At 72.6% G+C, this 56,574-nt stretch carries 51 protein-coding genes and 1 riboswitch; of the genes, 26 read left to right on the top strand and 25 right to left on the bottom strand.

Annotated features, from left to right (window positions below; genetic code table 11):
• Positions 1-8 precede the first annotated feature (8 nt).
• Together AB0P17_RS29175 and otsB are read left to right on the top strand one after the other, a co-directional pair.
• Positions 9-320: a DUF3263 domain-containing protein gene (locus tag AB0P17_RS29175; RefSeq protein WP_365815283.1), complete on the top strand. Its 312-nt coding sequence runs from the start codon at positions 9-11 to the stop codon at positions 318-320.
• 69 nt (positions 321-389) lie between these two features.
• Entirely contained in the window at positions 390-1,232 is an 843-nt protein-coding gene (gene otsB / locus AB0P17_RS29170) for a trehalose-phosphatase (RefSeq protein WP_365815281.1), read from the top strand.
• An 8-nt stretch (positions 1,233-1,240) separates the two neighbouring features.
• Here the strand turns inward: otsB and AB0P17_RS29165 are convergent, their stop codons facing one another.
• The 3 genes from AB0P17_RS29165 to AB0P17_RS29155 all read right to left on the bottom strand — a co-directional run bounded on the left by AB0P17_RS29165 (position 1,241) and on the right by AB0P17_RS29155 (position 4,114).
• Positions 1,241-2,803: a trehalose-6-phosphate synthase gene (locus AB0P17_RS29165; protein WP_365815279.1), complete on the bottom strand. Its 1,563-nt coding sequence runs from the start codon at positions 2,801-2,803 to the stop codon at positions 1,241-1,243.
• 151 nt (positions 2,804-2,954) lie between these two features.
• Positions 2,955-3,113 (bottom strand): hypothetical protein, encoded by a 159-nt coding sequence (locus tag AB0P17_RS29160; RefSeq protein ID WP_365815277.1) that lies wholly within the window; start codon positions 3,111-3,113, stop codon positions 2,955-2,957.
• Between the two features lie 44 nt (positions 3,114-3,157).
• On the bottom strand, positions 3,158-4,114 hold the full coding sequence (locus tag AB0P17_RS29155; protein ID WP_365815275.1) for a glucosyl-3-phosphoglycerate synthase: 957 nt from the start codon (positions 4,112-4,114) through the stop codon (positions 3,158-3,160).
• Between the two features lie 225 nt (positions 4,115-4,339).
• Positions 4,340-4,467, top strand: a riboswitch (SAM riboswitch).
• 17 nt (positions 4,468-4,484) lie between these two features.
• Between AB0P17_RS29155 and thrC the strand changes: the two genes are divergently transcribed.
• The 4 genes from thrC (at position 4,485) to groL (ending at position 8,763) form a co-directional block, all read left to right on the top strand.
• On the top strand, positions 4,485-5,777 hold the full coding sequence (gene thrC, locus AB0P17_RS29150) for a threonine synthase (RefSeq protein WP_365815273.1): 1,293 nt from the start codon (positions 4,485-4,487) through the stop codon (positions 5,775-5,777).
• Positions 5,778-5,873: 96 nt separating this feature from the next.
• Positions 5,874-6,149 carry a MoaD/ThiS family protein gene (locus tag AB0P17_RS29145; protein WP_365815271.1) on the top strand — a complete coding sequence of 92 codons (276 nt, stop codon included), beginning with the start codon at positions 5,874-5,876 and terminating at the stop codon, positions 6,147-6,149.
• Positions 6,150-6,508: 359 nt separating this feature from the next.
• Positions 6,509-6,712 carry a cold-shock protein gene (locus AB0P17_RS29140; protein WP_005315736.1) on the top strand — a complete coding sequence of 68 codons (204 nt, stop codon included), beginning with the start codon at positions 6,509-6,511 and terminating at the stop codon, positions 6,710-6,712.
• A gap of 425 nt (positions 6,713-7,137) precedes the next feature.
• Positions 7,138-8,763: a chaperonin GroEL gene (gene groL, locus AB0P17_RS29135; RefSeq protein WP_365815269.1), complete on the top strand. Its 1,626-nt coding sequence runs from the start codon at positions 7,138-7,140 to the stop codon at positions 8,761-8,763.
• 156 nt (positions 8,764-8,919) lie between these two features.
• Here the strand turns inward: groL and AB0P17_RS29130 are convergent, their stop codons facing one another.
• Positions 8,920-9,405, bottom strand: coding sequence for a carboxymuconolactone decarboxylase family protein (locus AB0P17_RS29130; protein ID WP_365815267.1), 486 nt, complete (start codon positions 9,403-9,405; stop codon positions 8,920-8,922).
• Between the two features lie 174 nt (positions 9,406-9,579).
• Here AB0P17_RS29130 and AB0P17_RS29125 point away from each other — a divergent pair, with 174 nt between their 5' ends.
• The 3 genes from AB0P17_RS29125 (at position 9,580) to AB0P17_RS29115 (ending at position 11,821) form a co-directional block, all read left to right on the top strand.
• A complete protein-coding gene (locus tag AB0P17_RS29125; RefSeq protein ID WP_365815265.1) occupies positions 9,580-10,548 on the top strand; it encodes an RNA polymerase sigma-70 factor in 969 nt (322 codons plus the stop codon).
• Between the two features lie 77 nt (positions 10,549-10,625).
• Positions 10,626-11,135 (top strand): RNA polymerase sigma factor, encoded by a 510-nt coding sequence (locus tag AB0P17_RS29120; RefSeq protein WP_365815263.1) that lies wholly within the window; start codon positions 10,626-10,628, stop codon positions 11,133-11,135.
• On the top strand, positions 11,135-11,821 hold the full coding sequence (locus AB0P17_RS29115) for a hypothetical protein (RefSeq protein ID WP_365815261.1): 687 nt from the start codon (positions 11,135-11,137) through the stop codon (positions 11,819-11,821). Before AB0P17_RS29120 ends, AB0P17_RS29115 begins: the two co-directional genes overlap by 1 nt.
• A 108-nt stretch (positions 11,822-11,929) precedes the next feature.
• Here the strand turns inward: AB0P17_RS29115 and AB0P17_RS29110 are convergent, their stop codons facing one another.
• Both AB0P17_RS29110 and AB0P17_RS29105 read right to left on the bottom strand, forming a co-directional pair.
• On the bottom strand, positions 11,930-12,598 hold the full coding sequence (locus tag AB0P17_RS29110; RefSeq protein ID WP_365815259.1) for a hypothetical protein: 669 nt from the start codon (positions 12,596-12,598) through the stop codon (positions 11,930-11,932).
• A complete protein-coding gene (locus AB0P17_RS29105; protein ID WP_365815257.1) occupies positions 12,595-13,143 on the bottom strand; it encodes a hypothetical protein in 549 nt (182 codons plus the stop codon). The genes AB0P17_RS29110 and AB0P17_RS29105 overlap by 4 nt, the downstream gene beginning before the upstream one ends.
• 424 nt (positions 13,144-13,567) lie before the next feature.
• Between AB0P17_RS29105 and AB0P17_RS29100 the strand changes: the two genes are divergently transcribed.
• Positions 13,568-14,935 carry an alkaline phosphatase gene (locus tag AB0P17_RS29100; RefSeq protein WP_365815255.1) on the top strand — a complete coding sequence of 456 codons (1,368 nt, stop codon included), beginning with the start codon at positions 13,568-13,570 and terminating at the stop codon, positions 14,933-14,935.
• Between the two features lie 33 nt (positions 14,936-14,968).
• On the opposite strand, the gene AB0P17_RS29095 is transcribed toward AB0P17_RS29100, so the two are convergent.
• The 4 genes from AB0P17_RS29095 to AB0P17_RS29080 form a co-directional block, all read right to left on the bottom strand.
• Positions 14,969-15,202, bottom strand: a complete 234-nt coding sequence (locus AB0P17_RS29095) for a DUF397 domain-containing protein (protein ID WP_365815253.1) — start codon at positions 15,200-15,202, stop codon at positions 14,969-14,971.
• A gap of 29 nt (positions 15,203-15,231) precedes the next feature.
• Complete coding sequence (locus tag AB0P17_RS29090; protein WP_365815251.1) at positions 15,232-16,782, bottom strand: PTS transporter subunit EIIC; 1,551 nt, start codon at positions 16,780-16,782, stop codon at positions 15,232-15,234.
• A 39-nt stretch (positions 16,783-16,821) separates the two neighbouring features.
• Entirely contained in the window at positions 16,822-17,778 is a 957-nt protein-coding gene (gene murQ / locus AB0P17_RS29085; RefSeq protein ID WP_365815249.1) for an N-acetylmuramic acid 6-phosphate etherase, read from the bottom strand.
• A 93-nt stretch (positions 17,779-17,871) separates the two neighbouring features.
• A complete protein-coding gene (locus AB0P17_RS29080; protein ID WP_365815247.1) occupies positions 17,872-18,795 on the bottom strand; it encodes a MurR/RpiR family transcriptional regulator in 924 nt (307 codons plus the stop codon).
• A 188-nt stretch (positions 18,796-18,983) separates the two neighbouring features.
• On the opposite strand from AB0P17_RS29080, the gene AB0P17_RS29075 reads away from it, so the two are divergent.
• From AB0P17_RS29075 to AB0P17_RS29055, 5 genes are all read left to right on the top strand, one after another.
• Complete coding sequence (locus AB0P17_RS29075) at positions 18,984-19,412, top strand: hypothetical protein (RefSeq protein ID WP_365815344.1); 429 nt, start codon at positions 18,984-18,986, stop codon at positions 19,410-19,412.
• On the top strand, positions 19,409-19,678 hold the full coding sequence (locus tag AB0P17_RS29070) for a DUF4031 domain-containing protein (RefSeq protein WP_365815245.1): 270 nt from the start codon (positions 19,409-19,411) through the stop codon (positions 19,676-19,678). The genes AB0P17_RS29075 and AB0P17_RS29070 overlap by 4 nt, the downstream gene beginning before the upstream one ends.
• Positions 19,679-19,748: 70 nt before the next feature.
• The gene (locus AB0P17_RS29065) at positions 19,749-20,444 is read left to right on the top strand and encodes a TetR/AcrR family transcriptional regulator (protein WP_365815243.1); all 696 of its coding nucleotides are present in this window, start codon (positions 19,749-19,751) and stop codon (positions 20,442-20,444) included.
• A 554-nt stretch (positions 20,445-20,998) separates the two neighbouring features.
• Positions 20,999-24,682 carry a S8 family serine peptidase gene (locus AB0P17_RS29060; protein ID WP_365815241.1) on the top strand — a complete coding sequence of 1,228 codons (3,684 nt, stop codon included), beginning with the start codon at positions 20,999-21,001 and terminating at the stop codon, positions 24,680-24,682.
• Positions 24,683-24,771: 89 nt separating this feature from the next.
• Positions 24,772-25,776, top strand: a complete 1,005-nt coding sequence (locus tag AB0P17_RS29055) for a helix-turn-helix transcriptional regulator (protein ID WP_365815239.1) — start codon at positions 24,772-24,774, stop codon at positions 25,774-25,776.
• A 163-nt stretch (positions 25,777-25,939) separates the two neighbouring features.
• Here the strand turns inward: AB0P17_RS29055 and AB0P17_RS29050 are convergent, their stop codons facing one another.
• Positions 25,940-26,605 carry a hypothetical protein gene (locus tag AB0P17_RS29050; RefSeq protein WP_365815237.1) on the bottom strand — a complete coding sequence of 222 codons (666 nt, stop codon included), beginning with the start codon at positions 26,603-26,605 and terminating at the stop codon, positions 25,940-25,942.
• 96 nt (positions 26,606-26,701) lie between these two features.
• The gene (locus tag AB0P17_RS29045; RefSeq protein ID WP_365815235.1) at positions 26,702-29,029 is read right to left on the bottom strand and encodes a heavy metal translocating P-type ATPase; all 2,328 of its coding nucleotides are present in this window, start codon (positions 29,027-29,029) and stop codon (positions 26,702-26,704) included.
• Between the two features lie 184 nt (positions 29,030-29,213).
• Between AB0P17_RS29045 and AB0P17_RS29040 the strand changes: the two genes are divergently transcribed.
• Entirely contained in the window at positions 29,214-29,933 is a 720-nt protein-coding gene (locus AB0P17_RS29040; protein WP_365815233.1) for a copper homeostasis protein CutC, read from the top strand.
• A 183-nt stretch (positions 29,934-30,116) separates the two neighbouring features.
• On the opposite strand, the gene AB0P17_RS29035 is transcribed toward AB0P17_RS29040, so the two are convergent.
• Positions 30,117-32,330, bottom strand: coding sequence for a UvrD-helicase domain-containing protein (locus AB0P17_RS29035; protein ID WP_365815231.1), 2,214 nt, complete (start codon positions 32,328-32,330; stop codon positions 30,117-30,119).
• 292 nt (positions 32,331-32,622) lie between these two features.
• Between AB0P17_RS29035 and AB0P17_RS29030 the strand changes: the two genes are divergently transcribed.
• Positions 32,623-32,823 (top strand): hypothetical protein, encoded by a 201-nt coding sequence (locus AB0P17_RS29030; RefSeq protein WP_365815229.1) that lies wholly within the window; start codon positions 32,623-32,625, stop codon positions 32,821-32,823.
• 24 nt (positions 32,824-32,847) lie between these two features.
• Positions 32,848-34,170 (top strand): glycosyltransferase 87 family protein, encoded by a 1,323-nt coding sequence (locus tag AB0P17_RS29025; protein ID WP_365815227.1) that lies wholly within the window; start codon positions 32,848-32,850, stop codon positions 34,168-34,170.
• A gap of 24 nt (positions 34,171-34,194) precedes the next feature.
• Here AB0P17_RS29025 and AB0P17_RS29020 read toward each other — a convergent pair whose 3' ends face one another.
• Positions 34,195-35,838, bottom strand: coding sequence for a DNA repair helicase XPB (locus AB0P17_RS29020; RefSeq protein ID WP_365815225.1), 1,644 nt, complete (start codon positions 35,836-35,838; stop codon positions 34,195-34,197).
• A gap of 263 nt (positions 35,839-36,101) precedes the next feature.
• Here AB0P17_RS29020 and AB0P17_RS29015 point away from each other — a divergent pair, with 263 nt between their 5' ends.
• The gene (locus tag AB0P17_RS29015) at positions 36,102-36,746 is read left to right on the top strand and encodes a VanZ family protein (protein ID WP_365815342.1); all 645 of its coding nucleotides are present in this window, start codon (positions 36,102-36,104) and stop codon (positions 36,744-36,746) included.
• Here the strand turns inward: AB0P17_RS29015 and AB0P17_RS29010 are convergent.
• Entirely contained in the window at positions 36,709-39,408 is a 2,700-nt protein-coding gene (locus tag AB0P17_RS29010; protein WP_365815223.1) for a helicase C-terminal domain-containing protein, read from the bottom strand. The two genes, AB0P17_RS29015 and AB0P17_RS29010, sit on opposite strands and share 38 nt — an antisense overlap.
• 269 nt (positions 39,409-39,677) lie before the next feature.
• Between AB0P17_RS29010 and AB0P17_RS29005 the strand changes: the two genes are divergently transcribed.
• A complete protein-coding gene (locus tag AB0P17_RS29005; RefSeq protein ID WP_365815221.1) occupies positions 39,678-41,024 on the top strand; it encodes a hypothetical protein in 1,347 nt (448 codons plus the stop codon).
• An 84-nt stretch (positions 41,025-41,108) separates the two neighbouring features.
• Here the strand turns inward: AB0P17_RS29005 and AB0P17_RS29000 are convergent, their stop codons facing one another.
• Positions 41,109-42,305: a hypothetical protein gene (locus AB0P17_RS29000; RefSeq protein WP_365815218.1), complete on the bottom strand. Its 1,197-nt coding sequence runs from the start codon at positions 42,303-42,305 to the stop codon at positions 41,109-41,111.
• Positions 42,306-42,610: 305 nt separating this feature from the next.
• Between AB0P17_RS29000 and AB0P17_RS28995 the strand changes: the two genes are divergently transcribed.
• The 3 genes from AB0P17_RS28995 to AB0P17_RS28985 all read left to right on the top strand — a co-directional run bounded on the left by AB0P17_RS28995 (position 42,611) and on the right by AB0P17_RS28985 (position 45,806).
• The gene (locus AB0P17_RS28995; RefSeq protein ID WP_365815216.1) at positions 42,611-44,377 is read left to right on the top strand and encodes a hypothetical protein; all 1,767 of its coding nucleotides are present in this window, start codon (positions 42,611-42,613) and stop codon (positions 44,375-44,377) included.
• Between the two features lie 77 nt (positions 44,378-44,454).
• Positions 44,455-45,030, top strand: coding sequence for a hypothetical protein (locus tag AB0P17_RS28990; protein ID WP_365815214.1), 576 nt, complete (start codon positions 44,455-44,457; stop codon positions 45,028-45,030).
• Positions 45,027-45,806, top strand: coding sequence for a hypothetical protein (locus tag AB0P17_RS28985; protein ID WP_365815212.1), 780 nt, complete (start codon positions 45,027-45,029; stop codon positions 45,804-45,806). Before AB0P17_RS28990 ends, AB0P17_RS28985 begins: the two co-directional genes overlap by 4 nt.
• Before the next feature lie 75 nt (positions 45,807-45,881).
• On the opposite strand, the gene AB0P17_RS28980 is transcribed toward AB0P17_RS28985, so the two are convergent.
• Both AB0P17_RS28980 and AB0P17_RS28975 read right to left on the bottom strand, forming a co-directional pair.
• Entirely contained in the window at positions 45,882-46,091 is a 210-nt protein-coding gene (locus AB0P17_RS28980) for a ferredoxin (RefSeq protein WP_365815210.1), read from the bottom strand.
• 10 nt (positions 46,092-46,101) lie between these two features.
• Complete coding sequence (locus tag AB0P17_RS28975) at positions 46,102-47,247, bottom strand: cytochrome P450 (RefSeq protein ID WP_365815208.1); 1,146 nt, start codon at positions 47,245-47,247, stop codon at positions 46,102-46,104.
• A gap of 469 nt (positions 47,248-47,716) precedes the next feature.
• Between AB0P17_RS28975 and AB0P17_RS28970 the strand changes: the two genes are divergently transcribed.
• A complete protein-coding gene (locus AB0P17_RS28970; RefSeq protein WP_365815206.1) occupies positions 47,717-48,829 on the top strand; it encodes a methyltransferase in 1,113 nt (370 codons plus the stop codon).
• Here the strand turns inward: AB0P17_RS28970 and AB0P17_RS28965 are convergent.
• The 6 genes from AB0P17_RS28965 to AB0P17_RS28940 form a co-directional block, all read right to left on the bottom strand.
• Complete coding sequence (locus AB0P17_RS28965; RefSeq protein WP_365815204.1) at positions 48,802-49,827, bottom strand: winged helix-turn-helix domain-containing protein; 1,026 nt, start codon at positions 49,825-49,827, stop codon at positions 48,802-48,804. The two genes, AB0P17_RS28970 and AB0P17_RS28965, sit on opposite strands and share 28 nt — an antisense overlap.
• A gap of 187 nt (positions 49,828-50,014) precedes the next feature.
• Entirely contained in the window at positions 50,015-50,482 is a 468-nt protein-coding gene (locus AB0P17_RS28960) for a hypothetical protein (RefSeq protein ID WP_365815202.1), read from the bottom strand.
• A 117-nt stretch (positions 50,483-50,599) separates the two neighbouring features.
• Positions 50,600-51,355: a hypothetical protein gene (locus AB0P17_RS28955; protein WP_365815200.1), complete on the bottom strand. Its 756-nt coding sequence runs from the start codon at positions 51,353-51,355 to the stop codon at positions 50,600-50,602.
• Between the two features lie 363 nt (positions 51,356-51,718).
• Entirely contained in the window at positions 51,719-52,567 is an 849-nt protein-coding gene (locus AB0P17_RS28950; protein WP_365815198.1) for an ABC transporter ATP-binding protein, read from the bottom strand.
• Positions 52,564-53,673 (bottom strand): iron chelate uptake ABC transporter family permease subunit, encoded by a 1,110-nt coding sequence (locus AB0P17_RS28945; RefSeq protein ID WP_365815196.1) that lies wholly within the window; start codon positions 53,671-53,673, stop codon positions 52,564-52,566. The genes AB0P17_RS28950 and AB0P17_RS28945 overlap by 4 nt, the downstream gene beginning before the upstream one ends.
• A complete protein-coding gene (locus AB0P17_RS28940) occupies positions 53,670-54,713 on the bottom strand; it encodes an iron ABC transporter permease (protein WP_365815194.1) in 1,044 nt (347 codons plus the stop codon). The genes AB0P17_RS28945 and AB0P17_RS28940 overlap by 4 nt, the downstream gene beginning before the upstream one ends.
• A 195-nt stretch (positions 54,714-54,908) precedes the next feature.
• Here AB0P17_RS28940 and AB0P17_RS28935 point away from each other — a divergent pair, with 195 nt between their 5' ends.
• Entirely contained in the window at positions 54,909-55,595 is a 687-nt protein-coding gene (locus AB0P17_RS28935) for an HAD family hydrolase (protein WP_365815192.1), read from the top strand.
• A 59-nt stretch (positions 55,596-55,654) separates the two neighbouring features.
• Here AB0P17_RS28935 and AB0P17_RS28930 read toward each other — a convergent pair whose 3' ends face one another.
• A complete protein-coding gene (locus tag AB0P17_RS28930; protein WP_365815190.1) occupies positions 55,655-55,912 on the bottom strand; it encodes a hypothetical protein in 258 nt (85 codons plus the stop codon).
• A gap of 201 nt (positions 55,913-56,113) precedes the next feature.
• Between AB0P17_RS28930 and AB0P17_RS28925 the strand changes: the two genes are divergently transcribed.
• Positions 56,114-56,497: a cold-shock protein gene (locus tag AB0P17_RS28925; protein ID WP_365815188.1), complete on the top strand. Its 384-nt coding sequence runs from the start codon at positions 56,114-56,116 to the stop codon at positions 56,495-56,497.
• The last annotated feature ends 77 nt before the right edge of the window (positions 56,498-56,574 follow it).

Here is a 56,574-nt window from a genome sequence, read left to right as displayed (position 1 = left end):
TCACCGACATGACCACGCCCGAGACCGAGCCCGGGACCGGGCCCGCTCCTGCCGCCGAGCCCGGGACCGGGCCCGCCCCTGCCGCCGAGCCCGCCCCGGGGCTCTCCGCGCGGGACCGGGCCGTACTCGCCATGGAGGGGCGCGGCTGGCCGGGCCCCGGCGCCAAGGAGCGGGAGATCCGTGAGCGACTGGGCCTCTCCCCGACGCGCTACTACCAGCTCCTGAACGCGCTGCTGGACGACCCGGCGGCGGCGGAGCACGACCCGGTGACGGTCAACCGGCTCCGCCGGGTCAGGGCGGCGCGCCGCGAACGCCGCTGACCGGGGCCGTACGGGCCGGGTTTCCGCCCGTACGGCCCGTACGGCGGCCGACGTGGATAAGGTCGGAGCATGGGCAGCCACTCGTACTCCCTGCCGCAGCCGACCACCCCCGCCGGCGCCGACGGCCTGGCCGCGCTCCTCGCCCGGCCCGGCGGAGCCGTCGTCGCGCTCGACTTCGACGGCACCCTCGCCGACATCGTCCCCGACCCCGAACAGGCCCGCGCCCACGAGCGCGCGCTCCCCGCCCTCGCCGCCCTCGCGCCGCGCGTCGCCTCCGTCGCGGTGGTCACCGGCCGCCCCGCCGAGGTCGCGGTACGGTACGGCGGCTTCGCCGGGGTGCCAGGGCTGGAACACCTCGTCGTCCTCGGCCACTACGGCGCCGAGCGCTGGGACGCCGTCTCCGGTACGGTCCACGCCCCCGCCCCGCACGAGGGCGTCGCGGCGGTACGCGCCGAACTCCCCGGCTTCCTCGAACAGTTCAGCGCCTGGCGCGGCACCTGGATCGAGGAGAAGGGCCGGGCGGTCGCCGTCCACACCCGCCGCGCCACCGACCCCCGGGCGGCCTTCGAGGCGCTGCGCGACCCCCTCGCCGAACTCGCCGCGCGCCACGGCCTGATCGTCGAACCGGGCCGCATGGTCCTGGAGCTGCGCCCGCCGGGCGTCGACAAGGGCGTGGCGCTGCTGGAGTACGTCCGCGAGGTCGGCGCCGAGACCGTCCTGTACGCGGGCGACGACCTGGGCGACCTGCCGGCCTACGCGGCCGTCGAGAAGCTCCGCTCGGAGGGCCACCCGGGCCTGCTGGTCGCCAGCGGCACCGAAGTCCCCGAACTGGCCGAACGGGCCGACCTCGTCCTCCCGGGCCCGGCCGCCCTGGCGGACTTCCTGGCCGCTCTGGTTCCGGCCATGGGCTGAGAGGGGCCTCAGGCCCGCAGCGCCTCCAGCTGGTCCAGGAACCAGCGCTGCGGCGGCAGTGCCGTCGCCGCCGCGGCCAGGCGCTTGGCGCGGTCCGCTCGGTCGGCGGCGGGCATGGTCAGGGCCTCGTGGAGGGCGTCGGCCGTCGCGCCGATGTCGTACGGGTTCACCACCAGCGCGTCCTCGCCCAGCTCCGCGCAGGCGCCCGCCTCCCGGGAGAGGACCAGCGCGCAGGCGCGCTCCGAGAGGACGGGGATCTCCTTCGCGACCAGGTTCATGCCGTCGCGGATGGGGTTGACCAGCGCCACGTCGGCCAGGCGGTACGCGGCCAGGGAGCGGGCGAAGTCGTCGAGGACGTGCAGCACGACCGGGGTCCAGCCGGGCGTGCCCAGCTCCGCGTTGACCGCGTCGGCGGTCCGCCGGACCTCCGCCGTGTAGTCGCGGTAGACCGCCAGGTCCTGCCGGGAGGGGTACGCGAAGGCGACGTGGACCACGCGCTCGCGCCATTCAGGGTGGTCGAGCAGGAACTGCCGGTAGGCGAGCAGGCCCCGGACGATGTTCTTGGACAGCTCCGTACGGTCCACCCGGACGATCGTCTTCCGGTCGGCCCCGTCCGCCGTCCTGCCGATCTGTTCGCGCAGGGTCACCATCCGCTCGGCCACGTCCGGGCGGTGCGCCCGCTCGCGCAGGAAGTCGCCGTCCGCGCCCAGGCCGTGGACCGCGAGGTAGGTCCGGCCGTCCGCCGGGCCGTCACCGGCGCGCGGGCAGGTGAGGTACGGCGGCCCGCCGTCCACGGCGCCGTCGTCCGGCCAGTGCGCCGTCAGCCCGCGCCCCGCCAGCACGGCGCGGGCGCACTCCTTGAACGCCCCCGCCCACCGCCGGGTGAGGAAGCCCAGCCGGTCGGCGCCGAGCAGGCCCAGCAGCAGCCGTTCCGCGATGTCGTCGGGCAGCAGCCGGAAGTACTCCGGCGGCGCCCACGGCGTGTGCGAGAAGTGCCCGATCCTGAGGTCGGGGCGGAGCGCCCGGAGCATCCCCGGGACCAGCGCCAGGTGGTAGTCCTGCACGAGGACCGCCGCGCCCTCTGCCGCCTCCTGCGCCAGCGCCTCGGCGAAGGCGCGGTTGTACGTCTCGTACGCCGCCCACCGCTCGCGGAACTCCGGGCCGAAGGACGGCTCCAGGGGGGTCTGGTAGAGCATGTGGTGGACGAACCAGAGCGTGGAGTTGGCGACGTCGTTGTACGCGGCGGCGTACACCTCGGGCTCGATGCCCAGCATCCGTACCCGCTGCCCGCCCGTGTCGGCCGGGTCGAGGCGGCCCTCCGTGCGCCGCACGGCCTCCCGGTCGCCCTCGCCGAGCGCCGCGCACACCCAGATGGCGTCGTCGTCCGAGCCGATGGCCGACAGCCCCGACACCAGTCCGCCGCCGCCGCGCCGGGCCTCCAGCGTCCCGTCGTCGTGCCGTGTGTACGAGACGGGGCCGCGGTTGGAGGCCACGAGGACACGGGCGGGCGCGGGGGTGCCGGTGGCGGCCGGCTCGGAGGGTCCGGAAGCTTCTGACGGCTCGGTAACCATGTCGCGAAACCTAGCCCGTCCCGGAAACGCTCAAACGTACGGCTCGTGTGACATCCCCGGCCCCGGGAGCCCCTTCCACCCGGAGGCCGCCCGGATGCCGACCGGAGACCGCTCGGAGGCTGCCCCTCCGGGGGGTTGTCCGGCGGGCTCTCTAGTCGCGCCGGCCGCGCGCGGCGGCCAGCGCGACCACCGCCGCGGCCGTCAGCGCGAACGTCATCCCGCCCAGCAGCCACAGCCGCTCGGCCGTGGTGCCGACCTGCGCCAGCACCACCCAGGTCAGTTCCGAAGCCCCCGAAAACGTGCGATTCATTTCCATGAGGGAGCAATCTAGGCAAATAGTGCGATGATCCGACGCTACGCCGCGCGTCCGGCCGTGTACTCCGCGATCTCCCGCATCGGCGGCCGCTCCTCCGTGTCCACCGGGTGTGTCCGCGGTACGAAGCCGTCCTCGCCCCGCTCGAACTGCGTCAGCCGCGGCCGTACGAGATGGCCCCGCTGGAGCCGCAGCTGCGCCGTGCGGTAGATCGCCGCGGCCATCCGCCCCAGCGCCCGGTCGTCCTGGTGGCGGTGGAGCCGTACACCCACGTCCACCTGGGCCAGCGCGTCGAGCCCCACCGTGTGCAGCGCGTCCACCAGCAGGCCCAGCTCCACGCCGTACCCCACCGGGAACGGCAGCCGCTCCAGCAGCGAGCGGCGCGCCGCGTACTCCCCGCCCAGCGGCTGGACGAAGCCCGCCAGCCGGGGCCAGTGCAGGTTGAGCAGCGGGCGCGCCACCAGCTCGGTCACCCGCCCGCCCTGGCCGGCCTCCGGCGCCGGCCCCTGGCGCAGCGGGCGGTCGTACATCGCCTTCACGAACTGCACCTCGGGCTCGGTGAGCAGCGGGCCCACGATCCCCGAGACGAAATCCGGCGAGAACTCCCGCAGATCGGCGTCGACGAAGCACACGATGTCACCGCGCGTCACCAGCAGCGACCGCCACAGCACCTCGCCCTTGCCGGGCAGCGCGGGCAGCCGCGGCAGGATCGTGTCCCGGTGGACGACCCGCGCGCCCGCCGCCGCGGCGACCTCGGCCGTACGGTCGGCGGAGCCGGAGTCGATCACCACCAGCTCGTCGACCAGCCGCACCCGCTCCATCAGCTCGCGCCGGATGACGGCGACTATCGCGCCGACCGTCTCCTGCTCGTCGAGCGCCGGCAGGACCACGCTCACCGTGGCGCCGCGCGCCGCCTTCGCCGCCAGGAGCCGGTCGAGCGTACGGTCCCCCGCCGACCAGGAACGCCTGGTCAGCCAGTGCTCCACCTCTTCCAGCACGTTCGGTACTCCCTGCGCGCGTTCTCGGTCAGGTACGTGATGTCTCATGGCTCGTACGTCGGCACGCACGTTGGCGCACATGCCGCAACGTGATCCATCTCGCGGTGCGGACGACTATCTCAACCCTCCGCCCCTTCGGTTACAGTCTTGAACAACGTGAATGACCACGGCATGCCGGGGTCAGGACGTGAACAAACGCACCGGACCAAGGCTCCGGCGCCATAGCGCTCATCCAGAGGGACTGAGGGAACGGCCCGTTGAAGTCCCGGCAACCCTCCCGCCGACCATGAGGTCACGGTGGGGAAGGTGCCAATTCCGTCTCGTGGCGAAGTACGTCGCGAGGAAGATGAGGAGAAAGGGCCTCGCCATCATGGCTGTGCAGACCGTCCGGAGCGGTACCGACGCGACCGTCGACCTCGGACCCGCCGCCGCACTCTCGTGCCGCGAATGCGGAGAGCGTTTCGACCTCGGCCCCATCTTCGCCTGCGCGAGCTGTTTCGGGCCGCTCGAAGTCGCGTACGACCTGCCGAGCGGCGGCCCCGAAGAGCTGAAGAAGCGCATCGCCGAGGGCCCGGACAACATCTGGCGGTACGCGCCGCTGCTGCCGGTCCCCGCGGACGTCGCCTCGAAGCCCAGCCTCAACCCCGGTTTCACCAAGCTGGTCAAGGCCGACAACCTCGCCCGTGAGCTGGGGATCACCGGCTCGCTCCACATCAAGGACGACTCCGGCAACCCGACGCACTCCTTCAAGGACCGCGTCGTCGCCATCGCCGTCGAGGCCGCGCGCGCCTTCGGCTTCACCACCCTCTCCTGCTCCTCCACCGGCAACCTCGCGGGCGCCGTCGGCGCCGCCGCGGCCCGCGCCGGTTTCCGCTCCTGCGTCTTCATCCCGCACGACCTGGAGCAGGGCAAGGTCGTCATGGCCGCGGTGTACGGCGGCGAGCTGGTCGGCATCGAGGGCAACTACGACGACGTCAACCGCTTCTGCTCCGAGCTCATCGGCGACCCGCTGGGCGAGGGCTGGGGCTTCGTCAACGTCAACCTGCGGCCGTACTACGGAGAGGGCTCCAAGACCCTCGCGTACGAGATCTGCGAGCAGCTCGGCTGGCGGCTGCCGGACCAGATCGTCATCCCGATCGCCTCGGGATCGCAGCTCACGAAGATCGACAAGGGGCTCCAGGAGCTGATCAGGCTGGGTCTCGTCGAGGACCGCCCCTACAAGATCTTCGGCGCCCAGGCCGAGGGCTGCTCGCCGGTCTCCACCGCCTTCAAGGCCGGCCACGACGTCGTACGGCCGCAGAAGCCGGACACCATCGCCAAGTCCCTGGCGATCGGCAACCCGGCCGACGGCCCGTACGTCCTGGACATCGCCCGGCGCACCGGCGGCGCGGTGGAGGACGTGAACGACGAGCAGATCGTCGACGCGATCAAGCTGCTGGCGCGCACCGAGGGCATCTTCGCCGAGACCGCGGGCGGGGTGACCGTCGGCGTGACGAAGAAGCTCATCGAGACCGGCGTCCTCGACCCGGCCCTCACCACGGTCGTCCTCAACACCGGTGACGGGCTCAAGACGCTGGACGCCGTGGCGCCGACGACCGGTCCGACGGCGACGATCCGCCCGAGTCTCGACGCGTTCCGCGAAGCCGGTCTTGCCGCGAGCTGATCACGCGGCCAAGCTGACCCCGCTGACGAACCGATGATCCGTCAGGCCGACCACCGACCACCGACTCCGACTTCGACTTCGCAGAAAGGTCCCATCATGAGCGTCAAGGTCCGTATCCCCACCATCCTCCGCACCTACACCGCCGGCCAGGCCGAAGTCCCCGCGGAGGGCGCGAACCTCTCCGAGGTCATCCAGTCCCTGGAGACGAGCCACCCGGGCATCGCCGCGCGTGTCCTGGACGACGACGGCAAGCTGCGCCGCTTCGTGAACGTGTACGTGAACGACGACGACGTCCGCTTCGAGCAGGGCCTGGAGACCGCCACCCCGGCGGGCGCGGGCATCTCCATCATCCCGGCGGTCGCCGGAGGCTGACGCCGCCGCGCTCCGTAAGGGAAACGGTCCTCTCCGCGACAGAAGCGGAGGGGACCGTTCTACATGGTTGAGCACGGTAGAGTGTGGGAACGCCCCGCCGTCGCCCGCTCCGAACGCGAGCGAGAACGCGACAACATGAGGGCAAAGTCCTGGCGCCGTATGTGGTGTACGTACCCTTTGCCCGGCCCGACTTGCCCCGGAACGCAGTGGATTCAGCACTATGCGTGTTCGGCCAGGCCCAGATTTCTCGTCCGATTGACCTGTTGCAGAGGGCAGTTGGGCAGATACATTCAGCCGCGGTCGACGCGTTCCGGCGCGAAGTGTGGCCCCGTCCAAGGGCCAGTAATAGGGGAGTTGGCATGGCTCAGGGCACCGTCAAGTGGTTCAACGCGGAGAAGGGCTACGGCTTCATCGCGGTCGACGGTGGTGCGGATGTATTCGTCCACTACAGCGCGATCCAGATGGACGGTTACCGCACCCTTGAAGAAGGTCAGCGAGTGGAGTTCGAGATCTCGCAGGGCCAGAAGGGTCCGCAGGCGGACATGGTCAAGCTCGCCGTCTGATCCCGGCGCGATCGGCCACCGACGCACTCACGTACGCGGTCAGTACGCACTCTGCACCCACTCACGCATGAGGGGCCCGCATCCCGCACCGGGATACGGGCCCCTCACGCGTGTCCGCTCGGCTCCGGGTGCGAAGTCCTCAGGTGCTCGCGCCCACCCGTCGCCCGGCCGCCACCCCACAACGACGCCCTGCGGGCGCTTGCACTCTCATGGGTCGAGTGCTAATTATTGGCGTTAGCACTCTGCGAGTGAGAGTGACAACTTAAGGACCGGGTCGGTGAGGCCCGAAGAGTCGGTGGGGCAAGGAACCAGCGGCTCTCAGGCCGTCCGTCGCGGGCGCCAGCGCGGTCCGGAGCAATCCTTCCCCAAGCTCTCAACTGCGTTCGAGCAGGGGAGACCCCATCCGTCCGGGAGGACCACTTCACATGGCCAAGATCATCGCGTTCGACGAGGAGGCACGGCGCGGTCTCGAGCGCGGGATGAACCAGCTCGCCGACGCCGTCAAGGTCACCCTTGGTCCCAAGGGCCGCAACGTCGTCCTCGAGAAGAAGTGGGGCGCCCCCACGATCACCAACGATGGTGTGTCCATCGCCAAGGAGATCGAGCTCGAGGACCCGTACGAGAAGATCGGCGCCGAGCTGGTCAAGGAAGTCGCCAAGAAGACGGACGACGTCGCCGGTGACGGTACGACCACCGCGACCGTCCTCGCCCAGGCGCTCGTCCGCGAGGGCCTGCGCAACGTGGCGGCCGGCGCCAACCCGATGGCCCTCAAGCGCGGCATCGAGAAGGCCGTCGAGGCCGTCTCCGGCGCCCTGCTGGAGCAGGCCAAGGACGTGGAGACCAAGGAGCAGATCGCTTCGACGGCCTCCATCTCCGCCGCCGACACGCAGATCGGCGAGCTCATCGCCGAGGCGATGGACAAGGTCGGCAAGGAAGGCGTCATCACCGTCGAGGAGTCGCAGACCTTCGGTCTGGAGCTTGAGCTCACCGAGGGCATGCGCTTCGACAAGGGCTACATCTCGGCGTACTTCGCCACGGACATGGAGCGTATGGAGGCGTCGCTCGACGACCCGTACATCCTGATCGCCAACTCCAAGATCGGCAGCGTGAAGGACCTCCTTCCCCTGCTGGAGAAGGTCATCCAGTCCGGCAAGCCGCTGCTGATCATCGCCGAGGACGTCGAGGGCGAGGCCCTGTCGACCCTGGTCGTCAACAAGCTCAAGGGCACCTTCAAGTCCGTCGCCGTCAAGGCCCCGGGCTTCGGTGACCGCCGCAAGGCGATGCTGAACGACATCGCCATCCTCACCGGCGGCACGGTCATCTCCGAGGAGGTCGGCCTCAAGCTGGAGAACGCCGGTCTCGACCTGCTCGGCCGCGCCCGCAACGTCGTCATCACCAAGGACGAGACGACCATCGTCGACGGTGGCGGCGACAGCGACCAGGTCGCGGGCCGCGTCAGCCAGATCCGCGCCGAGATCGAGAACAGCGACTCGGACTACGACCGCGAGAAGCTCCAGGAGCGCCTCGCGAAGCTGGCCGGCGGCGTGGCCGTCATCAAGGCCGGCGCCGCGACCGAGGTCGAGCTCAAGGAGCGCAAGCACCGCATCGAGGACGCGGTGCGCAACGCCAAGGCCGCCGTCGAGGAGGGCATCGTCGCCGGTGGTGGCGTGGCTCTGCTCCAGGCTTCCTCGGTCTTCGAGAAGCTTGAGCTGTCGGGTGACGAGGCGACCGGCGCGCAGGCCGTCAAGCTCGCGCTGGAGGCTCCGCTCAAGCAGATCGCCGTCAACGGTGGTCTTGAGGGCGGCGTCGTCGTGGAGAAGGTCCGCAACCTGACGGTCGGTCACGGCCTGAACGCGGCGACCGGCGAGTACGTCGACATGATCGCCGAGGGCATCATCGACCCGGCGAAGGTCACGCGCTCCGCGCTGCAGAACGCCGCGTCCATCGCCGCGCTGTTCCTCACCACCGAGGCCGTCATCGCCGACAAGCCGGAGAAGGCCGGTGCGGCCCCGGCCGGCGGCGGCATGCCGGGCGGTGACATGGACTTCTGATCCGCCGCAGGCAGCCGGACGCCCGCCGCGTCCGGTCGGCCGACCGGTTGATCGACCGTCCTGACCGAGGGCGGCACCTCTGGGACCCGACCGGGTCGAAGAGGTGCCGCCCTCGGGCTTTTCCGCTCTCGGGTTCTTCCGCGTCAGCTGACCGCGTCAGCTCACCGCGGCGGCGAACATGCCGACCTCGTACGAGCCGCCCCGCTGGTGCACGATCACGGCGAGCCGGTTGGCCGCGTTGATCAGGGCGACCAGGGCGACCAGCGCCGCGGTCTGGTCGTCGTCGTAGTGCTCGCGCACCCGCGCCCAGGTCTCGTCGGACACGCCCTGGTGGGCGTCGGCGAGCCGGGTGCCCTCCTCGGCGAGCGCCAGCGCGGCCTGCTCGGCCTCGGTGAACACGGTGGACTCGCGCCAGGCGGCGACCAGGCTGAGGCGGACCGCGGTCTCACCGGCCGCCGCGGCCTCCTTGGTGTGCATGTCGATGCAGTGCCCGCAGCCGTTGATCTGACTGGCACGCAGCGACACCAGTTCCTGCGTGGCGGCCGGCAGCGACGACTGGTGGATCACCAGGGCGGCGCCGGCGAACCGCTTGGCGAACGTGCCGGCGACCGGGTTCTCGAACAGATTGAATCGGGCGTCCATCACAGGATCCTCACTCGTGGTGTTGCACTGGATGAACACGAGATGCCGGCGGCCCGCTCCCTGTGACAGGGCGGCCGTGTGACGTACGCCACCGCTCACGGGTGTCACAGAGCCGCGGGGACCGGCGTCTTGTGCGCGGGGCACCCGTCCGGAGCGAACAGGCAGGAGCAGCCGGTGAGGAACGAGCACGGTCACGGCGAGCACGGCGAGCACGGCGGCCACGGTGAGCACGGTCGGCAGGGGGAGCACCACACGGAGGGGCCGCGCGCGGATCCCGCCACCGAGGCGTTCGTCGCCCATCGCAACCTGCTCTTCACCGTCGCCTACGAGATGCTCGGCTCCGCCGCCGACGCGGAGGACGTCCTCCAGGAGACCTGGCTGCGCTGGGCGGGCGTCGACCCCGGCACGGTGCGGGAGCCGCGCGCGTACCTGGTCCGGATCACCACCCGTCAGGCGCTGAGCCGGCTGCGTACGCTCGGCCGCCGCAAGGAGTCCTACGTCGGTACCTGGCTGCCCGAGCCGCTGCTCACCGCGCCCGACGTGGCCGAGGACGTCGAGCTGGCCGACAGCGTCTCGATGGCGATGCTGCTGGTGATGGAGACGCTCACGCCGACGGAGCGGGCGGTGTTCGTGCTGCGCGAGGTGTTCGACCTCGGATACGACGAGATCGCCGAGGCCGTCGGCAAGAGCCCGGCGGCGGTCCGTCAGATCGCGCACCGGGCCCGGGCCCATGTCGCGGCGCGCCGGCCGCGCGGGACCGTGTCCCAGGCCGAGACCCGGGACGCGCTCGACGCGTTCACGCGGGCGGTCGAGACGGGCGATCTGCAGGGCCTGGTCGACATCCTCGCGCCGGAGGTCGTCCTCCTCGGCGACGGTGGCGGCATCAAACAGGCCGTCCTGCGGCCCGTCGTGGGGGCCGACAAGGTGGCCCGCCTGCTCACGCACGGCCTCGGCAGGGTCACCGCGGCGTCGCTGCGGCCGGCCCAGGTCAACGGCTGCCCGGCGCTGATCGTCCAGCTCGACGGCGAGATGGACACGGTCGTGGCGGTGCGCGTCGACGACGGACTCATCACCGGGCTCTACGCCGTGCGCAACCCCGAGAAGCTGTCGCACATGCGGCGGGAGACCGCCCTGCGCCGCTGAGCCCCGGGCGGGGAAACCGCTCCCGATTCATGGGCCAGGGCCGTAAGGATGCGCCGGGGTCATGACATATAAGGGGTGTGGAGACCTTGAAGACCGGGAGCGACCGTGACCGCGCCGCGCGGTTCACGGCCTTGTATGTCCGTGACCACCCGCGTGTGTCCGCTTTCGTGCACCGGAGGTCGGGGGACCGAGCGGCGGCCGAGGAGCTGACCGCCGAGGTCTTCCGAACCGCCTGGGAACGCATGACGGACGGCCAGGAGGTGTCGACCGGCTGGCTGTTCGTCACCGCGCGGAACCTGCTGAACAACCACTACCGCTCGATGGAACGCCTGACGGAGCTGCACCGGCGGATCAGCCACGAGCTGGACCGTACGCCCGCCTCCGGCCCGGACGAAGCCGTCCTCGACGCGCTCGACCGGCTGCCGTCCCACCACCGCGAGGTGCTGCTGCTGAGCTACTGGGACGGGCTGAGCGCCGCCGAGGCCGGTGTGGTCCTCGGCTGCGCCGCGCCGGCGGTATGGGTCCGGCTGCACCGGGCCCGCAAAGCGTTCCGTGATGTCTACGATCTGCCTCAGGAGTCGGTGTGATGCGCGTGAAAACTCTGATCAAGAACGTCAATCCGGTGCCGCGCCCGGGGTCCGAGGGACTGTCGGCCCGCGCCACCGGCGAACTCGCCGCGCTGATCGGTTCCGTGGACGGCGCCGCGGACGGTGCCGCCGGGACCGTGGCCACGGGCGCCCGCCGGGCGCCCCGGCGCTCCTTCCTGATGGCCGCCGTCGCGTGCGGGGCCGCCGCCGTCATCGGCGGCGTCAGCCTCTTCCTGCTCCAGAGCGACCCGGCGGGCCCCGGCGGCGGCACGGGCGGCGGAACGCTCGCCGATGAGCCGTACTTCGAGACCACGGCCCAGCTGGAGGGGGTCGCGAACGTGATCGTACGGGCGAAGCTCGGCGCCGGCCGCGAGGAGAACGCCGACGACATCAGCACGACCGTCGCCACGGCGGAGGTGGTGGCGACCGCCAAGGGGACGACCCCGGGCGGCTCGATCGAGGTCGCGTACACCACCCCCGGCTCGGGCCCCGAGACCGCGGGGCTCACGGCCGGCAAGGAGTACGTCCTGCTGCTGGAGGAGAGCGACGGCGGGCGCTACATCCTGGTGAACACCACGCAGGGGTGGTACGGCGTGGGCGGCGACGGACGGCGGGCGGTCGCGGGGAGCGACAACGACGTGTCCCTGAGCCCCGGGGTCCTCAAGGCGCTGCGGCTCACGGAGTAGCCCATGACCGGACCCGCCGACGCCGCCGGCCCGCAAAAGGGGCGGGGTGTCACGGAGAACTTCCTCCGTGACACCCCGCCGGGTGCTGCCGCTACGCGCCCGCCCGGATCACCGGGCGCTGATCCGGTGCGTACGGTCGGCGAGCTGGCCGATCCGGCCCGCGTTGTTGAAACCGCCGCCCGACACGGCCTTGACCGCGCCGCCGGACCCGACGGTGTACAGCGCCTGCTCCGGGTTGAGCAGGTCGTACGGGTTCCTGGCGCCGTTGTCGGCGAGCATCAGCACGTACTCGGTGCCGCGCCCGGCGAGCGCGGTGGTGCTCCGCTCCTTGTACGTGACGCCCTTGTACGTGCCCCCGAGCTGGCTGACCTCGACGGTGTCCCCGACGGACACGTCTCCGGCGAGCACCTGGGAGACCTTCACCGTGGAGACGGTGACGACCACGGGGTCGGCCTCGGCCTCCGCCCGGGCCTCCGCGAGCTCCTCGGGCGAGAGCCCCGCCTGCGGGTTGGTGGCCGGGTCGCCGTCCGCCGAGGTCTCGGGCAGCATGCGCTCGACCCGGGAGTTGACGACGGTGCCCTTGACGACGAGGTCGGACTCCTCGATGACCGCGTCGAGCGAGTCGTAGGCGGGGTAGTCCGCGTGGTACGCCACGACGTCCCGCGCTGCCGAGGACCCGGACCGGTCGGCGGAGCCGCCGTCCGAGGAGCAGCCGACGACGCCGAACGCGGCGAGGGCCGCGGTGCCGGTGATGAGAAGGTGCCGTGTCGTGATCACGAGTAGATCCTCTTCACCTCGGAGATGTCGTACGACAGCGGCTTCTGCACCGTCGCGCGGTTACGGCTGTGCTTCATGAGCGACGCCTTGCTCGTATTCGGGTTGTCGTCGAGGCTCAGCGCGTGCCCGAGTTCGTGCGTGGTGGTGCTGCGGACCCATTGGTCGTACTTGGAACCGGCATCCCGGTCGAGGGTCCTCGCATTCACCTGGATCTTGAAGATCCGATTGATGTAGCGGGATCCGGAAGGCGAATACATTCCGTACCAGCTCGCGCTGTAGCGAGCGGCGGTGAAGGACGCCTTCGCGCTGGACTTACGCCCGATCTTCGCGCCGGCGCCCGCATTGTTCCAGTTCGAGCGGCCGGTGTCGAAATACTTGACCCATTGGTCGTTGATGCCGACGGTCTTGACATTGAACGACCGGCTCGGCATGCCCCCGCTGTAGTACGTGGCCTGCGCAGATGTCGCGCCGGCCAGGGTGCCGGCGAAGGCCAGCGCGGTGCAGGAGGTGAGGACGAGTGATGCGCGTGCGAATCTCCGACTCAAGTTTTTCCCCGTGAATTGGGCATGCGTCAGCGCAGCGCTGCGCATGCGCGATCGAGAATGAGGATGCGGATTTTTCACGCATCCTTGATGAGCTGAACTTCCCCCTTCGTGCCCCCGGTAGGTCCCCCGTCGGTCAGCTCACCCGACACATCAGACCCTATGGTCCGTCAGCTCTTTCGTCAAAGGATATTGACCAACGAATTCGCCGATCAAACAGGGGAGTTGGCTCCGTATGTAAAGAAGTTCCGGTCGGATTTCGGCGGCTCCTCGCCGGGGTGCGGTGCGGCGTCGCGGCCCGCGTCGCGTCATGTGACGGATGCGTCGGAAGTACGGGAATGTCGCCGTTGGTTCACCCTGCGGTGGTGGGCTGGGTGGCGTGGGTGCCGCAGGCGCCCTCTGCCGATCGCTTCAGGGAGAAACACCCATGCCCAGACCGCACCCCTCTCGCCGCCACCTCGTCGTCGGCGCCGCGCTGGTCGCCGCCGTGACCGCCGCGACCGTCACCACCACCGCCGGCGCGTGGGACACCAAGGACCAGGCCGCGCAGGCGATCAAGAGCGGGAAGGCGAAGAACGTCATCCTGCTGATCGGCGACGGCATGGGCGACTCGGAGATCACGCTCGCCCGTGACTACACGGTCGGCGCGAACGGCCGCCTGAACATGGACAAGTTCCCGCTGACCGGCGCCTACACGACGTACGCCGTGCACGCCGACGGGACCCCGGACTACGTGACCGAATCCGCCGCGAGCGGCACCGGCTGGGCGACCGGCGTCAAGACGGTCAACGGCCGGATCTCCAAGACGCCGGGCACGAACAAGGCCGTGCCGACGATCCTGGAACTGGCGCAGAAGGGCGGGTACGCGACCGGCAGCGTCAGCACGGCCGAACTGACCGACGCCACCCCGGCGGTGCTCGCCTCGCACGTCACCGACCGCTCCTGCCAGGGCCCGGCCGACATGGCCAAGTGCCCGGTCGACACGATCGCCGCGGGTGGCCCGGGGTCGATCGCCGAGCAGTCCGTCAACCGCAAGGTGGACGTGCTCCTCGGCGGCGGGAAGCAGCGGTTCGACCAGAAGGTGACCGACGGGAAGTACAAGGGCCGTACGGTGACCGAGCAGGCGCAGCAGCTCGGCTACCAGGTCGTCACCGACTCCGCCGGGCTGAAGAACGTACAGGCGGGCAAGCCCGTGCTCGGCCTGTTCGCCCCCGGCAACGTGCCGGTGGAGTGGACGGGCAAGGCCGCGGCGGTCGGCGGCACGGCCCCGCAGCGCTGTGTGACCTCGAACGCGAACCGCCCGGCGGGCACGCCCGCCCTCGCCGACCAGGCGACCAAGGCGATCCAGCTCCTGGAGGCGAAGCAGAAGCAGCGCAAGAGCAAGCAGGGCTTCTTCCTGCAGATCGAGGGCGCCTCGATCGACAAGCAGGACCACGCGGCCGACCCGTGCGGCCAGATCGGCGAGACGGCCGCGTTCGACCGCGCGGTGAAGGTGGCCCGCGACTACGCGGCCAAGCACCCCGACACGCTCGTGGTGACCACCGCCGACCACGGCCACACCAGCCAGATCGTGCCGCTGGAGGCCACTCCGCCCGGCCTGTCCTCCACGCTCGTCACCGACGAGGGCCAGCAGCTGAAGGTCAACTACTCGACCAACACGCCGGGCCAGTCCCAGGAGCACACCGGCACGCAGGTGCGCATCGCCGCCCAGGGCCCGGAGGCGTACCGGGTCCTCGGAGTCAGCAACCAGACGGACCTGTTCACCACGGTCCGCGAGGCCCTGCGCCTGCGCTGATCAGCGCGGACGCGCCCGCCGGCCGGCCGTGTGTCAGGCCGGCCGTGCGGACGCGCCGGCCTTGACCCCGGTGACGAAGACCGACCACACCCGGGCCCGGAAGACCAGGCCCGGGACGTGGGGGGTCTTGGAGTCGCGGACCGGGACCGTGCCGCCGGGACCCTCGGCCACTTCCAGGCAGTTGCCACCGGTGCCGCCGCTGTACGTGGACTTCCGCCACGTCGCGGCGCTCAGTTCGTACCCCTGGCTCTGGCTGCTGCTCTTCATGCGTAGTCCTCCGCCACTGATTCGGCCACTTATTCGGCCACTGCCGAGGATGCTCTCGGTGACTGCGTGGTGGCCCCCGGTAGATCGTAGGGCAGTTCGGGCGCGTTGAGTTCGGCCAGCATCGTGCGCGTGAAGCCGAAGCAGTACGTGGCGACGAAGCCCGCGACGTACCCGGCCACCAGCCCGCTCCCGTACACCGCGACCGCCTCGCCGAGGCCCCGGCCGCCGGCCAGCAGGGGGAACAGCGCCCAGCCCGACGGGCCGAGCGCCGTCGCGCCGATCGCCGTGCCGAGCTGGTGGAAGAGGCCGACGACCCCGCCGCCGACCGCGCCGCCCACGCACGCCGTGACGAACGGGCGCCCCAGGGGGAGCGAGACGCCGTAGATCAGGGGCTCGCCCACGCCCAGGAGGCCCGCGGGGAGGGCCGACCGGATGGTGCGCCGCAGGGACGCGTTGTGCCGGAGGCGTACGTGGACCGCCGCGGCCGCGCCGACCTGGCCGGCACCGGCCATCGCGAGGAACGGGAGCAGCACGGTGTAGCCCTGCTGCGCGATGAGCGTGGTGTGGAGGGGGATCAGCGCCTGGTGCAGGCCCAGCATCACCAGCGGCAGGAACAGCCCGCCCAGCACCAGGCCCGCCACCGAACCGCCGGTGGCCAGCAGCCAGTTGGCGAAGTCGCCGATGGCGGTGGAGATTTCGCCGGCCACGTACATCAGGCCGTACAGCGTGGCCAGGCCGGGGAGGAGGACGGTCAGGGCCGGGGTGACGAGGATGTCCAGCGCCTCCGGCACCCACCGCCGGCACCACCGCTCGACGTGCGCCGCGAGGAGGGCCGCGGCGAGCGCGCCCAGCACCCCGCCCTGCCCCGGGGCGAGTTGGCGGCCGAAGACCTCGATCTGTGTGACGCCGGGGAAGACGACGACCGCGGCGACGGCGGCGCCCAGGACGGGGGTGCCGCCGAACTCCTTCGCCGTGTTGTGCCCGACGAGGACCGCGAGCAGGGACATGAAGCCGGACGCGAGCGCGGTGAGCGCGGGGGCGGTGGACGGGAGCCAGTGGAGGTTGGTGAGCAGGCCGTTGAGACCGGCGATGATGCCGCAGCCGACGAGGGCGGGGATCAGCGGGACGAAGATGCCGGCGATCCGGCGGAGGAGGAGCCTGACCGGGGTGGCGTTCCTGACCCCGCGCGCCGCCCTGATGGCCTCGCCGCGCGCGGACAGCTCGTCCGCGATGGTGGAGGCGGCGGAGGCAGTGGAGGCGGCGGTGGGTGCGGTGGAGGCGGCGGTGCGGGAGGACGCGCGGGCCGCCGCCACGAGCCCCTCGAACTCGGGCGTCACCCGCGCCGCCGCCCCCGGGCCGAGCACGATCTGGTACGCCGCCCCGTCCGCCACCACGCCGAGCACCGCGGGCAGCGCGCGCAGCTCCGCCTCGCGCACCAGGGACCGGTCGTGCAGGCCGAGACGGAGCCGCGTCATGCAGTGGGCCACGGAGGCGATGTTCGCGGCGCCGCCGAGGAGCGGGAGGAGCGCTTGCGCGGTGGCGCGGTACCCGCCGCCGTTGGTCTCTCTGCGCTGTTCCATGGGGGGTGCACCGTGCCTTGGTTCGGGGGCCCGAGGGCCTCAGGGGGTACGTGGGGGTGCCGCGGCCCGGAGCAGCGCCGCGCGCAGCCGGCCGTCGTTCTCGGTCAGGAGCCGGGCGGCCGTCGGGCCGTCGACCGCGCCGAGGATGAGCAGGATGGCGTTCTTGACCTCGCCGCCGGTGGCGGCGAGCGCGGACTCGATCTCGTCGTCCGGCGCGCCGGTGGCGAGGGAGACGATCCGGCGGGAGCGGGCGCGCAGCTTGTCGTTGGAGGCGCGGACGTCGACCATGAGGTTTCCGTACGTCTTGCCGCGCCGCATCATCGTGATCGTCGAGATCATGTTGAGGACGAGCTTCTGCGCCGTACCGGCCTTGAGCCGGGTGGAGCCCGCGAGGAGCTCGGGCCCCACGACGACCTCGATGCCGTGTTCGGCCGCCGCCGCGAGTGCGCTGTCCGCGTTGCAGGAGAGGCCGATGGTGAGCGCGCCGAGGGCGCGGGCGTGCTCGACGGCGCCGACCGCGTACGGGGTGCGGCCGGAGGCGGAGACGCCGACGACCGTGTCCGCCGCGGTCAGTTTTATGGCCGTCAGGTCGGCCGCCGCCAGCTCCTTGGAGTCCTCCGCCCCCTCGACCGAGGTGATCATCGCGCCGGGCCCGCCCGCGATCAGGCCGACGACCTCCTCCGGGTCGGTGTTGAACGTCGGCGGGCACTCGCTGGCGTCCAGCACGCCGAGCCGCCCCGCCGTACCGGCGCCCGCGTAGACCAGCCGGCCCCCGAGGGCCGCGCGTTCGGCGGTGGCGTCGATGGCGGCGGCGATACGGGGGAGCTGGGCGGCGACGGCGGCGGGGACGGTGGCGTCCTCGCCGTTCATGATCCGGGCGATGTCGAGCGTGGGGAGCGTGTCGATCTCGGCCAGTTCGGGGCGGAACGCCTCGGTGGTGAGGGTGTCGAGCTGGGCGCGGAGGTCACCGTACTGGCCGTGGTGCGTTGAGGACATGGGGAAGCGGCTCTTTCTTTCCGGGGGTGCGGGCGCCGGGCTCCGGGGGTGCGGGTGCCGGTGTGAAAGGGGGTGCGCGGGAGGACCGGTGCGTCAGCGAAGGCTGTTGCGTGGGCTGTGGCGGTGCGCGAGCGCTTCGTACGACGCGGCGAGCGCGGGCGCGGCCGTCTCGTACGTACGCTGCGCCACGCCTATGAACAGGCAGTCCACGACGAGGAGTTGACTCGTACGGCTGGACATGGCGGCCGGGCGCAGCTCGCTCTCGCGGGCGGTGGAGGTGGTCAGGACGTGGTCGGCGTACTGCGAGACCGGGCTGTCCGGGCGACCGGTGATGGCGACCGTCGTCGCGCCCCGGTCGAAGGCGACGCGGAGCGGTTCGATGGCGTCGCCGGTGGAGCCCGAGTGGGTGATGGCGATGGCCACGTCGCCGGACTGGAGCTGGACGGCGTTGGTGACGGCGAGGTGCGGGTCGCTGTGGGCGTGCGCGATGAGGCCGATGCGCAGCAGCTTCTGCGCGAGGTCCATGCCGACGAGGGCGGAGGCGCCGACGCCGTAGATGTCGATCCTGCGGGCGGCGACGGAGGCGGCGACGACCGCGCCGAGCTGGACGGTGTCGAGCCCGGCGGCGGTGTCGGCGAGGGTCTGCTGCTCGTCGTAGGCGAGCTTGGTGACGACGTCCCCGATGGGGTCGTCCACGGCGATGTCGGCGGTGACGGAGGGGGCGCGGCCGGACTGCTGCTGGGCGGCGAGCCCGGCGAGGGCGAGGCGCAGATCGCGGTAGCCGGGATAGCCGAGGAGCCGGGCGGTGCGGACGACGGTGGCCTCGCTGGTGCCGGTCAGCTCGGCGAGACCGGTGACGGTGAGGGCGGCGCAGCCGGCGGGGTCGCCGGCGACCGCTTCGGCGACGAGCTGCATGGAGCGGGTCATGGTCGGGGCGAGGGTGCGTACCTTGGCGGCGAGGGCGGCGGGGGCGGGTGGAGCGGCGCCGCTGAAACTTTCCTTCACGTCTTGGGTCACTCTTGAAAGATATTTTCGGGTTTTCGGACCGTCAACCCCTGCGTCGGGGGCCCGTCGCGGGGCGGGGTGACAATTGCGGGATGAGCGACGAGAACCCCAACCCGGACCCGGACCCGAACCCGGACGTGAACCCCGACGCAGACCCGGACGCCGGCCCGGACGCGCGTCCGCATGCCGAGGTCGACGCGCTGGAGCGGGCGCTGCACGCCGCCCGCGCGCTGGTCCTCGCAGACCTGGCCGCGGGCGATGTGGCGCGCCCCGAGGTGGTGTCGCTGGTCGAGGAGTCGGTGTCGCACCGCCGCTGGTGGGTCGCGCAGTGGCCGGAGGGGGTGGCGTACGTGGCGGGGCTGGTCGCCCAGGACGTCCAGGACGCGCTGATGGAGCGGTACGGGCGCTGGCCGCTCTGTCCGGTGTGCGATGCGGGGGCCGAGCCGCACGCGCTGGAGGTGGAGCCGGAGCTGGGGCCCGACCCGCACTGGGTGTGCGGGAAGGCGGGGGTGGCGGTCGCGGCGGTCGGCGCGCTGGGCGGGACGGGTGGTCCGGGTGGAGCCGGCGGTCCGGGTGGAGCCGGCGGCCCTGGGGGTCCTGGCGGGCCCGGCGGGGCGGGTGCGGCATGACGGTGTACATCGATCCGCCCACCTGGCCGGGGCACGGCCGGATGTGGTCGCACCTGGTCAGTGACGTCTCCTACGAGGAGCTGCACGCCTTCGCCACCTCGATCGGCTGCCCGCCGCGCGCCTTCGAGCGGGACCACTACGACGTGCCGTCGGAGCGTTACGGGGACGCCGTGCGGGCCGGTGCGGTGGAGATCGGCTCGAAGGAACTCGTCCGCCGGATCATGGCGGCGGGGCTGCGCCGCAGGAAGAACCGGCCCGACGGCTGAGCGGTGTGAGTGATAGCCTCTCACTTATTGTTGAAGGTATAGCTAATCCGGTGTGGAAAGGTGACGGACCATGACGGAAACGGAAACCGGACCGGGAGCGCGCGCCCGGACGGGCGCGAAGGCCGGGACCCCGCGCGAGCGTTACCGGGCCCAGGTGCGCGCCGAGGTCAAGGAGCGCGCGTGGGAGCAGATCGCCACGGCGGGCGCGTCCGCGCTCTCCCTCAACGCGATCGCCAAGCTCATGGGCATGAGCGGACCCGCGCTCTACCGCTACTTCGCCGGCCGCGACGAGCTGATCACCGAGCTGATCAGGGACGCCTACCGGAGCCTCGCGGACACCCTCCGCGCGGCCGCCGACTCCGGGGCCGACCTGACCGGGCTGGCACAGGCCCTGCGCGGCTGGGCGCTTGAGGACCCCCAGCGCTATCACCTCATCTACGGCACACCCGTCCCCGGCTATCACGCGCCCGACGACACCACCGTGATCTCCTCCGAGATCATGACGACGCTGCTCGACACCTGGCCCGAGCCGTCCCCGGACGCCCCCGTGTCACCGTTCGACATCCATCTCGACAGCCACCGGGAGTGGGCGGCCGGCCACCCCGCCCCGTCCGCCACCCTGCACCGGGCCCTGAGCTTCTGGACCCGGATGCATGGCACCCTGTCGCTGGAACTCGCCGGTCACTTCAACGGGATGGGGTTCGACCCCGCCCTGCTGTTCACGGCCGAGCTGGCCGACCTGGTCGATCCGCCGACCGCTCGCTGACCGGGGCCTCGGGCGGGGCGGTGGCTCAGCCGGCCGGTCCTTTCGCCGGACCGCGCCCTCCCCCGCGAACCGCCGCCCCCGCCCCGGGGGTGGGGGCGGGGGCGACGGAGCCATGCGTGCGCTGCTCGCGAGGAGGCCCGGAGAGCGTGCGCATCCGCGCGACCAGGTCCGGTGACTGTCCACCAGGTCACAGGACCGGGCCGCTCAGTCGACTATGACCCGGCCCGGTGTCCCGTGGCGTCGGCAAGAAGTACGTAGTCAACGGGCGACCGGCCGCTCGCCGGCCGGGGCGGGCCGTCCGCCGGCCGTGTCGATCACCGTGCCGCCGGGCCAGGGGCCGCGCGCCGGCTGTCGTGATCGGGCCGACGGGTGTACGGGCGCGACCCTCGCCGGAAGGGGGGCTCGGCGCCAACCCGGTTGACCGAAGCAGGCGTTGGCACTCATCGGCCACCGGGAACCCTTGAGTCGTCTTCCGCCCCGCGCCCACCCTGAGCACTGGCTTCCGCTCACCAGTCCGGAAGCGTTGTGCAGCGTTCAGGGGAGGAAGTCCACACATGCGAAGACTCCACGCCTTCTGGGCCGTGGCGGGAGCGGCGGGACTGCTCGCGGTCGGTGTCGCGCCGGCGGCGGCCGGTCCGCGGGCCCCGGTCACCGAGCCCGGGGCTCCGAACGCGCGGGGGGCCGCCCCGGCCGGCGCCCCGGACCCGCGGACCGTCACTCTCGTCACCGGCGACACCGTGTCGCTCACGTCCGGCCCGGACGGCAAGTACGCCGTGGACGTCCGGCGCGGCAAGGGCCGCGAGGCCGTCACGTTTCTGTCGAGCGAACGCGACGGCGAGGTCAGTGTCCTTCCCTCGGACGCGATCCCGCTGGTCCAGGCGGGCCGCCTCGATCCGGCGCTGTTCAACCTCACCCAGTTGGTGAAGCAGGGCTACACCGACTCCGAGACCGATACCACCCCGGTGATCGCGACATACGCCAAGGGCGGCGCCACCCCCGACGGCGCACGGCGCACGCTCGCGCTGCCCGGCATCGGCGGCGCGGCACTGAGCGCCGCGAAGTCCACCGTCTTCTGGGCGGACATCGCCCCCGCGATCGGCACCGAACCGACCTCGAAGGCGGCACGCCGGCTCGGTGCGGGCATCGAGAAGCTCTGGCTGGACGCCCAGGTGCAGGCGTCGCTCGACGTGAGCGTTCCGCAGATCGGGGCGCCCGAGGTGTGGAAGTCGGGCTTCGACGGCACGGGGGTGGAGGTCGCGGTCCTGGACACCGGTGTGGACAGCGGGCACCCGGACCTCGCCGGGAAGATCGCCGGGTCGAGGAGCTTCGTACCCGGCGAGACGGTACGGGACGGGCACGGACACGGCACCCATGTGGCGTCCACCGTCGTCGGCTCGGGCGCGGCCTCGGACGGCCGGCGCAAGGGTGTGGCGCCGGGCGCGAAGCTGCTGGTCGGCAAGGTTCTGGGCGACGACGGTCGCGGCCAGACCTCCTGGATCCTCGACGGCATGGAGTGGGCGGCGACATCCGGCGCCAGGATCGTTTCCATGTCCCTGGGCGGCACGGCCTCGGGTCCCTCGGACGTGCTGAGCGAGACCGTCGACGAGCTGTCCGCGTCCACGGGCACCCTGTTCGTGGTCGCGGCGGGCAACGCGGGACCGGGCGAGAAGACCGTGGGCACCCCGGGCATCGCCGACTCGGCGCTGACGGTGGGCGCGGTCGACCGCTCCGACGAACTGGCCTCGTTCTCCAGCCGAGGCCCCCGCCTCGGCGACTCCGCGGTCAAGCCGGAGATCACCGCGCCGGGCGTGGGCATCACTGCGGCCCGTGCCGCCGGTACCAGCATGCCCGGCGCCACACCCGTCGACGACAACTACACGTCCGCGAGCGGCACATCGATGGCGACCCCGCATGTGTCGGGGGCGGCGGCGCTGGTCGCGCAGGCGCACCCGGACTGGACGGGACAGCAGATCAAGCAGGCTCTCGCCAGCACCGCCAAGACCGGCCAGGACGCCTCGGTCTTCGACCAGGGCGACGGCCGGGTCGATGCCGTGCGCGCCGTCGGGCAGGGTGTCTTCGCGACACCGGCGCTCAGCTTCGGCACATACGAGGACGGCGACACCGGGACCGTCACCAAGGACATCACGTACACCAACACGACCGACGAAGCGGTGGAGTTGAAGCTCTCCTCGTCGCTCGCCGCGGCCGCCCCGGCCACGGACACCGTGACCGTCCCGGCGAACGGCACCGCCGCCGTCACGGTCGCGGTCGCCCCCGCCGACCAGGCCACCGGCCGGTACACCGGTCATGTCACGGCGAACGCCGGCGGTGTCCTGGTCACCACGGCCGTCGGCTTCGAGAAGCTTCCGAAGACCTACGACCTGAAGGTCTCGCTGGTCAACCGCGCCGGAAAGCCGTCCACCTCGGCGTCCATCTTCGTGTTGCAGGAGCTGAACGGCGCCTACCCGGACACCCACGGGTTCCTCGGCAGCGCGTACACCTTCAAGGTGCCGGCCGGCACGTACTCCCTGGCGAGCTGGATCCCGGAGCGGGACGCGGCCGGCCTGGAGGTGGCCACCTCGGTCGTCGGCGATCCGGAGATCAAGGTCGGCAAGGACACCGAGGTCGTCCTCGACGCCCGTAAAGCCGTCGAGATCGAACCGAGGACCAAGGAGGACTCCGAGTTCCAGGGTTTCACCACCAACTGGCACCGGGAGGGGCCGGGCACGGCCTTCGGGGTGACCTACGCGCAGAACTGGTGGACCGACCGGGTCTATGTCGCTCCGACCGAGAAGGTCACCGAGGGCACGTTCGAGTTCACCTCCAAGTTCCGTCTTGCCGCGAAGGAGCTGACGGCGAGCGTCATCAGCCCCGAGACGTACGCGCTGCCCCTCGACTACGTCCGCAGCGACGGGGAGAGGGCGCGGTTCAGCGGCGAGCGGAAGGTGCGGGCGGTGGCCGCCGGCGGCGGCACCGCGGAGGACTTCGAAGGCCTCGACGTCAAGGGCAAGGTGGCGGTCGTCCGCGTGCCGGCCGGAAAGACGGCGGACGAGGCGCTGGCCAACGCGAAGGCGGCCGGGGCCGGTTACGTGATCGCGTACCGCGAGACGCCCGGCTACTGGATCTCCTGGGTGGACAGCGCGACGATCCCGCTGATGATCGCCACCGGTGAGGACGGCGCGAAACTGGGAGAGCTGCTGGCGAGCGGGAAGAAGGTCACACTGAAGCTGGACGGCACCGCGGTCAGCCCGTACGTCTACAACGTGATGTTCCCGCAGACCGGCGCCGTCGCGAAGAACCAGACGTACCGCCTGAACAGCTCCAACACCGTGCGTCAGAAGGTCCGTTACCACGGAGCCAAGGCCGGACAGACCGGCAAGGACACCGTCTACCGGTACCGCCCCTGGCAGTCCGCCGCCATCGAGACCGGCAACCCCGTACCACTCGGCACGGAACGCACCGAGTACTACAACGTCGACCCCGACACCCGGATCTGGCACGCCGTCCAACCCGACCGGCAGACCAACGTGGCCCAGTGGAACACCCTGCGGACCTTCGACCGGGCGGGCCGGGCACCCGACGAGGACTGGCTGCGCCAGGTGGTGCGCCCCGCGTCCACCGGACAGTACGGCGTCTCCTCGCGCACCGGCGACGAACTCTCCCTCGCCATCCCGGAGTCGAGCGACTCCCAAGCGGGCCACTACGGGTCCGCGGACCAGGTCCAGGACACCGCGAAGGGCACCCTGTACGCGGACGGGGAGCCGGTCGGTGACTCCGCACGCGGCGGCTCCGGCACCTTCGAGGTCCCGTCGGCGAAGGCCGGGTACCGCTTCGTCCTCGACACCCGGCGCACGGCCGGCTGGGCGGCGTACTCCACGGGCACCCACACCGAGTGGTCCTTCGCCTCGGCGCGCACGGATCGGCGGACGGCGCTTCCGCTGCTCTCCGTCGACTACGACGTGAAGGGGCTCGACCTTCTGAACCGGGCTGATTCCAGAAGGAGTTCACAGCTCGGCCTCGCCGTCCGGGACCAGAGCGCGAGCATCACGACCGGTGAGCTGAAAGCCTGGGTCTCCTACGACGACGGCACCACCTGGAAGGCGCTGAAGGTCCGGGGCGCCACGGCGGAGCTCAGGCATCCGAAGGGCGCCGCGTCCGTGTCGCTGCGCGTACGGGCCGCCGACCGGAACGGCAACACGGTCGACCAGACCACCCTGCGGGCCTTCGGCCTGAAGTAGCTCCGGCGGCCCGGGTCCCCGGCGCACCGGCAGGAGCGGAGCCGGTCCGGTACACCGGCCTTAACAGAGATCGCCTACCGTGCCGTGACATGGCGAACACGGCATACGGCACGGCACGGCGGACCCCCGCCGCGAGCCCCTGGGCCGCGGTGGGGGTCTCCCCTTTCGAAGAGCTGGTGTACCAGGCGATCCTCCATCAGCCCGACGCCGGGGCGGCCGGCTGGGCGCTGCTGACCGGCGCCGCCTCACCGGCCCGGGTGCGCGAGGCATGCGACCGGCTGCTCTCGCTCGGGCTGCTTCAACCACCTGATTCCATGGGCGGGTTACGGGCGGTCGACCCGAGAGTGGCGATCCGCGCGCTGGTGCGGCGGCGCGAGACGGAGTCCGAACTGCTCGCCGCCACCGCCGAGGAGATGGCCACCGCGTACGAGGCGGGACTGCTCCGTGAGGAGCCGACCCGGCTGATCGAGGTCGCCTCCGGCGAGGGTGCCATCGCCGCACGCCTGGAGGAGCTGTACGCGCGCGCCGAGCACGAGGTGTGCCTCTTCGACACGCCCCCGTATCTGGCCCCGGCCGCTCCGCAGGCGCATTTCCAGGCGGATCTGCTGCGCCGCGGGATCGTCTCCCGCGGGATCTACGCGGCGACCGCCCTGGAGGATCCGAAGATCCTGTCCCGGGCCTTGCGGATGGCGGAACTCGGCGAGCAGGCCCGGGTGTCGCCCTCGGTGCCCCTCAAGTTGCTGGTGGTGGACGGGTGCCGGGCCATGCTCCCGCTGACCGCCTCCGCGACGGGAGGCTACTGCGCCGTCGTGGTGTGGCACTCGGCGGTGACCGAGGCCCTGCAACAGCTCTTCGAGCTGGCCTGGCAGCAGGCGTCCCCGCTCGGCCGGCCGGCCGGTGACGGTGAACTCCCCGAGGCGGAGCGGATGTTGATCCGGCTGCTGGCCGCCGGGATGAAGGACGAGGCGGTCGCCCGTCATCTGGGGGTGAGCCTCAGGACGCTGCGGCGCCGGGTGAGCGATCTCCAGGAGCGGCTCGGCGCGGCGAGCCGGTTCCAGCTCGGGGCACGGGCGGCCGAGCGCGGCTGGGTGTGAGCAGCCGTGCGGGCTGCGGTGTGACTCGCCGTGCGGGCCGTCGTGTGGGCCGTCGGACAGGCGGGCGCCGGATCCGGGCGGGGGCGCCCGGCGCACGCGTGACGCGCACGCGCCACGCCGCGGTGTCGGGCGCGGGGGCAGGCGCTGGGGTCAGGCGCTGGGGTCAGGCGCCGAGGCCGCGCAGCTCCGCCGCCATGTTCGCGCGGGCCCGCGCCTCCCATTCCCGCGCGCCGTACGGGGTACGGAACAGGGCCGGCAGCGCGAGCAGCTGCTCCAGCACGGCCGCCCGGCCCGCGCGGAACTCCGGGTCGGGGACGAAGCCGTACTCCTCCCGTACGGCCGTCGTGTACGCGGCGTACGCGTCCGGCGCCGAGGCCAGGACGGCGAGGTCGGCGTCGCACAGGACGGCGCCGTTCCGGTCGCCGGGCGCGGTGGCGTGCCCGGCGGTGAGCCGGACGAGCCGGGCGACCTCGGCCGTGCCGGCCGCGCTCAGCCCGGCCTCCGGCAGTGCCCGTTCGGCGAGCCGGGCGGAGCGCTCCTCGTTCTCGGAGCGGTCCGGGCGGTAGACCGCGTCGTGGAACCAGGCGGCGAGCCGTACGAGAGCGGGGTCGTCCGCGTACGCGGCGAGCGTGTCGACGCGGTCGAGGACGGCGGTCAGGTGCGCGGTGGTGTGGTAGCGGCGCTGCGGCTCGGCCCAGCGGGCGAGGAGGTCGTCGGCGTACCGGTACGGGTCCGGGGCGGGACCGGCGGCCCCGGACCCGTACGGGAGCAGCGGGCGGAGGGTCGTCGCGAAGCGGTCGCGGAGGGCGGGGGCGGCGGGAGCGGGCATGGCACGACGATAGGGCCGGGCCCGGAGGAGAACCCCTCCGGGCCCGGCCCTGTGGTCATGGCCCAGCCGTGCCGCCCCGTCGTCGGGCCCGGGGGCTCAGGACGCCTTGAAGCCCCGCAGCCGCTGGCTGTTGCCGACGACGAAGACCGACGAGAACGCCATGGCCGCGCCCGCGATCATCGGGTTGAGGAGCCCGGCGGCGGCGAGCGGCAGCGCGGCGACGTTGTAGGCGAAGGCCCAGAAGAGGTTCACCCGGATGGTGCCGAGTGTCCTGCGGGCCAGCCGGATCGCGTCGGCGGCGGTGCGCAGGTCGCCCCGTACGAGCGTGAGATCGCCCGCCTCGATCGCGGCGTCGGTGCCGGTGCCCATCGCGAGGCCCAGGTCGGCCTGGGCGAGGGCGGCGGCGTCGTTGACCCCGTCCCCGACCATGGCGACGGAGCGGCCCTCGGCCTGGAGCTTCTTGACCGTCTCGACCTTGTCCTCGGGCATGACCTCCGCGATCACCTGGTCGGCGGCGATCCCGACCTCGGCGGCCACGGACTCGGCGACGGCCCGGTTGTCACCGGTGAGGAGGACCGGCGTCAGGCCCAGCGCGCGCAGCCGCCGTACGGCCTCCGCGCTGGTGTCCTTCACGGCGTCGGCGACTTCGAGCACGGCCCGCGCCTCGCCGTCCCAGGCGACCGCGATGGCCGTACGGCCTGCCGCCTCGGCCGCCGCCCGGCGCCGCTCCAGCTCCTCCGGGAGGTGGATCTCCCACTCGGCGAGCAGCCTGACGCGGCCCACGAGGACGGCGTGGCCCTCGACCACGCCCTGGACGCCGAGCCCGGCGACGTTCACGAAGTCCTCGGGCGTGGGGAGCGCCCCGACGCGCTCGGCGGCGCCCTGTGCGACCGCGCGGGCGATGGGGTGCTCCGAGGCGTGTTCCAGGGCGCCCGCCAGCCGCAGCACCTCGTCGTCGGTGGTGCCCGGTGCGCTGTGTGTGGCCAGGAGGGTCATCTTCCCGGTGGTGACGGTGCCGGTCTTGTCGAGGACGATGGTGTCCACGCGCCGGGTCGTCTCCAGCACCTCGGGGCCCTTGATGAGGATGCCGAGCTGCGCGCCGCGGCCGGTGCCGACCATGAGGGCGGTCGGTGTGGCCAGGCCGAGGGCGCACGGGCAGGCGATGATCAGTACGGCGACGGCGGCCGTGAACGCGGCCGTGAGCCCGCTGCCCGCCAGCAGCCAGCCGCCGAGCGTGGCCAGCGCCAGCACGATCACGACGGGGACGAACACGGCGGAGATCCGGTCGGCGAGGCGCTGGACGGAGGCCTTGCCGTTCTGGGCGTCCTCGACCATGCGCGCCATCCGGGCGAGCTGGGTGTCGGAGCCGATACGGGTGGCCTCCACGACGATCCGGCCGCCCGCGTTGAGGGTGGCGCCGGTGACGCCGTCGCCCACGGCCACCTCGACCGGGACGGACTCGCCGGTCAGCATCGACGCGTCGACGGCGGAGGAGCCCTCCACGACGGTGCCGTCGGTGGCGATCTTCTCGCCGGGCCGTACCAGGAAGCGGTCGCCGACCTGGAGATCGGCCGTGGGGATCGTGGTCTCCCCGCCGTCGCGCAGGACGGTGACCTCCTTGGCGCCGAGTTCGAGGAGGGCGCGGAGGGCGGCGCCGGCCTTGCGCTTGGAGCGGGTCTCGAAGTAGCGGCCGGCGAGGATGAAGGCGGTGACCCCGGCGGCGGCTTCGAGGTAGATGTTCCCGGCGCCGTCGCTGCGGCTGATCGTCAGCTCGAAGGGGTGGGTCATGCCGTGCATGCCCGCTGTGCCGAAGAAGAGCGCCCAGAGCGACCAGAGGAACGCGGCCCAGGTGCCGACCGAGATGAGCGTGTCCATGGTGGCGGCGCCGTGCCGGGCGTTGGTCCAGGCGGCGCGGTGGAAGGGCCACCCCGCGTAGACGACGACGGGGGCGGCGAGGGTGAGGGAGAGCCACTGCCAGTTGTCGAACTGGAGCGGCGGGATCATGGCCATCGCGACGACCGGGACGGCGAGGAGGACGGCCGTGAGCAGTCGCTCGCGCAGGGACTTCAGCTCGGCGTCGTCCTCCTCTTCCTCCCCTGCCCCGCCCTCGGCACCGGAGCCGTCGCCGGACGGTGCGGTGCGGGGGCGTACGGGGGCGGGCTCCTGAGCCGTGTAGCCGGTGGCCTCGACGGTGGCGATCAGATCGCCGACCGAGAGCCCCTCGGCGTAGCTGACCTTCGCCTTCTCGGTGGCGTAGTTGACGGTGGCCTCGACCCCGTCCATCCGGTTGAGTTTCTTCTCGATGCGCGCCGCGCAGGAGGCGCACGTCATCCCGCCGATCATGAGTTCGACTTCGGCGGCGCGGCCCGGGGCGGCGCCGGTCGTGGTGCCGTCCGTGGTAGCGGTGGTCCGGGTGGTGCTCATGGTCGGCGGCTCCTTCGCTTCGGCCGATAGGTCCATCGTACCCCCTAGGGGTATAACGTCCTTCCTGTATACCCCCCACCCGTATCCAATGCAAGGGGTGGCCGTGATCGATCGGGTCCTTTAGGCTGGGATATTGGACTAGACCTATCTCTCTCCCCGCCCCCGATGAATGAGGTCCCCGCTCATGATCAAGCGTGCACTTCTGGAGGTGATCGCCCTCGATGCGGAGGACGCGATCGCCGCCCGGAACGGCGGTGCGGACCGCCTTGAGCTGGTCACCGACATGGCGGCCGACGGCCTGACCCCGGACACCGCGACCTTCGCGAGGATCCGCGCCGCCGTCCCGATCCCCCTGCGGGTCATGCTCCGGCTGACGGACGGCTTCGCCGCCGGCGGCCCCGACGGCGCGGCGGCGCTGGTCGCCGCGGGGCGCCGGCTGCGGGCCGAGGGCGCGGACGAGTTCGTCCTCGGCTTCCTCGACCCGGACGGCACGCCGGACCTGGTGACGGTCGAGCGGCTGATCGCCGAACTGGACGGCTGCCGCTGGACGTTCCACCGGGCGATCGACCACGCGGCCGACCGCGACGCGCTGCGCAAGCGCCTCGCGGACCTGCCGGGCCTGGACACGTACCTCACGGCGGGCTCCCCGGCAGGCGTGGCCGAGGGCCTGCCCACCCTCCTGGCGGAAGCGGCGGCCGGCGCGCGCGGCGAACCGGGTTACGGGGCACGCCTCATGGCCGGCGGCGGGCTGCGGCTCCCGCACGTTCCCGTCCTGCGCGCGGCGGGTGTCACGGCGTTCCACATCGGCGGCGCGGCCCGCCCCGCGGGGTGGGAAGGACCGGTTTCGGCGGCGGCGGTACGGGAGTGGCGCGCGGCGCTCGACGCGGTGACGGCCGGCGTGTAGCGCCGGGGCACCGCTCGGGCCTGCGCGCTGCTGGTGACGCGCGGGCCGGTCTCCGGGCCGCTCCGGACGACAGGCGCCGGAGACCGAGCCGCCCGGCGAGGCGGGTGAGGCGCCCTCACCCGCCTCGGCAGGCGCGGGCGCAAGGGAAGGGGAGGGCGCGGGCCCGGAGGGCGTCCTCCCGCGTCAGGAACGGGCGAGCTGCTCCGGCAGGGCCGCCGCGTGCACCACCACCAGCCCCGACACCGCACGCGTCAGCGCCACGTACAGCCGCCGCAGCCCCGTCCGTTCGTCCGGTTCGCCGTCGACCACCGCCGCCGGCTCGTCCAGCACCACGTAGTCGTACTCCAGCCCCTTCGCCAGCGACGCCGGTACGAGCGTCAGCCGCGCCTCCGCCCTCGCCTCCTCGCCCGGCGCGAGATACCCGAGCCCCGCCGCCGTCAGCGCCCGCGCCAGCGCCGGGATCCGGGCGTCCGCCGCGATCAGGCCGATCGACCCCTCGTGCGCCAGCGACTCCCGGCACGCCGCGACCGTCCCCGCGTCCAGCTCCGCGACGTCCGGAACCGCCCGTACCGCCAGCGAGCCGGGCGACTCCCGTACGGAGGCCACCGGCGCCAGCCCCGGCGAGATCGCGGGCAGCAGCCGGGACGCGTACGCGATCACCTCGCGGGGTACGCGGAAGCCGGCCGTCAACTCCTCGACCAGCGCCTCCGGTTTGCCGAGGTGGTGCAGCGCGTCCGCCCAACTCGCCGTCGCCCACGGCGTCGTGCCCTGCGCGAGATCGCCCAGCACCGTCGCCGAACCGGTCGAGCAGCGCCGGCCCACCGCGCGGTACTGCATGGGGGAAAGATCCTGCGCCTCGTCGAGCACGACATGGCCGAGCGAGTGGGTACGGGAGATCAGGTCGCCCGCCTCGTCGATCAGCACGGCGTCGGCCGGGGACCACTTCGCCGACCGTACGCTCCGCGCCGGCTTCGTCCACAGGATCGTCTTCTGCTCGTCGGCGCTCAGCACCCCGTCCGCGTGGGCGGCCAGGAACTCCGCGTCGGAGAGCAGCCGCAGCACCAGTTTCGCCGGATCCACCTGCGGCCAGACGGCCTTGACGGCCGCCTTCACCGCCGGATTGCGCGCCACCGCGTTCTGCACGCGGTCGTCGGGCGCCTCGCCCGCCTCCTCCATCCGTACGAGCACGGCGTGCGCGATGCGCTGCGGCAGGGCCTCGTGCGCCGCGCCGTACCGCATGTCGCGGGCGAGCAACTGCTCGACGATCTCGACGAGTTCGTACACCGGCACCCGCCAGCGGCGCGAACCGCGCACCACCACGACCGGCTCGGTCGGCAGCGTGACATGCGACCGCACGGCCCGCCGCAGCACCTCGGCCATCCGGGCGTCGCCCTTGATGACGGCCGCGTCGGCCGGATCCGTACCGCGCACCTCCGTCCCGGCGGCGACCAGATCCGCGACCGTCGCCTGCTTCACCTCCAACTCGCCCAGCGTGGGCAGCACCTGCTCGATGTAGTGGAGGAAGGAGGCGTTCGGCCCGATGACCAGCGTGCCGGTACGCGCCAGCCGCTCGCGGTGCGCGTACAGCAGATACGCGACCCGGTGCAGACCGACGGCCGTCTTCCCGGTGCCGGGACCGCCCTGCACACACACCGTGCCGCCCAGCTCACTGCGGACGATCTCGTCCTGCTCGGGCTGGATCGTCGCGACGATGTCCCGCATGGGGCCCACGCGCGGCCGCTCGATCTCGGCCTGGAGCAGCTTGCTGGAGGTGGCGGTCTCCGTCGGGTCGGAGAGGTGCTCGTCCTCGTAGGCGGTCAGCTCACCCGCCGTGTAACCGAAGCGGCGGCGCAGCGCGACATCCAGCGGCTTCTGCCGGGACGCCTGGTAGAAGGGCTGCGAGACGGGGGCACGCCAGTCGATCACCATGGGGTCGCCGTCGGTGTCGTGGACGTGCCGCCGCCCGATGTAGAAGGACTCGCCCGCCGCCCCCTCGGCCTCCTCCGCCCCGACGGCGTGCAGATAGTCGAGCCGCCCGAAGAAGAGCGGGGTGTGGGCGAGATCGGCGAGCGCCTTGACGCGCTCCTCGATCTGGGACTCCAGCACGGCGGCGTTGACCCAGTTCGCGGTGACGTCGCGGATGTCGAGCGCCTGCACGTCCTCGCGCATGGCGCGCAGGGCGGAGCGGGAGGCGCTGAGGTGGGCGCGCTCGCGCCCGAGGAGATCGGGCGAGTCGGGCGCGTCGGGCGCGTCGGGCGCGTCGGAGAGGTCAGGGGCGGGCGCGGGCACGGTGTTGCCTCCGGGGCTGTACGCACGCCGACGGGCCGCGCTCCGCCGGCTCCGTACGAGCAGAGGCGTACGGCAGCGGCGGGCGGGCTCCGGTCCGGCGTGGATCACGTCATGGCGGTCGGCCGTCCGGTTTCCGTCCGGACGACGGCGCTCCCGTACGGCGGGAGGCGGGCAAGGTGCAGGATTGTAGCCACCCGACGACGGCCGGGCGAATGCTTTTATGCGCGCGGGAGGCGGCGGGGGGACGCGGCGCACGCGCCGGGGGATCTCCCCTCCCTCCCCGGTAGGGCCCGGGTCCATCCCGTAGGGGACCTGTCCGGCCTGAAGTCGTACGCCGGTTCACAAACGGTTCAAACCCTGGGGCGATGTGGTCCACAGGCCATGGAGTCACCATGGATACATGAGCACAGCAACTTTCACCCCGGCCCACGCCCCTCAGGGTCCACCGGTTCCCGGCGCGACCGCGACGGGCTCCGTCCACCACCCCGGCCACCCGGTCGGCAACGCGCTCCGCGCGGCCAAGGTCTTCCTCACCGCGGCGTTCAACGTGGCCGTGCTGGGGGAGTATGCGGAGGAGGCGGGCATCAGACGCCACCGCTGACCCCTATCCACTAGGGTCGCGGCCGTGACCTACCGGACCGTGACTCCTCGCTCACTCATCGCAGTGGGCGCGCTCGTCCTCTCGCTGGCCGCGTTCGCCACCCTCTGCGTCACCCGGCCCGTCCCGCTGGCCGACACACTCGTCTACCGCGCCGAAGGCGCCGCCGTCCTCGGCGGGGGCGACCCCTACGGGATCGACCTGTACGGGGCCGGGGTCTCCGGCTCCGGGGCCTACGGGTCCGGGATCTACAGCTCCGGGATCTACGGGACCGGCACCTACGGAACCGCCTACCCGCCCTTCGCCGCGATCCTCTTCGTCCCGACCACCTGGCTGCCCGTCGGCGCCCTCAAGGTGGTCTTCGTCCTCGGCAACATCGCGCTGCTCGCGCTGTTCGTACGGCTCTCCCTGCGGCTCGTGGGCCGTTCCGGCGCCGTCCTCGCCGTCGCCGCCGTGGCGGCCGGACTCTGGCTCGAACCCGTCACCCGCACCATCCTCCTGGGTGACATCGCCCTCGCCCTCGCCTGTCTCGTCCTGTGGGACCTGACCCGCCCCGACCACGCCCTCGCCAAGGGCTTCGCCCTCGGCATCGCGGCGGGGGTCACCCTCACCCCCGCCGTCTTCGTCGCGTACCTGCTGCTCACCTCCCGCGTACGGCAGGGGCTCACCGCCCTCGCCGCGCTCGCCGGGACGGTACTGCTCGGGATGCTCGTACTCCCGTACGCCAGCGGGGAGTTCTGGACGAGCCAGGTCTTCGAGACCGACCGCACCGGCGCCGCGTGGACCGCGGGCAACCAGTCCCTGCACGGTCTGCTGGCCCGCCTGCTGCACACCCCCGAGCCGGCCGCCGTCTGGGCGGTCGCGGCGCTGCTCACGGCCGTCTGCGGACTGTGGGCCGCCCGCCGCGCCGCCGTCCGGGCCGGGTCGGAGAGCTGGGGCATCCTGCTCACCGCCGCGACCGCGCTGCTGGTCACGCCGGTGAGCTGGTCGCACGAGTGGGTGTGGTGCGTGCCCCTGCTGGCCGCCCTGCTCGCCGAGCGCCGTTTCCGCGCGGCGGCGCTGGCCGGGGCGGTCTGGACGGCGCGGAGCTTCTGGGCCGTACCGTACGAGGGCGAGCCGGCCCTGCGGCTGGCGTGGTGGCAGCAGCCCCTGATCTCCCCGTACGCGCTGTGCGCCCTCGCCCTCCTGACCCTCACCGCCTGGCACCTCCGGGCCCACCGGAACGACGCGCCCGGCGTCACCGGGCCGCCGTCCCGCCTGCCGGGTCCCCGTGGTGGCGCCGGACCGGGCCGCTCAGCAGCCGGGCGGCAGGACGCCGGCGTCGCCGGCTACGCCGAGAACCACGAGTAGCGGGCGCCCGGTCCGGCGACGGCCTCACCCCTCGGCGAGCAGTTCGTCCGCGTCGACGATCCGGTACGCGTACCCCTGCTCCGCCAGGAACCGCTGCCGGTGCGCCGCGAAGTCCTGGTCGATCGTGTCGCGCGCGACCACCGAGTAGAACCGCGCCTCGTGGCCGTCCGCCTTCGGGCGCAGCACCCGGCCGAGCCGCTGGGCCTCCTCCTGGCGGGAGCCGAACGTGCCGGAGACCTGGATCGCGACCGTCGCCTCCGGCAGGTCGATCGAGAAGTTCGCGACCTTCGACACCACCAGCACCGAGATCTCGCCCTGCCGGAACGCGTCGAAGAGCTTCTCGCGCTGCGCGTTGCTCGTCTCCCCCTTGATGACGGGCGCGTCCAGATGCTCGCCGAGTTCGTCGAGCTGGTCGATGTACTGCCCGATCACCAGGGTCTGCTCGCCCCGGTGCTTGCGCACCAGCGCCTCCGTCACCTTCCGCTTCGTCGCCGTCGTCGCGCAGAAGCGGTACTTCTCCTCCGTCTCGGCGGTCGCGTACGCGAGCCGCTCGCGGTCGGTGAGATTGACCCGTACCTCGACGCAGTCCGCCGGGGCGATGTATCCCTGCGCCTCGATCTCCTTCCACGGCGCGTCGAACCGCTTCGGCCCGATGAGCGAGAAGACGTCCGACTCGCGGCCGTCCTCCCGTACGAGCGTCGCGGTCAGCCCGAGCCGCCGCCGGGCCTGGAGATCGGCGGTGAACTTGAAGACGGGCGCGGGCAGCAGATGCACCTCGTCGTAGACGATCAGCCCCCAGTCGCGCGAGTCGAACAGCTCCAGATGCGGGTAGATGCCCTTGCGGCGCGTCGTCAGCACCTGGTACGTGGCGATCGTGACCGGCCGGATCTCCTTCTTCGTACCGCTGTACTCGCCGATCTCGTCCTCGTTCAGCGAGGTGCGCCGCACCAGCTCGTGCTTCCACTGGCGGGCCGAGACGGTGTTGGTCACCAGGATCAGCGTCGTCGCCTTGGCCTGGGCCATCGCCCCCGCCCCGACCAGCGTCTTCCCGGCGCCGCAGGGCAGCACGACCACCCCCGAGCCGCCGTGCCAGAACCCCTCGACGGCCTGCTTCTGGTACGGGCGCAGCGCCCAGCCCGACTCGTCGAGCTCGATCGCGTGCGCCTCGCCGTCCACGTAACCGGCGAGGTCCTCGGCCGGCCAGCCCAGCTTGAGCAGCGTCTGCTTGATCTGACCGCGCTCGGAGGGGTGCACGGCGACGGTGTCCGGGTCGATCCGGCTGCCCACCAGCGGCTGGACCTTCTTGGAGCGGAGGATCTCCTCCAGCACGGGACGGTCGGTGGAGGTCAGGACCAGCCCGTGGGTGGGGTGCTTGGTGAGGGTGAGCCGCCCGTAGCGGGCCATCGTCTCGGCGACGTCCACGAGGAGGGCGTGCGGCACGGGGTAGCGGGAGAACTCCACCAGCGCGTCGACCACCTGCTCGGCGTCGTGTCCGGCGGCGCGGGCGTTCCACAGGCCCAGTGGCGTCAGCCGGTAGGTGTGGATGTGCTCGGGCGCGCGCTCCAGTTCGGCGAAGGGCGCGATGGCACGACGGCAGGCGTCCGCCTGGTCGTGATCGACTTCGAGCAGCAACGTCTTGTCGCTCTGGACGATGAGCGGTCCGTTCACAGTTGCGCCCTTTCCCTCGTTCAGTCATGGCGTCATCCGCCGGGCATCCGGATGCCAAACGACCAGTGTCGCGCATCGCGCGCCGATCCGGACCCCCTACCGGCCCGGACCCCTTCCGGTACGGGCGTATCCCCCGGGGGCGGGGGCATCAGGGGGCTATGACCGCTGAGACGGAAAGGACCGGGCCGGCGAGTGCCGCCCCGGGGGGTGTGTCGCGGGTGCCGTGGGTGTCGTGGGGGCGGACCGTACTGCGGGTGGTGATCATGGGGGTCGCCTTCGTCTGCCTGGTGGGGTTCGCGGCCGTGCTGGCCGAGCTGACGCTGACGCCGTCCCCGGTGTCCGCCGGCATGGCGGGGTCCAACCTCCGCCCCGGGCACTCGCTGCGGCAGTACGCGGAGGACTACACGTTCCTCGCCGCGTGCAAGCAGATCGGTGGAAACCTGCTGATGGGGGCGCCCTTCGGGGTGATCCTTCCGCTGCTCATGCCGCCCAGGCACCGGATGGTGCGGGTGGTGCTGCTGACGGCGGTGGTGATGACGCTGGTGGAGCTGGCGCAGGGCGCGATGGTCGAGGGGCGTGCCTTCGACGTGGACGACGTGATTCTGAACACGAGCGGCGCGCTGATCGCGTATCTGCTGCTGGGACGGCGGGTCTCGCGCCGGTTCCACATGCTGAGCGCGCCGTCCCCGAGGGGCGCGAAGCCGGAGCCGGAGCCGAAGAAGAAGCCGGAGCCCGGGCCGGGGCCGAAGGCGGCGCGGAAGGCCGTGAAGCCGAAGCCGAAGGCGGCGCGGAAGGCCGTGAAGCCGGCCGGGCGGTTGTCCGCCCGGCTCCGGCTCTCCGGGCGGACAGCCGCACGGCGGCTCCGGCGGCTCAGGCCGGGTCGTCGGCCAGCTCCGCCACTCCCGTGATGCGGTGCAGCGGGTACGTACGGACCTCGTCGGCCGTGTGGTCGTACGCCGTCACGAAGCCGCCCTCCACCCGGACCGGCGCGATGACACGCTGGCTGGCCGCGCCGTCCGCGTTGACATAGCCGATCCAGACCGCCGAGCCCGTCATGGCGGCGGCCTGGACGGTCGCGAGGGTCTCGGCCGATGTCGTACGGGGGAGCGACCCGTTCGACGAGGGCGGTACGGAGGTGCCGCCGGACATCGCGGCCGCCGCCGAGAGCGTGGCCGAGCCGGACGCCATCGGTTCCGGCACCGGCCTGCGGACCACGGTCGCGGCCATGTCCCCGGCCCGGATCGCCCGTACCGCCGCGCTCAGCAGCGTCCCGTCCGGCGTGGGCGGCCCGTCGGGGACCGGCGCCGGGGCGGCGCGGGGCGGGGTGCGATGGGCATGGGCGCGCGTGATCATGACATCGCCGTCCGGGGACTCGGCGGCGGGCGCGAACCCCATGGCGCGCAGCCCTTCGAGCAGCGTCGCCGCGTCCGCGTGGGCGGCGAGGACGGTCGGGGCGAGGCGGCGCAGCCGCAGGCTCTGGGAGCGCTTGTCGGCCAGGATCTCGTCGAGCACGGCCTCGTCGTCGCACCGTACGTACGCGGAGGCCACGCCGACCCGCAGATGCCCGTGCTTCCGCGCGACATCGTCGATCAGATAGGCGAGGGGCTGCGGTACGGGCGTACGGCTGTGGTTCTTGAGGAATTCGTGCAGGTCGGAGGCGGACTGTCCGGCGTCCAGGGCACGGCGTACGGAGCCGGGCGTGAAGCGGTAGACCGTCGCGCCGCCCTTCGACTCGACGTCGGCCGCGACGGAGAGCAGCTCGGCGAGGTGGCGCAGGAGCGGGCCCGGGGCCACGGCGGTGAGGTCGGCCTGGAGGAGTACGTGGTCGAGGGGCTCGGGCAGCAGCGGCGCGAGGGCGTGGGCGGCGCGGAGCCCGGCCGGGGAGAGGCCGCCGGTACCGCTCGTGGGGAGGCCGCCGGTACCGGTCGTGCCCGTGGCCCCGGCCCTCTCGCTGGTCCCGCTGGTCCCGCTCGTCCCGTCCGGGGTCAGCAGCGCGCGGGCGTGGGACGACAGCGCGCCCCGGCCGGTGATCCCCAGCAGCTCCGCCTCGTTCAGCGTCCACGCCGCGAGGCGCCCGCGCAGGTCGTCCGGGCGCCCGGTGGCCGACGTGCCGCGCAGGGGGCGCTCCCAGCGCAGCCGGGTGAGCAGCGACTCGGGGTCGGGGGCGGTGCCCTCGGGGAGCGTGGCGAGGAGTTCGAGGACCCGGCGGCGCACCTCCGGCGCGGGGCCCCGGTCCAGGTCGGGGCCGAGCGCCGCGAGCGTACGGCCCTTGGAGTCCTGGCTGCCGACCAGCCCCGCCGTGCGCGTCGCCGTCAGCCAGGCGGTGGCGAGCCGGGCCCAGCGCTCGGGGGCGGGCAGCTCCTGCCAGTCGTCGTAGCCGGGGGTCGGCGCGTACCGTTCGTCCGTCTCGCCGTCCGCCGCCAACAGCCCGGCGGCGTACGCGAGTTCGACCCAGAAGGCGGCCACGGGCTCGGTGGTGTCGAGGGCGCCGGCGGTGCGCTTGAGATCGCGTACGGAGAGCCCGCCGGCCCGCAGGACGTTCGGGCCGCCCTCGTTCCAGTCCTTGGCCAGCTCCTCGACGGTGGCGAGCGCCGTGTACGCCTGGCCTGCGGCCGTGCTGTCCACAACCTGTGGACGGGCGGCGGCCTGCGGACGCCCGTCCTCGGGGCGCCCGCTCTCCGGCCGGACGGCCTGAACGCGCGCCGCCGACCCGGCACCCGCCCCCTCGGCGCGGGGCGCGACCGCGGGCGCCACGGGCTCCGGCCTGCGGTGCGCGCGCCCGGCGCGCAGATGGAGCGCGGCCTCACGGGGCAGCACGACCGTCCGCGTGGTCGCGGGCAGCAGCAGCCCCCGGTCGCGCAGCCACCGCACGGGCGGGGTCGGGCTGGACGTGACCTCGCCGTACGGCGGCCCCCACACCAGCCGGTCCAGCACCGACAGCGCGTCCATGGGGGCGGTGTCGAGCAGCGCCGCCATCCGCGTCCGGTCGGTGAAGAGCGCGGTGAGCGCGGCCACGGCGGAGACCGGGTCGTGGGTGGAGGGCAGCCCCGTCGCGGTCAGGATCTCCTGGAGCCGGCCCGGCGACATCCCGGCGGTGGCCTCGGTGACCGTCGGGCCGAGCCCGGTCGGCGACGGGTGCGTGGCGGACGGTGCCAGCAGCTCGCGGGCGGTACGGACGAGGCGCAGCCGGTCGTCACCGCCCCAGAGCAGCGCCTGGTCCCGCAGGGCCGCCACGGCGGCGGGCAGCGCCGCCTCGATGCGTTCGTCGCCCTCGTCGCCGGTCAGCAGCGCGCGCAGCGTGTCGTACGGCGCGGGCTCGGGCGCGACGGCGAGCGCCTCCGCGGTCTGGAGCGTGAACCGGTCGAGCCGTTCCAGCGCCCGTACGACGGACGCGCGGGTGCCGGCGCGGGTCGCGAGCTGGGTGAGGTCGCCCGGCACGGGGTTGAGCAGATCGGGCCTGGCACGCAGCAGGGCGGCGAGGGCGTCGTCCCCCCGGGTGCGCAGGGCCTCCGCGAGCGTGCGCGGGGGCGTACCGCCCGGCCCTGGCGTACCGCCGGTTCCTTCGGACACGTTCGCCTCCTGCTCAGCCTTCGCGGGTCCCCATTCGTTCCACGTTAGCCCGTGAAGGCCCTTTCACTCGCGTCTCAGCGCGTGGGGGCGGGCCGCGGGTTTTCCGGGACGCGGTTGTTTCCGGCGTTCTTCCTGTCGGATGTTCGTACTGGATGTACGGGGTGGACGCACGCGGGGGAGTTCGACACCATCGCGCTGTGGCCGCCGTGGTGGAGGCGGCCGTGCCTGCCCGGGGTGTGCGGTGCGTGTGCGCGTGTGCGGAGGACAGTGTGGGGATCGAGAGCGATCAGCTCGTCTACGACTACCTGAGTCGCGTCGGGGACGCGGCCCAGCAGCAGCACCTGCCCTCGGGGGACAGAATGCGGCTGGTCTCCACGCTCCGGAACGAGATCGACAAGCAGCGCGGGAAGTTCGGCACCGACAGCCCCGCCTCCGTCCGCCGGATCCTGGGGCGGCTGGGCGAACCGCACGCGGTGGTACGGGCGGCCGCGCGGGACGCGGGTATGGGCGCGGCGCGTACCCCGGAGGCCCCGGAGGCCCCGGAGGTCGCCGTACCGGCGCAGCGGACGGGGCTGGCGAAGTCGCTGGGCCTGCTGGGGCCCAAGGAGCCGAAGGGGGACAACGGGGCCAGCGGTTCCGGCGGGGCCAACGGGTTCGGGGGGCGGAAGACGGAGCCGGCGCCGCCCCCCTCGTCCGCGCCCCCCGAGCCGCCCCGGACGTCCCAGCCGTCCCGGTCGTCCCAGGCGTCCTCGCCGTCCGAGGCACGCTCGGCGCCTCCGGAGCCTTCGGCCGCGGGGGAGGCGGAAGCGCCGTTCGCCGTCCCGCCCGTCATGCCGCTGCCCGCCGCCCCGCCGCCCGCCGCCCCGCCTCGGGCCCCGACGGGCGAGAGGCCGGGGAACGGGCCGGGGAACGGGCCCGAGGACGCCGCCGGGCCCCGGATCCCCGCGCAGGCGTCGGAGTCCCCCTCGGCCTCGGCGTCGCCGACGCTGCGGAAGCCGCCCCGCCCGGCCGGTGGGCAGCCCGACTGGTGGCGGATAGAGCCCGGCCCCTCGGGGCTGACGGGTATGTCGATGGAGTCGACGCACGGGTTCGTCGGCGGGGTCGAGATCCCCGACATGCTCAAGCCGCCGAAGCCGAAGGAGGAGCCCGCCGCGGACGACACGGGCGCGGCGGCCGACGACGACCCCGGGGCCCCGGAGGAGACGGCGGAGGCCGCCCCGCGCCGGCGCCGGAGGCTCCGGCTCCGCCCCGGGGCCCGGAAGACCGGGGGCGGCGGCGGACTGTCCCACCCGTTCCTGCTGCTCGCGGCGGCCCTGCTGGTCGCGAGCGTCATCATCGACCCCCGGCTGGCCCTCGGCGGCTGGCTGCTCGCGTACGCCTCCCGGACCCTCTCCCGCGCCGAGGCGAAGTGGGTGGTCTTCGGACTCCCGGGTGTGTCGGCGGCCGGTGGCGTGGTCTGGCTCTGGGGCCGGATGAACGACCGCTGGGGCGACGAGATCCCGCCGGACGGGCTGGCCGACGCGCTGGCCGGGGTCTGGCCGGTGGTGCTCCGTACGGCGGCGGTGTCCTCCGCCCTGTACCTGGTGTGGCGGGCGCGGCGGAAACCGGCGCGGTAGCGGGGCGGAGGAGGACCCCGGGGAGGCGGCGGAAAGGCGGAGGGAGTCTCGGGGCCGGGTTCGGGGCCGGGCTCCGGGCCCGGGTTATCCGTGGGGCAGCCGGTCGAGGACCCAGCGGCCCAGCTCCTCCGACATCTGGGCGTGCGGTGTGTTCGTCGCGGAGAACTTGAAGTCGTCGAAGTCGCTCTCCTCCGGCGGGATGCCGTCGATGTCGGCGTACAGATCCTCGCGCCGGTCGAGATCGCGGAGGGAGAGCGCGCTGATCGTGGGGACGAAGTTGACGCTGCGGTACGCCACTTCGGTCCGGCCGGTCAGCTTCAGCCGGTCGCCCGCGATACCGAACGTCTCCAGTGTGCCGCCGGGCGCGCCGTCGAGGTCGGGCAGGCCGTCGGTCGTCGCCGTCTTCTTCCGCAACAGCCCCTGCAGATGCGCCACTTGCTCGGCGGCGCCGAGGGACTGGGTGCGCAGCGCCGTGTGGGCGAACCAGCCGCTGGTCACCTTCAGCGCCTCCTCGCCGGCCGGTACGCCGTTGCCCGTACCGTCGCCGCGGCCATTGGCGACGCCGAGCTTCCGGGGGCGCATCGGCCAGCCGCCCACCCGCTCCAGCTCCGCGAGGAACTCGGTGCGCAGCGGGTCCTGCGACGGGGTGTCCGCCACGGCGGAGATGTGGCGCCACAGCAACTGGCGCGCGGCGGGGCTGTTGATCTGCCGCGAGAGGGCCGGGGTCGCCGTGAGGAAGTGGGCCAGCGCCTGGAGGCCGATCGGGACCCACGCGCCCCGGTGGGGCGCGTCGAACGAGAGATAGACTCCCGTCTGGTGGTCGATGCCCTCGTGCTCCAACCTGGCCAGGGCGTAACGGGTGATGAGGCCGCCCATGCTGAACCCGCCGACGAGCAGCGGCGCGTTTCCCGTCCGCTCGTCGACGGCTCGCAGGACGGCGCGGGTCGCCACCTCGGCGTTGCGGAGGAGGGAGGCGCTGCGGTCCTCGTACCCGATGAGGACGAGATCCCGGCGCTGGCGGCGCAGTTCGCCGATGAACGCGAAGTCCTTGCGCTCCAGGCCCTCCCAGAGCGCGTCCGGACTGCTGGGTCCGGTCTCGAAGCCGTCGGAGAGGAGGACGGGGCGGGTCAGCGAGCTGTTGCCGTCGCCGTGGTAGACCCAGGCCCAGCCACCGTTCAGCTCCCAGGTCTCGTCGGGCGTGGGCGCGGGGGCGATCCCGGGGCCGGTGGGCGGGGCGAGGAAGCCGAAGGGCTCGATGGTGGGTTCGGTCTGATCGCTCATGCGGATCCTCGGTGTTCTTGTCGTGTCCCGTCGTGCGCGGCGGCCTGTTCGCGGCGCGGCGGCCGAAGCGTCCCGTCCCGCGCCGAACCAGGGATCACTTTGACTCCTGAAGATCCAAAACAGTGGTGCACCAGGAAGATGTCACTCGATCGAGTGGCAGGTGCTCCGTCGGGCACGCTCGCCGCCGACGTCGGGCGCACTCTGTGACAAAAGTGTGGCGCAAAGCCACCGGGTGCTCTATGTTCAACGTCCTCATAACTGTCGATTCGCCGCAACTCGCGGTGGTAAAGACGAATTGGGGCAACATGGCCGTCCCCGCTCAGCCGAACCCGTCCTCGGGCCCACCGCCCGCCGGTACCCCCGCGCAACGGTCCCCGAACCGGTACTCGCACACCGGGACCACCCGCCTGCTCTGTGCCGGCCCGTATCTCCAGGCGCGGTTCCGGCGCCGGGTGGTGGAGGAACTGGTCGAGCACGACAGGAGGGCGGTGGCGCCCTCGGCCGGCGTCGATGTCGTCCCGGTGCTGGCCCACGCGTTACGGGCCCGCCGGCTCGAACTGCGGGCCGGAGCCTGGATCGCGCTCCTGTGGACGCTCTTCTGGCTGGCGGACTTCTACGGGGACGGCTTCGGCTGGATGACCTCGTGGAGCCTGGCCGACGCGTACGGCCAGAGTTACACGGAGCGGCGCTTCTTCCTCCTCACCGACATGGTCGACGTCCCGGGCCTCGGAGCGCGTTACCCGGGATCCGGCGCCTGGGTGCTGAACTACGCGCTCGTGTGCGGACTGCTGTGGCTGGTACGGAACATCTCGGGGCGCGGCACCAGCGTCTATTCGCTGGACGGTCTCCTCCCGGGAAGCCAAGGCCGGACCCGACTGGTCGCTCTCGTACCCCGGTTGCTGATGGCCCTGTACTGGGCGGCGGCGCTCGCCGCCCTGTGGAACGCCTCGGCCAACTGGATGGCGGTGGTCTTTCCGCTGCTGATGGTGATCCCCGTGTGGCGGCACCGCAGCGCGGTGGAGGAGGTGATGTGCGACCGGCTCAGCACCGAGTCCTTCGGCCGGCGGCCCCGGGAGGAGCTGTCCGGCCCCGAGTGGCTGCGGAAGATCGGCCGGGCCATCGACCGGGAACAGAACTCGGGGCTTGTCCTGTACGAGCCGGACCGGCCGTTCGTCGGATCGGGGCGGGCCCTGAAGTCCTGGTCGCTCGTGATGGACCTGCGCCGCAGGCCCGGGACGGAGACCGAGCCGCTCACCGCCGCCGGGGTGCTGAACCGGGTACGGGACCGGCTGGCGGACCTCGGCCGGCTGCCGGAGCCCCCGACCGGCCTCGACCGCCTCAAGGCCGTGGAGATCGACGAGTTGGTCTATCTGCCGTCGGGACCGTCGAGGAACGAGGTCGATCGCGGCGAGACCGCGACGGCGCTGCACCGGCTCACGTCGGTCGGCGAGGGAGGCGAGGCGCGGCGGCATTTTCTGCGGGTCCGGGTCGCCGCCTGGGAACACCAGGTGGTGATCTCCGTACTGGTACGGGTGCACACCCAGGGCGAGTTGCTGGTGCTGGAGGTCGTGCCGCACGTACTGGACCCGCTCAAGCCGGAGTTCGGGCTCGTCGACGACATCGTGGCGCGGGGCAGGGACTACCCGGCGATCGCGGTGGCCCGGGCCCTGCTGACCGCACCGGCGGCCGGGGTGGCGGCGGCCTTCTCCGCCGCGCGTTCGCTGGAGGGCGTGGCGGGCGGCGCGTCGCGAGGGCGCGGGTACGGGGGCGTCCGGGAGACCTCGGCCGAGGGAGCGGCGGCGTCGGTACGGGAACTGGCCTCCGTCAGCGGGCAGTCGCCGTTCCAGCGGATGGATGTCAGCCGCTACCTCAAGACGATCCAGGAGCGCATCGGTACGGGGGCGCTCCAGGCGCTGCAGGAGAAGGGCCATGACACGGGGCAACTGGAGCAGCAGATCGTGCAGGTGAGCAACGGCGGGGTCTTCATCGGGACGATGAGCGGGGGTGCGGTGGCCTCGGGCCGCGGCGCCATGGCGCGGGCCGGTGAGGCGCTGCAGCAGATGAACGGCTGAGGCGGCGGCGACCGAGCCGCCGGACACCGGGAACGACAACGCCGGACACCGGGAACGACAACAGGGGGAGCGAAGACATGAGCGGACACGGAAGCGGACGCGACGGCGCGGAGAACGCGGGGCCGGAGCCGGATTCCGGCGACGAGCCGACCCGTGGCACCGAGGAGTCGTCCCGTACCGGCGGGTCGGCCGGTACGGAGCCGCCGGGCGGGATCGTCGTGGGCGAGTTCGGCGGGGGAGCGGTCGCCGCCGGGAAGGGCGCCGAGGCGGAGGACGTCAGCAGGAGGATCGGCCGGCCGCAGGACATGGGCGGACCGCCGCCTGTCGTGGCGCCGGTTCCCGGCGGCATCGCGATCGGACGGATGACCGGGGGCGCGGCGGCCTCGGGCCCGGACGCGCGGGCCACCGACCGGTCGGACCAGTTCATCGCGGCGACGCCTCAACTGATCGACGCGCTGCGGCTGTTACGGGGAGAGGCGAGTGAGGTACGGGAGGCGGCGGCCGAGGCCGAGCTGGAGATCCGGAACACCGGCGGAGTGACGAGGAGCCGTCTGCGGCGGCTGCTCGCGCTGGTGGGCCGGGCGGCCGGATCGGTCGGCGGCCAGACGGCGGCCGGAGTCGCCACCGGAGTGATCACGGGGATGCTGACGTGACCGGGTGGGACCCGGAGAGACAGCGCTGGGAGCACCGACCGGGTCCGGACACCGGCCGGTCGGCGCTGGAAGCGGGCTTACGGATCGCGGCCGCCGCACTGACGGTGGCGGTGCTGGCCACGGTCGGCGTCGGCGGCGGACGACTGCTGTTCCGCGAGGATCCCCAGCAGGCCGGGGCAGCGGCGGAGGCCACCCCCGGGGAGACGGCCACCACGGGAACGACCGCCGGAACGGACTCCGATACCGCCGGGACCGACACCGCCTCTCCCGGAAGCGGGATGGCCTCCGCCACCGCCGGCGAGCCGCCGCCGGGATTCGTCGTCCGGGAGGACGCCGAGGGCTTCACCGTGCAGGTCAGGGAGGACTGGCAGCGCAGGGCGGAACAACGGGACGAGGGAGTCGTCGTCTACTACGAGACGTCCGACAAGGCCGGACTGCTGCAGATCTACCAGATCTCGGAACCGGACTACACGCCGTACGACGCGCTGGTGGAGACGGATCGGCTCCAGTCCGCGAACGACGGCTACGAGCGCCTCAGCCTGGAGCGGGAGAACGTCTCCGACGGCTCGGCCGCCGCCGAGCTGTCGTACCGCCTGCCACGCAGGGACGGAACGGTGCGCCGCTCCCTGCTCAGGGCGTTCGTCGCCGACGACGGGGTGAGGTGGGTGGTCCTCGTCGCCGGACCCGAAAACGAGTGGGACACCACCTACGCGGAGTCGGCCGGGGTGGCGGCGGCCTCGTTCTGCCCTCTGGGCTACTGCCCGCCCACGCCCTGAGCCGCCCACGCCGTGCGGGCGCCCGACCGGTGGGCGCCCGCACGCGGCGGTGTCGTCCGGCGGCCCGGGCGGGGGCTATCGCAGGGTGATCGCCTGTACCGGGCAGGTCGCCGCGGCCTCGCGGACCGCGGGGCCGTTCTCGGCGCCCTCGCCCCGTTCCTCCTCCGGCAGCACGTCGGCCACTCCCTCGTCGTTCTGGGTGAACACGGCGGGCGCGTGCAGTACGCACATCGCCGCGCCGATGCACCGGTCGGTGTCGATCTCGATACGGGTACCGATGTCCATGGCGCCGGCGCTACCAGGCGATCGGCAGCTCGACCACGCCGCCCAGCAGCGCGTGCGGGACGCTGCCCCGTACCTGTTCCGGAGGGACGGCCAGCCGGAGCGCGGGGACGCGGCGCAGCAGGGTGTTGAGGGCGATCTCCATCTCGGCGCGGGCCAGGTTCTGCCCGACGCACTGGTGGATGCCGTAGCCGAAGGCGACATGGCGGCCCGCCTTGCGGCGGATGTCGAGGACGTGCGGGTCGTCCCAGGCGCTCGGGTCCCGGTTCATCAGCATCGTCGAGATGATCACGCCGTCGCCCGCCCGGATGGTGCGTCCGGCGATCTCGATGTCCGCGACCGCCACCCGCTGCAGTCCGTCCGTGACCGAGATGAGCCGGGTCAGCTCCTCGACCGCGCCCGCGGTCAGGGACGGATCGTTCCGCAACTCGGCGAGCTGGCCGGGGTGTTCGAGCAGGGCCAGGACGGAGGTGGCGATCGTGCTGGAGGTGCTCTCGTTGCCCCCGACCATCAGGACCGTACAGATCGTGACCAGTTTCTCCCGGTCCACACCGCCTTGGGCACTCCTGATCATGTCGTCGATCAGCCCGTCTCCCGGCACCCGCTCCCGCCGCGCGATCAGGTCACGCAGATAGCCGAGGATTTCCTGGAACGCCTGCGCGGGTGCGCCCGCCTCCTCCCCGTCGGCCGGGGCGAGCGCGCGCCGGGAGCACGCGTCGAGCCGTGGCCGGTCCTCCTCCGGCACCCCCAGCAGCGCGAAGGTCGAGTCGGAGGCCAGGGGGAACGTGTAGGCGCGGACCAGGTCGGCGTGTTCGCCCCCGGCGAGCATCCGGTCGAGCAGCGCCCCGGCGGTCCGCTCGATGTGCGGGCGCAGGGCGGCGATCCGGCGAATACCGAAGCCCGAGGTCAACAGCTTGCGCTGACCCGCGTGTTCGGGGTCGTCCGTGCCGATGAGGGGGAGCGCGTCGAAGCGCTGGGAGCCGAGGCGCTCCGTCAGGAACGGGAAGTCCGGGTGGTCGGTGTTGGACGAGAGCCTCGGGTCGGGCAGCAGCGCGCGGCCCTCGGCGTTTCCGGAGACCAGCCAGACCCGCCGGCCGTCGTACAGGGTCACCTGCGACAGCGGCCCGTCCTCGCGCAGCCGGTCGTAGCCCGAGGGCATCTGATACGGACAGGCGCGCTCCATCGGATAGCCGGGAGCCTCGTCCGCCGGAGCCGTCCGGTCCGCCGGTTCCGCGGTTGGTGCCGGTGCCGCGGTTGGTGCCGATGCCGCGATCGGTGCCGATGCCGTGGTCGGTGCCGATGTCGATGGGATGTCGGCTGGGGTGTCGGCTGGGGTGCCGGCGGTAGCTGTCACGGTCGTCCTCGCCATCCTCGGGTTCCGCGGTCGCCCGGTAACACCCTGCCGACCAGGGGCGGTCGGCGCCGCAAGAAGCGCGCGGGTTCATCCGTACGTGGCTGCGCCTGTTCACGTGTACGCGGGTGGCCCGGGCGGCCGGGACCGTTTCTCCCGGAAGCTCCGCGTCGTTGTCCCCGGTGTACCGCGGACGGCCGGGCCCGGCCGTCCGGCAGCGCGCCGCGCCCCTGCGACAGCGGTGGCCGCGGCCGGCCTCATGCGAAGGCGGCACACTATGAGCAACGAACTGGTTCACGACAGGACAGCGGGCAACGGGCGCGTCCACCAGGACGGGGACCTCAGGGGCGGGGACCCCAGGGACTCCCTGCGCCTCATGGAGATCGCGGCGGGCGGCTGCGCCTCGCGTGTGCTGGCGGTGGCGGCCCGGCTGCGTATCGCCGACGTCCTGGACGGCGGGTTCCTGTCCGCCGACGAGATCGCCGATCGCACCGGGGCCGACCGTGACGTACTCCCGCTCCTCCTCCACGTGCTCGTCTCGTCCGGGGTCTTCGAGCGCGACGGGAAGGGGGCCTTCGGACTGGCGCCGGGCTCCGTGGCCCTGCGGAGCGATCACCCGGGATCCCTGCGGAACTTCCTCATCCTGCTGGCCGAGACGTACGACGACGCCTTCGGCGGGCTGCTCGGTACCGCCCTCACGGGACGGTCCGGGTTCGAGCAGGTCTTCGGCGTCCCGTTCTACGAGTACCTGGGACGCAACCCGGACGCGGAAGGCGTCTTCGACGCGGCCATGGCGGAGCTGGCGGTTCCGGCGGCGGCCGCGCTCGTGGAGCGGTTCGACTTCTCCGGGGTGCGACGGGTGGTGGACGTCGGCGGCGGCGACGGCACGATGATCACCTCGATCCTGGCCGGGAACCCGCACCTGGAGGGCGTCTGCGTCGACCGGCCCAGCGTCTGCGAACGGGCGGGCGCCAGGCTGGCCGCCACCGCCGGGTACCCGCTCGCCGGCCGGCTCAGCTTCCGCCCCTCGGACATCTTCCGGGAGGTGTCCGAGGGCGGTGACCTGTATCTGCTCAAGAACGTTCTGCACGACTGGTCCCACGAGAGCGGCGTACGCATCCTCACGGCGGTACGCCGGGCGATGACCCGCACCGCGCGGACGCTCGCCCCGGGGCTGCCGAGGCCCCGGCTGATCGTGCTGGAGCCGCTCCTCGGGGCGGAGTCCGACGCGGCCCACTCCCTCTTCCGTACGGTGATCTGCGGCAAGGGGACCGGCGGCTTCGAGCGCCACGACGACCTGCGCGCGCTGCTGGGCGCGGCGGAGTTCGGCGTGCTCTCCGTCGAGCGGCTGTCCAGCGGGCATCACGCCTTCGAGTGCTCACCCAACTGAACGGAGCGCGCGGAACCCTCCAGCAGGCTCATCGCCAGCGGTGTCGCGCTGTGATGGACGCTCTGCCGGTGGCGGAGGGTCACGATCAGGCCCGCCTCCCGCAGGATCGCGGTGTGCTGGGAGATCGCCGGCGCCGATACGGAGAGCCGCCGGGCGAGTTCGCCGGTGGTGGCGGCGCTCCGGGCGATGGCGGTCAGCACCTGTGCGCGGGTGCTGCCCAGGAGGATGTGGAGCGGGCTGCGTTCGGCGCAGCTGGTCAGCAGACGGGCGTGCGGCAGACCGTGCGGCAGACCGGGTTCGTGGGTGACGGGATAGACGATGACCGGCGGGAGCTCGGGATCGCGCAGGGTGATGGGCGCCCGCCGGCAGAAGAAGGACGGCAGCAGCGTGATGCCCCGTCCGTACAGGTGGATGTCCCGGTCGTACCGGCTCTCGACGGTGAGGACGGGCGCCTGCCAGCGAATGGCGGGATGCGCGGTGGCCAGCAGGCACTCACTGCCCCCGTCGAGCACGGAGCGTGCGCGCAGGGCGCGTTCGGCCTCGAACGAGGCCTGCACGGCGCTCCAGTGCGGGCCCAGGGCGATGTCGAAGTACCGCTGCAGCAACGCGCCCAGCCGCGCCAGCTCACGTGGGTCGCCGTCGGCCAGCCGCCTGATCCCGGAGGTGCCCGACTGATGGACGGTGAGCCGTCCGAGGTCCTGGCGGAGGGTCCGGCGGGGGGTGGAGAGCACCAGGTCGATGCCCTCCTGCGGGGTGGCCACGGAGCGCGCCGGGGTGAGGAAGTCGGGTGAGTAACCCGTCGGCGGGGCGAGGCTGAGAAGAGCGTGCATGGGGGCGTCGAGCTGGGTGTGCACCCGCTGCTTCCACGCTCCGAAGGCGGTCACGCCGGCCTGCTGCCGCAGGAGGTGCAGGCTGAGCAGGATCTCCCACATCGGATCGGGGGCGGTGGCCAGTCGGATGCGCGCCAGATCCGCGCTCGTGAAATGGAATCTCAGCACGGGCCGGCCCCGTTCCCTTGCCTCGTACGACTGCTTGTCACCGGTACGACGCGGGGGTATGCACGTACGGTTGGTGTGATTTTCAGCCGAAAGCGGACGAACCACGGCCGTGGAACGGCGGCTGACGCCGCTCCACGGCCGTGGTGTGTGCGAGGAGGACCTGCGTTCGCGGTGGTTCCGCGGGGGATCAGCAGGCCGCGTTCGCCCACTTGTGGGAGGAGATGTTGTCGTTCATGTTCTGCCCGCCGCCGGTCCCGGTGTTGGGGAAGTTGTAGCTGGTCAGCGGGTTGTAGCTGCGGCCGTTGGGGATGCAGGCGTAGGCGCCGGTGTAGTTGAGGCCCCAGTAGACGAGGACATCGTCGTAGGAGCCGGCGTATCCGTTGTTCCAGATGTCGGAGGCCTGGTTGCGCATGTTCCCGCCGGGGGAACAGGTGCTCCAGTCGCTGTCGTTGCCGCTCCAGGCGCAGTTGCCGCCCCCGCCGTTGATGTCGCGCCAGGCGTAGAAGTTCCCGTCCGCGGCGACGACGGACGCGGAGGCTCCGGAAGCCGGGCCCACGGGGGTCTCCGCGGCCTGCGCCGTCGCGGGGACGGCGAGCGCGGTGACGGTGCCGAGAGCCATGACGGCCAGGACGGAGTGCAGCCTTCTGATGTGCATGATTGTCCCCTTGCTTTCGCTCGATACATGGACGGGTCGTGCACCGGCCGGTGGTTCGGTGGCCGGCTGGTTCGGCGGCCGGTCGGTCCACCGGCCGGGTCTTCACCGGTGGTCGGTTCAGCGGGTCGTCTCGCGGGCTCTGGGGAGCGCGGCGTGCTCCAGCCGCAGCCGGCTCCGCACCGCGCTCCGGTATTTCACGCGCAGTGCCGCTCCGTACTTCCGTTCAAGACGGTCCGCCGTGGCGGACAGTCCGCTGTCGTCCGCGCACGCGGCCTCGTCGACGGCGGAACGGATTTCCCGATTCCGTGAGGTGTCCCCGGATTTCTTCTCCGTGCTCAGGAATTGGGCCCGGGAATCGTCCGGATTCTTGTAGGCGTATCCGCGCTCGCGCATGCACGCCGCCCACGCACCCACGGATTTCCGGTACGCGGGATCGGCGCGTACCTGGTTCTGTGCCATCGCGGGCAGTTGCCCCGTCACCACGTCGGCCTCGAACCAGGCCGCGAGATCGGTGTACAGCGCGCTCTGCGCCCACGCGGTGCAGCCCTCGGTGCTGGCCGTCACCTCGCCGCCGCCCGGCAGCCGCGCGCTCAGCCCGTCCGGGCTCGTGCCGTTGAGGGCCGCGGTGGCCGCCTTCCGCCGCTCCGGCGGGAGGTTCGCGTAGTAGAGCCGGTTGGGGTCGGTCGCGCGGAGCTTCTCGACCCGCCGCTGGATGTCGCTGCCGTACCCGTGCTTCGCGGCCCAGCCGGCGTCGTCCACCGCGTACGGGAAGCGGCGGTCGTCGGCGATGGGCTGCCGCGGGACCGGCCAGACCCGGAAACCGCGCTCCCGCATGCACTGTTGTACGAGTGTCTGCTCGGCGTCGTACAGCAAGGTCCGCTCGGCGCCGCTCAGTTCACGTGCTTCACGTGCTTCGCGTGCTTCGGATGCCGCGCGCGCTTCACGTGTTCCGTGTGCGTCGCGTGCGCCGGAGCACGCCACGGCCGTGACCCACGTGACACAGAGGAGCGCTACGACGAATACACGGGACGATCCGCCGGAATGACGTACGGCAGTGCCGATTCGGAGCATGGCAGGATATCCATCCTGAAGGGTGGCGAAATGCGGTGTGCGGAAACCAGCTTCGTCCGCACCGAGTCCTTTTGCCACGCCTTTAGACGCCTGCTTAAAAGCCGAGATGAGGGCGGTTCCGGTGCCCGGCGGCAGGCGCTTTATCTACGGAATACCCGTCGCTGATTACTGATTCTTACCGGAACGGAGAATTCTGGAACCCGCGGATCCGGAAGCGCCCGAGCCCTCCGGGCGGTACGGCGCGCCCGGCACCACCAGCGGTGACCCGGTCACCGGGTCCGGGACCACGACCGAGTCCAGACCGAAGACCTCGCGCACCAGCTCCGCCGTCACGATCTCGCCCGGCGCGCCCTCCGCCACGATGCGGCCCGCCTTCATGGCGACCAGGTGGTCCGCGTACCGCGCCGCCTGGTTGAGGTCGTGGAGCACGATCACCACCGTGCGGCCCTGCTCATGGTTGAGGCGGCGGACCAGGTCGAGGACCTCCACCTGGTGCGCGATGTCCAGGAAGGTCGTCGGCTCGTCCAGGAGCAGCAGCTCCGTCTCCTGGGCCAGTGCCATGGCGATCCAGACGCGCTGGCGCTGACCGCCCGACAGCTCGTCCACCGACCGGTCGGCGAGAGCGGTCACGTCCGTACGGGCCATCGCGTCCGTCACCGCGCGCTCGTCCTCGTCCGACCACTGCTGCCACCAGTGCTGGTGCGGCTGCCGGCCGCGCGAGACCAGGTCCGCGACGGTGATCGCCTCGGGGGCGGCCGGTGACTGCGGCAGCAGGCCGATCGACCGCGCGATCCGCCGGGTCGGGATGCGCGCCAGCTCCGTACCGTCCAGCAGTACGGAACCGCCCTTCGGGCGCAGCAGCCGGCCCAGCGCGCGCAGGGTGGTCGACTTGCCGCAGGCGTTCGGGCCGACGATGACGGTGACCCGCCCGTCGGGGACGGCCAGGTCCAGTCCGTGGACGACCGTACGGTCCTCGTAGGCGAGCGTCAGCTCGCGCGCGACGAGCTTGCTCATCCCTTGCCTCCCGTGCCGGTTCCCGCGGTGCGGCCGCGGACGATCAGCCAGATCAGATACGGGGCGCCCACCGCCGCCGTCAGCACACCCACCGGCAGTTCGGTCGGCGACAGCAGCCGGCGCGCCAGCAGATCGGCCAGTACGACGATGACCGCGCCCATCAGCGCCGAGCACACCAGCGGGATCTGCGCCGTACGTGTCATGCGCCGGGCGATCTGCGGCGCCAGCAGCGCCACGAAGTCGACCGGGCCGGCCGCGCCCGTCGCCACCGAGGCCAGCACCACGCCGAGCAGCACCAGACCGAGCCGGACGCGCCCGAGCCGGACGCCCAGCGCGGTGGCGGTGTCGTCGTCCATCGACACCGTGCGCTGCGCGTACGCCGCCCACGCCACCGCGGGGAGGGCCGCCAGCAGCACCCAGCCGAGCGGGGCGGCCGCGTCCCAGCCGCGGCCGTTGAGCGAGCCCGTCATCCAGACCTGGGCCTGCTGGGCGACCAGATAGTCGCCCTTGGTCAGGAAGAGCGTGGTGATCGAGCGCAGCGCGATCGCGAAGCCGATGCCGATGAGGACGAAGCGCGTGGCGTGCAGCCCGCCGCGCCACGCGAAGACGTACACCAGCGCCGCCGCCACGATGCCGCCGGTGACGGAGAGGTAGGGGAGTACGGAGTAGGACGTCACCCCGTATGTCATCGCGCCGACCGTGAGCGCGCTCGCGCCCTGGCTCACGCCGATGATGTCGGGGCTGGCGAGCGGGTTGCGGGCCACGGTCTGGATCAGCGCGCCCGCGACGCCGAACGCGAGCCCGACGAGCAGCCCGACCACCATGCGCGGCAGCCGCAGCGTCCCGACGACGAGTTCCTGCGCGGACGGCTGCCCGGTGAGGACCTTCAGCACCTCGGCCGGGGACACGAAGCTCTCGCCCACACTCAGGTACGCGACACAGACCGCGCCGAGGAGGACGGCCAGCCCGGCGGCGACGGCGGCCGAGCGCCGGTGCAGCAGGAACGATCCGCGTGCGGCCCGTACCCGCGTGTACCCGGCGGGCCGTATACCGCGCCGGGGCGCGGGGACCTCCGGAGCCTCCGGGGCCTCTGCCGTGACGGTCACGCGGGCACCGCCTTCCGTCGTACGAGCGTGACCAGGAACGGCACCCCGATCAGCGCCGTCATCACCCCCGCGGGAACCTCGCCCGGCGGGAAGACGATCCGGCCGATCACATCGGAGACGAGCAGCATGACGGGCCCGATCAGCGCGGCCATCGGGAGCACCCAGCGGTGGTCGGTGCCGACCAGCGCGCGGGCGATGTGCGGAACGGCCAGCCCGATGAAGGCGATCGGCCCCGCCGCGGCGACCCCGACGCCCGTCAGGACGGTCGCGCCGACGCCGCCCAGGATCCGTACGGCCGCGACGTTCTGGCCCAGCCCCTTCGCGACGTCCTCGCCGAGCGCCAGCGCGTCCAGTCCGCGCGCCACGGCGACCACCAGGACCGTGCCGACGAGCAGGAACGGCCAGACCTGACCGGCCACTTCGGCGTCCCGGCCGGCCAGCGCCCCCACCTGCCAGAAGCGGAACTCGTCCAGTGTCGCCGCGCTCGTCGTCAGCACCCCCATCGTCACCGACACCAGCAGCGCGTTGATCGCCGCGCCGCCGAGGGCGAGCTTGACGGGGGTCGCGCCGCCGCGCCCGCTGGAGGCGATCGCGTACACCGCGACCGACGCGACACCGGCGCCCGCGAACGCGAACCACACGTAGCCGGCGAGGGTGTGCACCCCGGCGAGGGCGATGGCCAGCACGACGCCCACCGAGGCGCCCTGGCTGATGCCGAGGATGCCGGGGTCGGCGATGGGGTTACGGGTGATGCCCTGGAGCGCCGTACCGGCGAGGGCGAGCGCCGCGCCGACCATCAGCCCGATCAGGGTGCGCGGCACGCGCAGTTGGCGGATGACCTCGGCGTCGTCACCGCGCCCAGCGCCCAGCAGGGCGTCCACGACGGTGGAGGGCGGGACGGCCCGCGCCCCGACGGCGAGACTCAGCAGCACCGCGAGCAGGACGGCCGCGACGCCGGCCGCCGTCCAGCCGAGGCGCCGGACGACGAGCCCGCCCCTGGCGGTGCGGGGCGGGGTCGTCGGGACGACGGCGGCTGGCATCGGAACCCATCGGAGACGGAGACGGCGGTGAGGTCGGGGACGGAGACGGCGGGCGGAGACAGGGACGGCGGAGACGCGGACAGCGGAGACAGGGACGGCGGAGCAGTTGGTAAGGCTTGGCTAAGTCTAAGCGCCCGGATCAAGCCATCCCACGGGGCCGACCGGTGGCCGGGCCGCCCGGGCAGAATGGCGCGCATGGCACCCACCACGACATCGACGACAACGACGGCATCCACGGCATCGACGGCACCGCGCACGGACCGGCCGGGGCCGGTGGTCGGCTTCGACCTCGATATGACCCTCATCGACTCCCGGCCCGGGATCCACGCCGTCTACCAGGCGCTTTCCGCCGAGACCGGGGTGCACATCGACGCCGACCTCGCGGTCACCCGGCTCGGCCCGCCGCTCGACCAGGAACTGGCGCACTGGTTCCCGGCGGAGCGGATCCCGGAGATGGGCGACCGGTACAGGGAGATCTATCCCACATTCGCGATCGCCCCGACCCCCGCGCTGCCCGGCGCCCGCGAGGCGATAGCCGCCGTCCAGGCGCTCGGCGGGCGGGCGATCGTCGTCACCGCGAAGCACGAGCCGAACGCCAGGCTCCACCTCGGCCACCTCGGCATCGAGCCGGACGAGGTCATCGGCTGGCTGTGGGCGGAGGCCAAGGGCGAGGCGCTGCGCGAGCACGGGGCGTCGGGGTACGTCGGGGACCACACCGGCGATGTGCGCGGGGCCCGTACGGCGGGGGCGCTCTCCGTGGCCGTACCGACGGGGCCGTGCGGCGAGGAGGAACTCCGTACGGCGGGCGCGGATGTCGTCCTGACGGACCTGACGGCGTTTCCGGCCTGGCTGGAGACGTACGCGAGCACCCTCGGCCGCTGACCGTGACGGTGTACGTGACCGTCAGCCGGTGACGGCAACGGCGCCGGTGTCCGTGACCGTCAGGCCCGGTCCCGGCTGCGCTGCGCGGCGACCGACCGCAGCACGCCCGCGCCGGCGACGGCGAACCCCACTCCCATCAGCATGGAGACGGCGTAGGCGATCGTCGGGAACGGATCCGAGCCGAGGAACAGCGGCGCGACCGTGACCAGCGTGGCCACGGCACCGACGATGAAGACGATCGCGCCGGCCCGCACCAGCCCGTCACCGGGCCCGGCTTCGTCGTTCGCGGACGCCGGGCGGTCTGTCGATCGGTCCACTGATCGGGGTACAGGAGTAGCAGTCACCTCACCAGGGTAGTTCCCTGCGGAAGGCAGCGGACAGGAACCGTCCGGCAACGTCTTGTCACCAGCCCCTGGGCCATTAGCCTTGGGTGTGGCGGGTCGACGACCCGCTGTAGTGCTATCCAGAGCCGTTTCGCGCGCGCCAGCGCCCCAACGAGTACAAGGACGAGGACAGACGTGCCTACCGGCAAGGTCAAGTGGTTCAACAGCGAGAAGGGCTTCGGCTTTCTCTCCCGCGACGACGGCGGCGACGTCTTCGTGCACTCATCGGTCCTCCCCGACGGCGTCGACGCCCTCAAGCCGGGCCAGCGCGTGGAGTTCGGGGTCGTCGCGGGTCAACGCGGTGACCAGGCGCTCTCCGTGAAGGTCCTCGACCCGGCGCCCTCGGTGGCGGCGGCGCAGCGCCGCAAGCCGGACGAACTGGCCTCGATCGTGCAGGATCTGACGACGCTGCTGGAGAACATCACCCCGATGCTGGAGCGCGGCCGCTACCCCGACAAGGTCCACGGCGCGAAGATCGCGGGCCTGCTCCGCGCGGTGGCGGACCAGCTGGACGTCTGACCCGCCGGCCCTTCACGTCGGTACCCCGGAGGCCGGATCGGGTGCCTGACGCCATGTCCCGGACATGGCGTCAGGCA

Source organism: Streptomyces sp. NPDC088124, from assembly GCF_040685895.1.
GTDB lineage: Bacteria > Actinomycetota > Actinomycetes > Streptomycetales > Streptomycetaceae > Streptomyces.
Note: the sequence above shows the minus strand (reverse complement) of the source record. Positions and strands in the feature narration are given on the sequence as shown.

Excerpts from the sequence above, each read along its gene's own strand:
- AB0P17_RS29175 (WP_365815283.1), top strand. The coding sequence starts at position 9 with ATGACCACGCCCGAGACCGAGCCCGGGACCGGGCCCGCTCCTGCCGCC.
- otsB (WP_365815281.1), top strand. The coding sequence starts at position 390 with ATGGGCAGCCACTCGTACTCCCTGCCGCAGCCGACCACCCCCGCCGGC.
- AB0P17_RS29165 (WP_365815279.1), bottom strand. The coding sequence starts at position 2,803 with ATGGTTACCGAGCCGTCAGAAGCTTCCGGACCCTCCGAGCCGGCCGCC.
- AB0P17_RS29160 (WP_365815277.1), bottom strand. The coding sequence starts at position 3,113 with ATGAATCGCACGTTTTCGGGGGCTTCGGAACTGACCTGGGTGGTGCTG.
- thrC (WP_365815273.1), top strand. The coding sequence starts at position 4,485 with ATGGCTGTGCAGACCGTCCGGAGCGGTACCGACGCGACCGTCGACCTC.
- AB0P17_RS29145 (WP_365815271.1), top strand. The coding sequence starts at position 5,874 with ATGAGCGTCAAGGTCCGTATCCCCACCATCCTCCGCACCTACACCGCC.
- AB0P17_RS29140 (WP_005315736.1), top strand. The coding sequence starts at position 6,509 with ATGGCTCAGGGCACCGTCAAGTGGTTCAACGCGGAGAAGGGCTACGGC.
- groL (WP_365815269.1), top strand. The coding sequence starts at position 7,138 with ATGGCCAAGATCATCGCGTTCGACGAGGAGGCACGGCGCGGTCTCGAG.
- AB0P17_RS29130 (WP_365815267.1), bottom strand. The coding sequence starts at position 9,405 with ATGGACGCCCGATTCAATCTGTTCGAGAACCCGGTCGCCGGCACGTTC.
- AB0P17_RS29115 (WP_365815261.1), top strand. The coding sequence starts at position 11,135 with ATGCGCGTGAAAACTCTGATCAAGAACGTCAATCCGGTGCCGCGCCCG.
- AB0P17_RS29100 (WP_365815255.1), top strand. The coding sequence starts at position 13,568 with ATGCCCAGACCGCACCCCTCTCGCCGCCACCTCGTCGTCGGCGCCGCG.
- AB0P17_RS29095 (WP_365815253.1), bottom strand. The coding sequence starts at position 15,202 with ATGAAGAGCAGCAGCCAGAGCCAGGGGTACGAACTGAGCGCCGCGACG.
- AB0P17_RS29090 (WP_365815251.1), bottom strand. The coding sequence starts at position 16,782 with ATGGAACAGCGCAGAGAGACCAACGGCGGCGGGTACCGCGCCACCGCG.
- murQ (WP_365815249.1), bottom strand. The coding sequence starts at position 17,778 with ATGTCCTCAACGCACCACGGCCAGTACGGTGACCTCCGCGCCCAGCTC.
- AB0P17_RS29070 (WP_365815245.1), top strand. The coding sequence starts at position 19,409 with ATGACGGTGTACATCGATCCGCCCACCTGGCCGGGGCACGGCCGGATG.
- AB0P17_RS29065 (WP_365815243.1), top strand. The coding sequence starts at position 19,749 with ATGACGGAAACGGAAACCGGACCGGGAGCGCGCGCCCGGACGGGCGCG.
- AB0P17_RS29060 (WP_365815241.1), top strand. The coding sequence starts at position 20,999 with ATGCGAAGACTCCACGCCTTCTGGGCCGTGGCGGGAGCGGCGGGACTG.
- AB0P17_RS29055 (WP_365815239.1), top strand. The coding sequence starts at position 24,772 with ATGGCGAACACGGCATACGGCACGGCACGGCGGACCCCCGCCGCGAGC.
- AB0P17_RS29050 (WP_365815237.1), bottom strand. The coding sequence starts at position 26,605 with ATGCCCGCTCCCGCCGCCCCCGCCCTCCGCGACCGCTTCGCGACGACC.
- AB0P17_RS29045 (WP_365815235.1), bottom strand. The coding sequence starts at position 29,029 with ATGAGCACCACCCGGACCACCGCTACCACGGACGGCACCACGACCGGC.
- AB0P17_RS29040 (WP_365815233.1), top strand. The coding sequence starts at position 29,214 with ATGATCAAGCGTGCACTTCTGGAGGTGATCGCCCTCGATGCGGAGGAC.
- AB0P17_RS29030 (WP_365815229.1), top strand. The coding sequence starts at position 32,623 with ATGAGCACAGCAACTTTCACCCCGGCCCACGCCCCTCAGGGTCCACCG.
- AB0P17_RS29015 (WP_365815342.1), top strand. The coding sequence starts at position 36,102 with ATGGGGGTCGCCTTCGTCTGCCTGGTGGGGTTCGCGGCCGTGCTGGCC.
- AB0P17_RS29000 (WP_365815218.1), bottom strand. The coding sequence starts at position 42,305 with ATGAGCGATCAGACCGAACCCACCATCGAGCCCTTCGGCTTCCTCGCC.
- AB0P17_RS28995 (WP_365815216.1), top strand. The coding sequence starts at position 42,611 with ATGGCCGTCCCCGCTCAGCCGAACCCGTCCTCGGGCCCACCGCCCGCC.
- AB0P17_RS28990 (WP_365815214.1), top strand. The coding sequence starts at position 44,455 with ATGAGCGGACACGGAAGCGGACGCGACGGCGCGGAGAACGCGGGGCCG.
- AB0P17_RS28980 (WP_365815210.1), bottom strand. The coding sequence starts at position 46,091 with ATGGACATCGGTACCCGTATCGAGATCGACACCGACCGGTGCATCGGC.
- AB0P17_RS28975 (WP_365815208.1), bottom strand. The coding sequence starts at position 47,247 with ATGCCCTCGGGCTACGACCGGCTGCGCGAGGACGGGCCGCTGTCGCAG.
- AB0P17_RS28970 (WP_365815206.1), top strand. The coding sequence starts at position 47,717 with ATGAGCAACGAACTGGTTCACGACAGGACAGCGGGCAACGGGCGCGTC.
- AB0P17_RS28960 (WP_365815202.1), bottom strand. The coding sequence starts at position 50,482 with ATGCACATCAGAAGGCTGCACTCCGTCCTGGCCGTCATGGCTCTCGGC.
- AB0P17_RS28950 (WP_365815198.1), bottom strand. The coding sequence starts at position 52,567 with ATGAGCAAGCTCGTCGCGCGCGAGCTGACGCTCGCCTACGAGGACCGT.
- AB0P17_RS28940 (WP_365815194.1), bottom strand. The coding sequence starts at position 54,713 with ATGCCAGCCGCCGTCGTCCCGACGACCCCGCCCCGCACCGCCAGGGGC.
- AB0P17_RS28935 (WP_365815192.1), top strand. The coding sequence starts at position 54,909 with ATGGCACCCACCACGACATCGACGACAACGACGGCATCCACGGCATCG.